General features: G+C 57.3%; 47 protein-coding genes (2 of these 47 cut by a window edge). 33 read left to right on the top strand and 14 right to left on the bottom strand.

Annotated features, from left to right (window positions below):
* Positions 1 to 297, top strand: partial view of a surface lipoprotein assembly modifier gene (locus tag AC0B60_RS04140; RefSeq protein ID WP_465084265.1) — the end only. Its footprint begins 672 nt before the window's first position; the window shows 297 of its 969 coding nt (coding positions 673–969); the start codon falls outside the window, past its left edge; the stop codon is at positions 295 to 297.
* Between the two features lie 10 nt (positions 298 to 307).
* Here the strand turns inward: AC0B60_RS04140 and AC0B60_RS04135 are convergent, their stop codons facing one another.
* Positions 308 to 1642, bottom strand: a complete 1335-nt coding sequence (locus tag AC0B60_RS04135) for a S8 family serine peptidase (RefSeq protein ID WP_465084263.1) — start codon at positions 1640 to 1642, stop codon at positions 308 to 310.
* A 127-nt stretch (positions 1643 to 1769) separates the two neighbouring features.
* Between AC0B60_RS04135 and AC0B60_RS04130 the strand changes: the two genes are divergently transcribed.
* The 3 genes from AC0B60_RS04130 to AC0B60_RS04120 all read left to right on the top strand — a co-directional run bounded on the left by AC0B60_RS04130 (position 1770) and on the right by AC0B60_RS04120 (position 4974).
* Entirely contained in the window at positions 1770 to 2261 is a 492-nt protein-coding gene (locus AC0B60_RS04130) for an RNA polymerase sigma factor (RefSeq protein WP_041332886.1), read from the top strand.
* Positions 2258 to 2983 (top strand): hypothetical protein, encoded by a 726-nt coding sequence (locus AC0B60_RS04125; protein WP_465084261.1) that lies wholly within the window; start codon positions 2258 to 2260, stop codon positions 2981 to 2983. Before AC0B60_RS04130 ends, AC0B60_RS04125 begins: the two co-directional genes overlap by 4 nt.
* Positions 2984 to 3084: 101 nt before the next feature.
* Positions 3085 to 4974, top strand: a complete 1890-nt coding sequence (locus AC0B60_RS04120) for a monovalent cation:proton antiporter-2 (CPA2) family protein (protein ID WP_465084258.1) — start codon at positions 3085 to 3087, stop codon at positions 4972 to 4974.
* A 12-nt stretch (positions 4975 to 4986) separates the two neighbouring features.
* Here AC0B60_RS04120 and AC0B60_RS04115 read toward each other — a convergent pair whose 3' ends face one another.
* The gene (locus AC0B60_RS04115) at positions 4987 to 7902 is read right to left on the bottom strand and encodes a YncE family protein (protein WP_465084256.1); all 2916 of its coding nucleotides are present in this window, start codon (positions 7900 to 7902) and stop codon (positions 4987 to 4989) included.
* A gap of 285 nt (positions 7903 to 8187) precedes the next feature.
* Between AC0B60_RS04115 and AC0B60_RS04110 the strand changes: the two genes are divergently transcribed.
* The 10 genes from AC0B60_RS04110 to AC0B60_RS04065 all read left to right on the top strand — a co-directional run bounded on the left by AC0B60_RS04110 (position 8188) and on the right by AC0B60_RS04065 (position 18918).
* Complete coding sequence (locus AC0B60_RS04110; protein WP_465084254.1) at positions 8188 to 8937, top strand: NAD(P)H-dependent oxidoreductase; 750 nt, start codon at positions 8188 to 8190, stop codon at positions 8935 to 8937.
* Positions 8938 to 9003: 66 nt separating this feature from the next.
* Complete coding sequence (locus AC0B60_RS04105; protein WP_465084252.1) at positions 9004 to 10110, top strand: histone deacetylase family protein; 1107 nt, start codon at positions 9004 to 9006, stop codon at positions 10108 to 10110.
* Between the two features lie 145 nt (positions 10111 to 10255).
* Complete coding sequence (gene ahpC / locus AC0B60_RS04100) at positions 10256 to 10819, top strand: alkyl hydroperoxide reductase subunit C (protein ID WP_465084250.1); 564 nt, start codon at positions 10256 to 10258, stop codon at positions 10817 to 10819.
* Positions 10820 to 11040: 221 nt separating this feature from the next.
* Positions 11041 to 12633: an alkyl hydroperoxide reductase subunit F gene (gene ahpF / locus AC0B60_RS04095; protein WP_465084248.1), complete on the top strand. Its 1593-nt coding sequence runs from the start codon at positions 11041 to 11043 to the stop codon at positions 12631 to 12633.
* A gap of 203 nt (positions 12634 to 12836) precedes the next feature.
* Entirely contained in the window at positions 12837 to 13445 is a 609-nt protein-coding gene (gene betI / locus AC0B60_RS04090; protein WP_465084246.1) for a transcriptional regulator BetI, read from the top strand.
* Between the two features lie 5 nt (positions 13446 to 13450).
* Positions 13451 to 14917 carry a betaine-aldehyde dehydrogenase gene (gene betB / locus AC0B60_RS04085; protein WP_465084244.1) on the top strand — a complete coding sequence of 489 codons (1467 nt, stop codon included), beginning with the start codon at positions 13451 to 13453 and terminating at the stop codon, positions 14915 to 14917.
* A gap of 21 nt (positions 14918 to 14938) precedes the next feature.
* Positions 14939 to 16624, top strand: coding sequence for a choline dehydrogenase (gene betA / locus AC0B60_RS04080; RefSeq protein WP_465084243.1), 1686 nt, complete (start codon positions 14939 to 14941; stop codon positions 16622 to 16624).
* Between the two features lie 226 nt (positions 16625 to 16850).
* Positions 16851 to 18068: a BCCT family transporter gene (locus tag AC0B60_RS04075; protein ID WP_465084241.1), complete on the top strand. Its 1218-nt coding sequence runs from the start codon at positions 16851 to 16853 to the stop codon at positions 18066 to 18068.
* 40 nt (positions 18069 to 18108) lie between these two features.
* Entirely contained in the window at positions 18109 to 18318 is a 210-nt protein-coding gene (locus tag AC0B60_RS04070) for an acetyltransferase (protein WP_465084239.1), read from the top strand.
* 45 nt (positions 18319 to 18363) lie between these two features.
* The gene (locus AC0B60_RS04065) at positions 18364 to 18918 is read left to right on the top strand and encodes a YgjV family protein (protein ID WP_465084237.1); all 555 of its coding nucleotides are present in this window, start codon (positions 18364 to 18366) and stop codon (positions 18916 to 18918) included.
* Here AC0B60_RS04065 and AC0B60_RS04060 read toward each other — a convergent pair.
* A complete protein-coding gene (locus AC0B60_RS04060) occupies positions 18913 to 19947 on the bottom strand; it encodes a histone deacetylase family protein (protein WP_465084235.1) in 1035 nt (344 codons plus the stop codon). The two genes, AC0B60_RS04065 and AC0B60_RS04060, sit on opposite strands and share 6 nt — an antisense overlap.
* 30 nt (positions 19948 to 19977) lie before the next feature.
* Positions 19978 to 21666 carry a sensor domain-containing diguanylate cyclase gene (locus tag AC0B60_RS04055; RefSeq protein ID WP_465084233.1) on the bottom strand — a complete coding sequence of 563 codons (1689 nt, stop codon included), beginning with the start codon at positions 21664 to 21666 and terminating at the stop codon, positions 19978 to 19980.
* A gap of 232 nt (positions 21667 to 21898) precedes the next feature.
* Here AC0B60_RS04055 and AC0B60_RS04050 point away from each other — a divergent pair, with 232 nt between their 5' ends.
* A complete protein-coding gene (locus tag AC0B60_RS04050) occupies positions 21899 to 22459 on the top strand; it encodes an LOG family protein (RefSeq protein WP_465084231.1) in 561 nt (186 codons plus the stop codon).
* Here the strand turns inward: AC0B60_RS04050 and AC0B60_RS04045 are convergent.
* The 3 genes from AC0B60_RS04045 to AC0B60_RS04035 form a co-directional block, all read right to left on the bottom strand.
* Complete coding sequence (locus AC0B60_RS04045; RefSeq protein WP_465084229.1) at positions 22429 to 23322, bottom strand: carbohydrate kinase family protein; 894 nt, start codon at positions 23320 to 23322, stop codon at positions 22429 to 22431. The two genes, AC0B60_RS04050 and AC0B60_RS04045, sit on opposite strands and share 31 nt — an antisense overlap.
* Positions 23323 to 23418: 96 nt before the next feature.
* Entirely contained in the window at positions 23419 to 24324 is a 906-nt protein-coding gene (locus AC0B60_RS04040) for a response regulator (RefSeq protein WP_465084227.1), read from the bottom strand.
* On the bottom strand, positions 24311 to 27691 hold the full coding sequence (locus tag AC0B60_RS04035; RefSeq protein ID WP_465084225.1) for a hybrid sensor histidine kinase/response regulator: 3381 nt from the start codon (positions 27689 to 27691) through the stop codon (positions 24311 to 24313). Before AC0B60_RS04035 ends, AC0B60_RS04040 begins: the two co-directional genes overlap by 14 nt.
* Positions 27692 to 28093: 402 nt before the next feature.
* Here AC0B60_RS04035 and urtA point away from each other — a divergent pair, with 402 nt between their 5' ends.
* From urtA to AC0B60_RS03970, 13 genes are all read left to right on the top strand, one after another.
* Complete coding sequence (urtA, locus tag AC0B60_RS04030) at positions 28094 to 29272, top strand: urea ABC transporter substrate-binding protein (RefSeq protein ID WP_420391159.1); 1179 nt, start codon at positions 28094 to 28096, stop codon at positions 29270 to 29272.
* Positions 29273 to 29354: 82 nt separating this feature from the next.
* Positions 29355 to 30281, top strand: a complete 927-nt coding sequence (urtB, locus tag AC0B60_RS04025) for an urea ABC transporter permease subunit UrtB (protein ID WP_421911691.1) — start codon at positions 29355 to 29357, stop codon at positions 30279 to 30281.
* 9 nt (positions 30282 to 30290) lie between these two features.
* On the top strand, positions 30291 to 31490 hold the full coding sequence (gene urtC, locus AC0B60_RS04020; RefSeq protein ID WP_292048910.1) for an urea ABC transporter permease subunit UrtC: 1200 nt from the start codon (positions 30291 to 30293) through the stop codon (positions 31488 to 31490).
* Positions 31490 to 32248: an urea ABC transporter ATP-binding protein UrtD gene (urtD, locus tag AC0B60_RS04015; protein WP_465084222.1), complete on the top strand. Its 759-nt coding sequence runs from the start codon at positions 31490 to 31492 to the stop codon at positions 32246 to 32248. The genes urtC and urtD overlap by 1 nt, the downstream gene beginning before the upstream one ends.
* 2 nt (positions 32249 to 32250) lie before the next feature.
* Positions 32251 to 32940 (top strand): urea ABC transporter ATP-binding subunit UrtE, encoded by a 690-nt coding sequence (urtE, locus tag AC0B60_RS04010; protein ID WP_292048908.1) that lies wholly within the window; start codon positions 32251 to 32253, stop codon positions 32938 to 32940.
* 14 nt (positions 32941 to 32954) lie between these two features.
* Entirely contained in the window at positions 32955 to 34001 is a 1047-nt protein-coding gene (locus tag AC0B60_RS04005) for an aliphatic amidase (protein WP_465084221.1), read from the top strand.
* A gap of 15 nt (positions 34002 to 34016) precedes the next feature.
* Positions 34017 to 35060 carry an AAA family ATPase gene (locus AC0B60_RS04000; RefSeq protein ID WP_465084219.1) on the top strand — a complete coding sequence of 348 codons (1044 nt, stop codon included), beginning with the start codon at positions 34017 to 34019 and terminating at the stop codon, positions 35058 to 35060.
* Positions 35061 to 35161: 101 nt separating this feature from the next.
* Complete coding sequence (gene fmdA, locus AC0B60_RS03995) at positions 35162 to 36394, top strand: formamidase (RefSeq protein WP_465084216.1); 1233 nt, start codon at positions 35162 to 35164, stop codon at positions 36392 to 36394.
* A gap of 5 nt (positions 36395 to 36399) precedes the next feature.
* On the top strand, positions 36400 to 36753 hold the full coding sequence (locus tag AC0B60_RS03990; protein ID WP_091644014.1) for a zinc ribbon domain-containing protein: 354 nt from the start codon (positions 36400 to 36402) through the stop codon (positions 36751 to 36753).
* A 367-nt stretch (positions 36754 to 37120) separates the two neighbouring features.
* On the top strand, positions 37121 to 39268 hold the full coding sequence (locus AC0B60_RS03985; RefSeq protein WP_465084215.1) for a methyl-accepting chemotaxis protein: 2148 nt from the start codon (positions 37121 to 37123) through the stop codon (positions 39266 to 39268).
* 246 nt (positions 39269 to 39514) lie between these two features.
* Entirely contained in the window at positions 39515 to 40132 is a 618-nt protein-coding gene (locus AC0B60_RS03980; RefSeq protein WP_421842307.1) for a flavin reductase family protein, read from the top strand.
* A gap of 170 nt (positions 40133 to 40302) precedes the next feature.
* A complete protein-coding gene (locus tag AC0B60_RS03975) occupies positions 40303 to 41829 on the top strand; it encodes a flavin-containing monooxygenase (protein ID WP_465084213.1) in 1527 nt (508 codons plus the stop codon).
* Positions 41830 to 41923: 94 nt separating this feature from the next.
* Complete coding sequence (locus AC0B60_RS03970) at positions 41924 to 42844, top strand: lysophospholipid acyltransferase family protein (protein WP_465084211.1); 921 nt, start codon at positions 41924 to 41926, stop codon at positions 42842 to 42844.
* Between the two features lie 22 nt (positions 42845 to 42866).
* Here AC0B60_RS03970 and AC0B60_RS03965 read toward each other — a convergent pair whose 3' ends face one another.
* Together AC0B60_RS03965 and mltF are read right to left on the bottom strand one after the other, a co-directional pair.
* Positions 42867 to 43934 (bottom strand): transporter substrate-binding domain-containing protein, encoded by a 1068-nt coding sequence (locus AC0B60_RS03965; RefSeq protein WP_465084210.1) that lies wholly within the window; start codon positions 43932 to 43934, stop codon positions 42867 to 42869.
* Between the two features lie 24 nt (positions 43935 to 43958).
* The gene (mltF, locus tag AC0B60_RS03960; RefSeq protein ID WP_465084208.1) at positions 43959 to 45335 is read right to left on the bottom strand and encodes a membrane-bound lytic murein transglycosylase MltF; all 1377 of its coding nucleotides are present in this window, start codon (positions 45333 to 45335) and stop codon (positions 43959 to 43961) included.
* A gap of 146 nt (positions 45336 to 45481) precedes the next feature.
* Here mltF and AC0B60_RS03955 point away from each other — a divergent pair, with 146 nt between their 5' ends.
* A complete protein-coding gene (locus tag AC0B60_RS03955) occupies positions 45482 to 45937 on the top strand; it encodes a DUF302 domain-containing protein (RefSeq protein ID WP_465084206.1) in 456 nt (151 codons plus the stop codon).
* 43 nt (positions 45938 to 45980) lie between these two features.
* Here the strand turns inward: AC0B60_RS03955 and AC0B60_RS03950 are convergent, their stop codons facing one another.
* The 4 genes from AC0B60_RS03950 to AC0B60_RS03935 all read right to left on the bottom strand — a co-directional run bounded on the left by AC0B60_RS03950 (position 45981) and on the right by AC0B60_RS03935 (position 49136).
* Positions 45981 to 47297: a tetratricopeptide repeat protein gene (locus tag AC0B60_RS03950; protein ID WP_465084204.1), complete on the bottom strand. Its 1317-nt coding sequence runs from the start codon at positions 47295 to 47297 to the stop codon at positions 45981 to 45983.
* A gap of 102 nt (positions 47298 to 47399) precedes the next feature.
* The gene (locus AC0B60_RS03945; protein ID WP_465084203.1) at positions 47400 to 47864 is read right to left on the bottom strand and encodes a hypothetical protein; all 465 of its coding nucleotides are present in this window, start codon (positions 47862 to 47864) and stop codon (positions 47400 to 47402) included.
* Positions 47861 to 48544, bottom strand: coding sequence for an anti-sigma factor family protein (locus AC0B60_RS03940; RefSeq protein ID WP_465084201.1), 684 nt, complete (start codon positions 48542 to 48544; stop codon positions 47861 to 47863). Before AC0B60_RS03940 ends, AC0B60_RS03945 begins: the two co-directional genes overlap by 4 nt.
* A 13-nt stretch (positions 48545 to 48557) precedes the next feature.
* The gene (locus AC0B60_RS03935) at positions 48558 to 49136 is read right to left on the bottom strand and encodes an RNA polymerase sigma factor (protein ID WP_465084200.1); all 579 of its coding nucleotides are present in this window, start codon (positions 49134 to 49136) and stop codon (positions 48558 to 48560) included.
* A gap of 283 nt (positions 49137 to 49419) precedes the next feature.
* On the opposite strand from AC0B60_RS03935, the gene AC0B60_RS03930 reads away from it, so the two are divergent.
* From AC0B60_RS03930 to AC0B60_RS03915, 4 genes are all read left to right on the top strand, one after another.
* A complete protein-coding gene (locus tag AC0B60_RS03930; RefSeq protein WP_465084198.1) occupies positions 49420 to 52401 on the top strand; it encodes a hypothetical protein in 2982 nt (993 codons plus the stop codon).
* A 130-nt stretch (positions 52402 to 52531) separates the two neighbouring features.
* The gene (locus AC0B60_RS03925; RefSeq protein ID WP_465084197.1) at positions 52532 to 54421 is read left to right on the top strand and encodes a DUF1302 domain-containing protein; all 1890 of its coding nucleotides are present in this window, start codon (positions 52532 to 52534) and stop codon (positions 54419 to 54421) included.
* A 29-nt stretch (positions 54422 to 54450) separates the two neighbouring features.
* Complete coding sequence (locus tag AC0B60_RS03920; RefSeq protein ID WP_465084195.1) at positions 54451 to 55812, top strand: DUF1329 domain-containing protein; 1362 nt, start codon at positions 54451 to 54453, stop codon at positions 55810 to 55812.
* A gap of 317 nt (positions 55813 to 56129) precedes the next feature.
* The gene (locus tag AC0B60_RS03915; protein ID WP_465084193.1) at positions 56130 to 57455 is read left to right on the top strand and encodes a DEAD/DEAH box helicase; all 1326 of its coding nucleotides are present in this window, start codon (positions 56130 to 56132) and stop codon (positions 57453 to 57455) included.
* A gap of 52 nt (positions 57456 to 57507) precedes the next feature.
* On the opposite strand, the gene AC0B60_RS03910 is transcribed toward AC0B60_RS03915, so the two are convergent.
* On the bottom strand, positions 57508 to 57671 hold the final stretch of the coding sequence (locus tag AC0B60_RS03910; protein WP_465084192.1) for a winged helix-turn-helix transcriptional regulator. 325 nt of this gene lie beyond the right edge of the window; only the last 164 of its 489 coding nucleotides appear in the window; its start codon lies off the right edge, out of view; it ends in the stop codon at positions 57508 to 57510.

Genomic DNA, 57671 nt, shown 5'->3' with positions numbered 1-57671 from the left:
GCCGGCGAGGAAAACCGCCTGCGGTTTGGCTGGCGTTATGAGGACAGGGAGTATGAAGAGGTGATGGTCACCAGTACCAGCCCGGTTCTGACGGACCCTCTGACCGGTGACCTTACCGAACGCTCAAGCAATGAGCGGGCGGACAAAGCCCGTATTCTGGAGGCCAGCTGGCGGATTGGACTCAACGAGGTGTTCAGTGTTGAGCCCAGTGTTTCCTGGGGCCAGTACACCTCGAACGTGGATTCTGCGGATTACGACAAGACGGTGGCGGGGGTGACGCTCAGGGCGGATTTCTGAAACCCGGCAGTCAGAAATCCAGAAAGCCGTGACCGAATTCGGTGTCCCGGCCAGGACGGCCAAGATCCTTCGCGGCATTGATCAGGGCACCAACGGCCCTGTCTTCCGAAAGTTCATTACGTTGGCAGGCCAGTGCAGCGGCAACCACCGGCGACGCCAGCGAGGTGCCGCTGTCTGCAACCATGCCGGCATCAGGGTGTGCTACCGGAACGGCGACGCCGTTGCTGGCAAACATCACCTGTTCACCCCGATTGGCCCAGCGGTAGAGCTTTCCGGAACTATCAGCCGCCGTCACACCGATCACTTCTGTGTAGGCGGCCGGATATAATGGCGGGGCAGAGGGCCCTTGATTGCCTACCGCCGCAACCATCAGCACGCCGCGCTCCCTGAGGCGGCTCACCGCCGCGGCGAGAAGCTGGTTGTCCGGGCCGGTCAGGCTGATGTTGATAACCGACAAATCCTGACCGGCCAGCCAGTTCAGGCCCTCCAGTAAATGGCCAAGTGTGGCGCCTGAGAGGGTGCGATCCCGGTCATAGAACACCGAGGCATTGAAGATCGTAGCCTGCGGCAGCCGGGCAGGCCATTGCCCAGGCCGGTTTCCCACCAGCAGGCTGGCGACGGCCGTGCCGTGAACTGCCGGCTCAGTCAGTGTTCCGTCCACTTCCGCCAATGCCAGAAAACGCTCCTGCACAACGTGTGCACTTTCAAATACCCGATGGTCTGTGGCAATCGACGTATCCACCATTCCAACGCGAACCGGGGCGGTGCAGAGGCTACGCCACTGTGGCATTTTGGTCTCTGACAGGGGCTCTTTCGCACCCGTTTGCGGAGCATAGATATGGTTGCGGTCCAGCCGATCCGCGAGTTCTGGTAGGGCGTCCTGTAGGGCATTATGGGAATCCAGCTCGGCAGTGACCCGGAACCGCACCACGGTCATACCCAGGCCGGTCAGCTCTCGGCGTTCGAGAATTGTGATCCCCGGCTGGTCAAGGCGGGCGAGTTCCGCAGCGGTACCGGTTACCAGCCACTGACCTTCCACGGCACGGAAACCGTCGTCCAGTTGGATATCATTGAACGCTTTCTGTCCCTGACGCGTGAGAATGGGAAGGACCGATGGTAACGCTTCGAGCGGTTCCATGAGCTCTGTGGCCTGTGTGTTGATCTGCTTCTCAAGGCGACGGTCCATGGCCTGCTCCACCATGCGCTGTGTCTTCTGTTCAACCTGGCGGGTTATCGGATCTATCTGGCCGCTGGTTACGTCACCGACACCGATGGACAAGGCCGGCGCGGAAAGCGTGCAAAGAGCGATTGCAGGGAACAAGTGTCTCAAGAGAAAAGGTTTCATCGTGCCCGTCCGATTAAAGATGTGTGTCATACGATACAACGGCCCGGTGGAAAAAAAATTCCTTCGTTCATGGAATAAATCGGTTTCCCGATCGTTTTACCGATAACACCTTTGGAAATGGAAGGCTATGAAAGAGGAAATCACCGAACTATTACCAAGGCTCCGACGATTCGCCTACTCGTTGACCGGCTCCCTGTCAGACGCCGACGACCTGCTACAGAATACGGTGGAGCGTTTGTTGACCCGGGACATGCCGGACGACGCCGATCTTACCAAGTGGGCATTCCGGGTTTGCCGTAACGTCTGGATAGACGAGTGTCGCGCCCGTAAGGTTCGGCGGGACGCCGCGGAACATCCGGAGTTGACGGATGGCCAAGTGATCAATGGCGAGCACCAGACCACCAAAGAGATCGAATGGCACCGGGTGGACGCTGCGATGGCAAGACTGCCACAGGACCAACGCCAGATTATCTCCCTGGTGGCAATCCAGGGCATGCCCTACAAAATCGTGGCTGAGATTCTGGAAGTGCCCAAGGGTACGGTGATGAGCCGGCTGGCCCGAGCCAGGGCGGCATTAAGCGAGGCCCTGGCGCCTGTAACCATGAGGACCGATTCATGAAGATGACTGATGAAACCCTGTCGGCTTTCCTCGATAACGAACTGACCGACGCGGAGATGGAAGCGGTTCGGGACCAGATTGAGAAGGATCCAACGCTGGCAGATCGACTGGCCGAGATGGCGTCCGTGGATGCCGAACTACAGGCCCATTACGGCTCGATCGATGACCGTCCCATGCAGGCATCAATTACCCAAATGCTGGAGGAAAAGGCCTCCCGGAGTGCTGCGCCCGCGCAGGACAATGTGGTCACCTTTCCGTGGTGGCGCAGGCTGCCCGGCCACACGGGTAAAGCGATCGCCGCCGCTATCATCGCGGGGGTGGCGCTGACGCAATGGCTGACGGTGGCAACGGACGGCGATCCGATGTCGCCCGCGGTGGCGAACGTTCTGGATAGCCAGCCCAGTGGCGAGGTTTACCAGGTTAATGACCAGGCAAGCCTGACGCCGAGACTGACGTTCCAGAGCCAGGCCGGCCAATGGTGCCGTCAGTTCCGCCTGGAGACGCAAACGTCCGCGTCGGAGCAAATTGCCTGTCGCACTGGCGAGGGTTCCTGGGAACAGGTGGCCACTGCCGAAGCAGAGCCCTCCCTGGCACCTGATGTATACCAGACAGCGAGCGGTGGCAGTGTGCTTGACGAGGAACTGGACCGGATGATGGCCACGCCCCCCGTTGGGCCGAACCAGGAGCGTGCGTTGCTTGAACAGCAGTGGAGGCGTCATTAACAGTCCTGCGTCCCAGCGGTTTGCGGTTCCGGTTGATGGCAACACGGGGGAATCCAGCTAGTATCAGGGTGTTTATCCTTCGCTGACCTGATGGGGCCGTAATGACCGAATACTTTATCCAGGCGTTTATCTATCTGACCGCCGCTGTTGTCGCGGTGCCATTGGCGAAGCGCCTGGGTTTGGGGTCGGTGTTGGGGTATCTGGTGGCCGGTGTCGTCATCGGGCCGGTGACGGGGCTGGTGGGCCAGGAAACCGCAACCATTCAGCATTTTGCCGAGTTTGGTGTGGTCATGATGCTGTTTCTGGTGGGCATGGAGCTGGACCCGAAATCCCTCTGGGCCATGCGGATTCGTTTGCTGGGCCTGGGCGGCCTGCAAGTGGTGCTCACCTCCGCTGCCGGAATGGCGATTGCCTGGTGGATGGGGCTGCAATGGCAGACGACCGTCGCCGTTGGCCTTATCTTCTCGCTGTCTTCCACCGCCATTGTTCTGCAGACCCTGAACGAAAAAGGGCTCAGCAAAACCGAGGGTGGCCGGGGCGCTTTCTCGGTGCTGTTGTTCCAGGATATTGCGGTCATTCCCATGCTGGCGGTGATTCCCCTGCTGGCGATATCCGAACTGGCGGGCGTTGGGGCGACGGACCCCGGGCACCAGGGCGGTTTCAGCCTGGTGGCGCATCTGCCGGGCTGGGCTCACGCCCTGGTGGTGATCGGCTCTGTGACTACGGTGATCGTCGGCGGTCATTACCTGAGCCGGCCCCTGTTTCGCTACGTGGTTCAGTCCGGTATGCGGGAGGTTTTTACAGCCACCGCGTTAATGCTGGTGATCGGTATTGCCGCGCTGATGAGCGTTGTCAATCTGTCGCCGGCGCTCGGGGCCTTCCTCGCCGGTGTGGTGCTGGCCAACAGCGAGTTCCGTCACGAACTCGTGGCCAACATCGAGCCCTTCAAAGGGCTACTGCTCGGGTTGTTTTTCATCACGGTGGGTGCCGGTATCAACTTTGAGGTGCTGGCGGCGCAATGGGGCACAGTGATCACATTGGCGCTGGCGGTTATCCTGGTCAAGGCAGCAATTCTGCTGCTCCTGGCATTGTTATTCGGGCTGCGGGGCCGCGATGGCTGGCTGTTCACCCTCGGGCTGGCCCAGGCCGGCGAATTCGGCTTCGTGCTGCTGACCTACAGCATGCAGAACAGTGTGATCCCCGCGGACATCGCCCAGCTTCTGGGATTGGTGGTGGCGCTGTCCATGTTCCTGACGCCGCTGTTGTTTATTGCCTACGACCGGCTGATCTTGCCGCGATATCGTGAAGCCCGCAATGAGCAGCGGGAAGCCGATGTGATCGAGGAGCAGGCGCCAGTGATCGTGGCCGGAGTTGGACGATTTGGCCAGATTGTGTGCCGGTTGTTGCGCGCCAACAAGATTCCCATTGTCGCGCTGGACCTGGCCCTGGATCAGATCGAAAACCTGCGACGTATCAACATCAAAAGCTATTTCGGTGACGCCAGCCATACGGGGTTACTGGAAACGGCGGGCATCGCCCACGCGCGCTTGCTCGTGGTTGCGATTGACGACCGGGATCGAGCCGTGGCCCTGGTGCACCATGTCAAACAACACTACCCCGGCGTCTGGGTACTGGCACGGGCGTTCGACCGGGGCCATGGCTACCAGTTGCGCCAGGCGGGCGCTGACGACGTTGTCAGCGAAACCTACCACTCGGCAGTGGAGCTTGGGGGGCATGCGCTGACCGCGTTTGGCGTTCACCCATTGCGGTCTCGACAGATGACCTGGGCGTTTATCAATAATGAGAAGTCACACGAGGACGAACTGTTCGACGCCTGGAAGGAAATCGAGGAGGGTATCCGCTTCAGCCCACGTTACGGTGAGCTGTTCATGAAGCTGGAGCACACCCTCGGTGATGTTATGCAGCAGGACTGGGAACCGCCCAGCCGTGAGGAGGTGCCCTTGTGGTCACCTCCTAAAAAGGATGAGTGATGTTTACGGTGGCTAGTTGGTGCTGAGCCGGCGCCGACCCCATCCCATCATTAACAGCAGGGCCAATAACGGCCAGGACATGCTACCTCCGCCTCCACCGCCGGACGATGAGTCGTCAGAGGCCGAGCCGGAGGCAACGGAGTTGTCCACTTGCTGGACGTTGTAGGCCGACAGCTCAGCGTCTGGATCAAGGGAGCTGTAGATCCGCCCCACACCCTCCGCAAAGGCCTCAAATTCAATAGTATTGTCCAGAAGCTGTCCATCCATGGTGATACGGGTTTTTCTGAGTGTGACCAACACGGCACGCGGCTCCCCGTCTACGCTGGTTGTGGACTCCTCAATCAATTCAATGGTTGTGGTGAAATTGACCTGATTGCCCTGCCGGCCATTGATGTAGCTGGAGAGGGTGGCACGTGAAGTGACACTCGTGCCCAGCTCAAGCGAGCTGGGGATCATTAGCAGACCATCCCCGTAGGTGATTCGAATTCGATCTCCTTCCGAATCAACAAACCGGCTTTCAAGCAGATAGACGCCAGTAGTACGACGTACCAGGCGGTCATCGCCATTGGGGAAAATGAACTTGAACATACCTGCGCCGCTTATGGATTCGCTTCGGAACTGGTAGCCATCCGATGGGTCGGAGAAAACCCAGGTGATGTCCCCCAAGGGGAAAAAGTCCATCGTATTGTGGGTGGGAAAGTCGTCGGAAACGTCCGGGTTGTACCCGGAGGCGACTTCTGAGGCGTTCGTGGCGCCGTCACCGTCATAGTCCTGGGACGCATCATCGGGATTGTATGGGTCGAGCGCCAGATACTGGTCTTCCAGCGAGTCTGGCAGGCCGTCTCCATCGGAATCGCGGTTGGGATCCCCTGCAGGATAATCCTCCTCATCGGTCATGGATGTACCGTTGAGGTACTCGCTCAGATTGCTGTAACCGTCTGCGTCCAGGTCTTCCTGGGCATCGGCACTGTCAAAGGGATCCAGTCCCACTGCGAGTTCGTCTGTGTCGGGGATGCCGTCGTTGTCGGAATCATTGTCACAGGCGTCGCCAAACTCATCGCCATCATGATTGTCTTGATTGGCATTGGCGGTGTTGGGGCAGTTATCTTCGAGGTCAAACAGCCCGTCGTCGTCAGTGTCCGCTGTGAAATCGAGTACTGAGATGTCAGGCCCCCCGCTTGCGGCCATTTCAATCGCCACCAGGTGGGCGCCATAGGCCAGAATACGGGTGTCCAGGGCATCGAATATAGAGTTCTCTTCAAGGAGCTCGTAGTTGTCGGACCAGGTTTGCAGCACGGCATTGCCATCAACTGCTGCAATGGTGTGGAGGGTATCTCCCGTCCAGGCGGCGTCTGTTATTTCATTGGACAGATAGTTGAGTTCGGCGAGGGAATAGGCGTCGTGGAGCTTGCCTCCGCCGGTCAGCAGCAATTGGCCTGCAGGGTCGAAGTGCAATGGTGCGGCTGCGTAGCCGCTGCTGTGATAGGGGGAGTCGCCCTTGCTGCCCAAAAGCCCGGTGGTTGAGCTCAGCTCGGACCATTCAATGTCATTGGGCGATGTTCCGGACCGGAAGTGATAGATACGCTCGGTGACAGGATTCCATAGGTATTCTGAGCTGGCGTGCCGCCATTCAACGGAGTCCACCATTGTTCCGGATGCGTCAAAGCTGTAGAACCGCTCCCAGGCACCGGAGGCATCCACCGCAAAGAGATAATCGCCTGCGGATTCCAGACCCAGAACACTTTGTGGCAGGTTGGTGAACGGAGTTTCCTGAAGTGTCCCGGTGGACACGACTATCTGGCTGATCTTTCCACCGGTGTAGCCCAGGTAAAGTCGCCCATGGGCTGGGGAATACGTCATCCACGTGGGTGGGTTCAGCAGGCCGATGCTGTCAACATAGGTTTGCGTTTCCGCCGACCAGATGTGAATGGCCAGTGTCTTCCGGTCGGCCAGATACAACAGGCCTTCCTGGCTGTCGAACTCGATGAAATCCGGGATGAAATCCGAAGTTTCCGGATTGGGGGGCTCGCCTGGCGATGGCGTGGCAAGACTGTCGAGGTCCAATACTTCAACACCGATCTGACTGCTGTTCTCGTAGAAAGCAAAGACAGCGTCACCGTAGCTGGCAATTTTCATAGGTTGCTGGTTGAGGCCCATCTGAGCCACTTCCAGCATGGCGTTGTTGTATTGATGAACGGTATTGCCACGGAGCACCAGCAGGTCGCCCTGCCAGAAAGTCATATCGTCAAACGCGCCAGCAAGGCTGCCGGCGTAGGTCAGGTCGTTGGCGAAATAAAGGATGCCCTGATTGTCGAGTACGCGACTTTCATCCGGGAACAGGTAAAGTTGACTGGCACTGGGATAATCCCCGTGGGCGGGGCTGTCCTGCTCATTACCTATTATGCCACCAGCGTTGAGAGGAATCTTGTGGATATCCGACGGTGAAACGCCGAGCGAACGGTAATACAGCGCTGACGATGATGCGACGGAACCGGTGCCCCGTTCATAAAACGTTTTTTCTTCTATCAACGAGTAATCTGACAGGTCCCGTGCCATGATCCTGTCGAAACCCTGTACCAGGTAAAGGGCATTGCCTACCGCATGGAGTGCCGTCATGTCTTCGCCGGTATTAGCAATGAAAGCCGGTGTCTGCGAATCGAGATCGATCGCGTAGGCGCTACGCCGATAGGCCACATACAGATTGTTGCCCTGAATGTCTGCTGCAGCAGGTACGTTATTGAGGGAAATCTCCGACAGCATGGATTGCGACACCATGTCGTAGCGGACGACTTTATTCGGGGCAGAAAAAGTGAAATAAATCACACCGTCATCCTGGTCGATATCAACCAGCGCAGCGTGAGAAACGGTAGAAAAAAAGCAAAAACACACCAGAAAGAACGCCTTCAGCGCCTTTGGAGAATGTCGCATACAACGTTCCCTGTTTAAGTGACTGGACAACGATACGGAACGCGAATCAGGCGTTCTTCACACACATCACATGCATCGTGCACGGTTTAATGTTAGTTGATTAAGGATAGTTAATCATCCGCAACATTAATTTGATTGGCGTCTCATTGGTAAAACTCCGCTTTGCCGAGGCTCCATCGAAGGTATTGTTCATAAGTGCAAGCACAACTCTCATTTTTTTGGAATACATGTTCGTTTTTGGTGGAGTTAGTCTGAATTCACCGAAACACGAAGGAGAGTTCAGGCATGAAGGTACTGATGATTCTGGCCCACCCGGAACGGCGGTCATTCAGTGGTGGTTTGGTGGATGTGGCTACAAAAACCCTGAATCTGGCGGGGCATGATGTAGAAATAGACGACCTTTATGGGGAAGGTTTTGATCCGGTGGAGCGTTCGTCGTGGTATGACAAGGGGCAAGATGAGCGCTATTTTGCTCCGCTGACGGAGCAGAGGGCTCATTATGACGCCAATGCGTTGCCTGGGGACGTGCAGCGAGAGATCGCTCGGCTGGAGTGGGCTGACCTGGTGATTTTCCAGTTTCCGTTGTGGTGGCATTCGCAACCCGCGATGCTGAAGGGTTGGTTTGACCGGGTACTGGTCTATGGTGGGCTTTATTCAGGAAGCATGCGTTACGATCGCGGCTATTTCCGCGGGAAACAGGCGATGTGCTCTGTGACCTCAGGTTCGCCGGAACAGGCGTTCATGCCGTTTGGCCGTGCCGGCAATATGGTGGAGTGGCTGTGGCCGATTCATTCTTCGCTGTATTACGTGGGTTATGACGTGCTTGCGCCGCACGTAAGCTATGGGGTGCAGGGTGGCGGCATCAGCTATCAGGAGGAGGACGCGTTCCGGGACCATCTGGAGGCACTGAAAGACCGGTGGGCGCGCCGGTTGTCGAGGATTGAACAGGACTCGCCAATTCCCTTTACCGGCTGGAATGACTGGGATGATGCTGGAGTGCTCGAACACTCGCATCCAATGCGTTGGCGGTTGTGAGTAACGTTGTGATTTGCCCTGATAAGACTATGCTTGAGCAAAGGGCCGGCAGAGGAGCGCATCGCCTTGGTACAACAACGGGACGTCACGGTCTTTTATGATGAACGGGTGCTGGCCCATCACCCTGATACCAACATGGATTTCCTGCCTGGTCGCCTGGACAAACGGGTACGCTCCATTCTGTCGGGCCTTAATGTGCAGTGGAAGTACCCGGAGCATCCAGGCCGTATGACTGCGATCATGGACTTGCTCGCCCGTGAGCCCATCCCCGGGGTTCGGATCGAGCCTGGTAAGGCGGCAACGCCGGATCAGTTGAGCCGGGTTCATACGACTTCCTTTCTGGACGACATATTTTCATTGCGGGACGAAAGTGCGTGGCTGGATGTGGATACCACAGCCGTTTCACCGGGCAGTGTTGAAGCGGCCGAAGTGGCTGCAGGTACCGCAATCGCTGCGGTAGAAGCGGTGGTTGAGGGCCGCACGAACAGCGCCTTCGCAATGGTCAGGCCGCCAGGCCACCATGCCGAACCAGTACGTGCAAGGGGATTCTGTCTTTTCAATAATGTGGCCGTCGCGGCCGCACACGCGCAGGCTGAGCTGGGCTGTGAACGGGTATTGATCGTTGATTGGGACGCCCACCATGGCAATGGTACCCAGGACATCTTCTGGGCTGATCCGGACACCATGTTTTTTGATATTCACCGGGCCGCACCATTTTACCCGGGCAGTGGCGCGTTAACCGACGTAGGCGCCGGCTTGGGCGAGGGCACCACCATTAACGTGCCCATGCCCGGTGGCGCGGGGGATGTAGCTTACCTGAAAGCCTTGCGGGAGATACTGGTACCCGCCGCAGACTATTTCAAACCGGACCTGGTACTGGTCTCCGCCGGCTTTGATGCCCATTGGTACGACCTGGCGCTCAATGTGTCCTACGAAGGCTTCGCGGCCATGACGGGCATTGTGCAGGAGATCGCGGACAAGCACTGTAAAGGCCGGCTGGTCATGGTACTTGAGGGCGGTTACAATACCGAATCGTTGTCTCATGGCGTGCACGCAGTGCTTCAGGCACTGGTCGGAGGCACGTTGACGGAACCAAGGGTCTGCGGCATGGAAGAAGTGGACACGGCCATCGACTTTCATAAGGGCGCTTTCGAGCCCGATAACACGGATTAGTCTTTTCCTGCAGCCTTCCCAAAACTAAATAGCGGTTTCCTATCGAACGACTAAAAACAATCAATTTGAATGTTTTTGATCAAATCAATACCTTAGCAACTCACGTTAGCCAATGCCTAAACTCAACCAACTGGAGATATCTACTATGGGTATGATTAACAGCGAAATTAAGCCGTTCAACGCCACCGCCTTCAAGAGCGGCGAGTTTGTTGAAATTTCCGAAGCCGACGTAAAAGGCAAGTGGTCAGTATTTTTCTTCTACCCGGCCGATTTCACCTTCGTTTGCCCGACTGAACTGGGCGACGTTGCCGACAAATACGAAGAGCTGCAGAAGCTGGGTGTGGAAGTATTTTCCGTATCCACCGATACGCACTTCACCCACAAGGCGTGGCACAGCAGCTCCGAGACTATCGGCAAGATCAACTACTTCATGGTAGGCGACCAGACCGGCACCATCACCAACAACTTCGGTGTGATGCGTGAAGGCCAGGGCCTGGCAGACCGCGCTACCTTCCTGATCGACCCGGACGGCGTTATTCAGGCCATGGAAATCACTGCCGAAGGTATCGGCCGTGACGCTGATGACCTGCTGCGCAAGGTAAAAGCGGCCCAGTACGTTCGTAACCATCCTGGCGAAGTGTGCCCAGCCAAGTGGAAAGAAGGCGAAGCGACTCTGACTCCGTCACTGGACCTGGTTGGCAAGATCTAAGGTTTCGGTAACAGTGAAACCTGCAAAAGGCCCGCTCTGCGGGCCTTTTTTGTGCCTATCCAATTGATTTATTGAGTCGAATAGCAAGGGCCTATCAAATACTTTGGATCAATTAATTTGAGCTGTGACAGGCCAGTCCGTATCGTTTACGTATATTCGATTCACGACTCAAACCGAGTTCGCACATTCAGTTTTACGCTATCCAAAGGGGAAAAAAGAGCATGTTGGATGCCAGTATCAAGGAGCAGTTAAACGCCTATATGGACAAGCTGCAACAGCCGATCGAGTTGGTTGCGGCTTATGACGACAGCGAGAAGTCCCAGGAATTGAAACAGTTGCTGGACGAGCTCGAGCCCATGTCTGACAAGATCAGCCTGCGCACGGAAGAGTCAGAGCAAGTACGTCGCCCGTCATTTGCCATCAATCGTGTTGGCAGCGACATTGGCGTGCGATTCGCCGGCATCCCCATGGGGCATGAGTTTACCTCCTTTGTGCTGGCGCTGTTGCAGGTAGGTGGCCATCCGCCCAAGGCCAGTCAGGACGTGATTGATCAGGTGAAAGATCTCGACGGCGAGTTTGAGTTTGAAACCTATTTCTCGCTGTCGTGCCAGAACTGTCCGGACGTGGTTCAGGCGCTGAACCTGATGAGTGTGCTGAATCCTAAGATCAAGCACACCGCCATTGACGGTGCCCTGTTCCAGGACGAAGTGGAGCAGCGTGAGGTCATGGCCGTGCCCAGCGTGTATCTCAATGGCAAGCCGTTTGGCCAGGGTCGCATGACTCTTGAACAGATTATCGCAAAGGTAGATACCGGTGCTGAGGCCCGCGACGCTGAGAAGCTCAAGCAGAAAGACCCGTTCGAAGTATTGATCATCGGAGGCGGCCCGTCGGGTTCCTCTGCGGCTATCTATGCCGCGCGGAAGGGCATCTCTACCGGTATTGCGGCTGAACGCTTCGGCGGCCAGGTGGCGGACACCATGGGCATTGAGAACCTGATCTCCGTGCCCTACACAGAAGGCCCCAAGCTGGTGGCTGCCATGGAGCAGCACGTCAAGGAATACGACGTGGATATTATGAATCTGCAGCGCGCTGAAAAACTGATTCCGGCGGCTCGAAAGGGTGGTTACCACGAAGTACGGTTGGCCAATGGTGCCTCGTTGAAAGGTCGCACGTTGGTTCTGTCCACCGGTGCCCGCTGGCGCCAGATGGGTGTGCCAGGCGAAGAGGAATACCGCAACAAAGGTGTGGCCTATTGCCCGCACTGCGACGGCCCGTTGTTCAAGGGTAAACGCGTCGCGGTGATTGGCGGCGGAAACTCTGGCGTGGAAGCGGCCATTGATCTGGCCGGTATTGTTGGCCATGTGACTCTGATTGAGTTCGGTGCGGAAATGCGAGCGGACGATGTGCTGCAGAAAAAACTGCGCAGCTTGAAGAATGTGGAAATTGTCACATCGGGCCAGACGACTGAAATTACGGGCGAAGACGGTAAGGTAAACGGCCTGCAGTATACCGACCGCACAACCGGAGAAAGTCACCATGTGTCGCTGGAAGGCGTGTTCGTTCAGATCGGCCTGGTGCCCAACACCGAGTGGCTGAAGGGTGATATCGAGTTGAGCCAACACGGCGAGATCATTGTCGACGAGCGGGGTGAAACCTCCATTCCGGGTGTGTTTGCCGCAGGTGATGTCACCACGGTGCCCTACAAGCAGATCGTGATTTCTATGGGCGAAGGCTCTAAAGCCGCCCTGAGCGCGTTCGACTTCTTGATTCGAAACTCCGTTGATGAGAGCGAGAGTGACGAAGACGCGGCCTGAACCTCCCGCCTGAAACCAGGTTCACACACGGCTGACCCCTAACCAGTTCGTGTTTTCCAGCCCCGCCGCCCGGTTTCCGGAGAGCGGGGCTTTTTTATGGGCGTCGCAAAAGTAGACGGGGAGGCCAGGTTGAAGAGGTCGATTACTTTCTGTACACTTTATTTTAATTGAACGTTCAATTAATAAAACGGACTGGAAGCGCAATGCCGATTGTTGGCGTGAAAGACACCCGAAAGCAGCAGTTGATTGATGCCACCATGGCGTCCATTGCCGAGCTGGGGCTGCAGAACACCACCATCATCTCCATCAGCCGTCGTGCGGGTATGTCGTCGGGCATCATCAGCCACTATTTCGGCGGTAAGCAGGGGCTGATCGAAGCTGCGCTGCGATATTTGCTGGACCAGTTGGGGAAGGAACTGCGGGAACGGATGGCTCGCACCGATGGGTCGCCGGAACAACGCCTCCAGTGCATCGTAGAGGCCAATTTTTCCAAGTTCCAGCGCACCGATCTGGCGGCAAAGACCTGGCTGAGTTTCTGGGCCCGCTCCATGCATGAGCCTGGGTTACAGCGCCTGCAGCAGATCAATAACGCCCGGCTGTACAGCAATTTGCGATACTCCTTCGCCCGGCGCTTGCCCAAACAGGCGGCCACTGAAGCCGCCCGCCAGATGGCGGCGATGATCGATGGCTTCTGGTTGCGCAGTGCCCTGAGCACTGACCCTCAGGAAGGCTTCGCGGCCGCGGAAACACTGTGTAAGCGATTTGCATTGAACGCACTCAATCCGTCAACGAATTCACCCGATCAGGTTTGAACCCCATGACTGCATTACCTCGTTACCAGAACTTTATTCACGGTCAGCCAATGGCCAACGCCACCGGTGAAACCTTCCCGGTTGTGAATCCGGCCACGGGCGACGTGATCTATGAAATGGAAATCGCCGATGAGGCTGTCCAAAAGGCCGCGATAGACAGCGCCCAGGCCGGCTTCAAGGTCTGGTCTGCCATGACCGGAGTCCAGCGAGGCCGTATCCTCCAGCGCGCTGTGGCGTTGCTGCGGGAGCGTAATGACGAACTGGCCGCTCTGGAAGTGAAGGACACCGGCAAACCCTGGCAGGAAGCCCAGGTAGTGGATGTGGTAACCGGTGCTGACACTCTGGAGTATTTCGCAGGTTTGGCGCCTTCCGTTGAAGGCAATCAGCAGGATCTGGGCGGAGATTTTTATTACACCCGTCGTGAGCCTCTGGGAGTGTGTGCCGGTATTGGTGCCTGGAACTACCCACTACAGATCGCGTGCTGGAAGTCTGCTCCGGCCCTGGCGACCGGCAACAGCATGATTTTCAAACCGTCCGAGGAAACGCCCATGGGGGCGCTCAAGTTGGCGGAGATCTTCGTCGAAGCCGGTGTGCCAGCAGGCGTATTCAACGTCGTACAAGGCGCGGGCGATGTGGGTGCCTGGCTGACCCATAGCCCGGACATCGCCAAAGTGTCGTTCACCGGGGAAGTGGGCACGGGCCGGAAGGTAATGACCGCTGCCGCCTCCACGCTGAAAGACGTCACCATGGAATTGGGCGGCAAATCACCACTGATCATCTTCGACGATGCGGACATCGATAACGCCGTTTCCGCTGCCATGTTGGGTAACTTCTATACCCAGGGCGAGGTTTGCACGAACGGGACTCGCGTGTTTGTCCACGAAGACGTCTATTCCGAATTCATGGACCGCTTGCTGGAGCGGACCCTGAACAACATCCGTATGGGTGATCCCACTGATCCGGACACCAACTTTGGCGCATTGATCTCGCAGAAGCATCAGCAGCTGGTGCTGGACTATATCGAGAAGGGCATCGCAGAAGGCGCCACCCTCAGCCACGGCGGCAAAGCTGCAAAGCCGGCGTCCGCGCCCGGTGGATATTTCGTGGAGCCTACCATCTTCACCGATTGCAAAGATGACATGACTATTTGCCGCGAAGAGATTTTCGGGCCAGTGATGTCGGTACTGACCTTCTCCGATGAGGAGGAAGTCATCGGACGTGCCAACAACACCGAAACTGGTCTTGCTGCCGGAGTATTCACCAGCGACATCCGCCGAGCGCACCGCGTTATTCACCGCATTGAAGCGGGTATCTGCTGGATTAACAGTTACGGAGCGTCGCCCGCCGAGATGCCTGTGGGTGGCTACAAACTCTCCGGTGTCGGCCGTGAAAACGGCCGCGTCACGCTCGACCACTACACCCAGCTGAAGGCGGTGTACGTGGGAATGGAGGACATAGACAGCCCATTTTAAGCGGGTTGTCAGGAGTTGCGTATGAAAGAAGTGAACTACGATTACATCATTGTAGGCGCGGGGTCTGCAGGCTGTGTGTTGGCCAACCGGCTTACCGAAGATGGCCGCCACAGGGTGCTGCTGCTGGAAACCGGCGGCAGCGACAAGAGCATCTTTATCCAGATGCCCACAGCGCTGTCCATCCCCATGAACACCAAAAAATACGCTTGGCAGTTCGAAACCGAGCCGGAGCCCTATCTGGATAATCGCCGCATGCATTGTCCCAGGGGCAAGGTGCTGGGTGGTTCGTCTTCCATCAACGGCATGGTTTATGTGCGTGGCCATGCCCGTGATTTTGATGAATGGCAGGAACACGGCGCCGACGGCTGGGACTATCGCCACTGCCTGCCCTATTTCAAGAAGGCGGAAACCTGGGCCTTTGGCGCTGATGACTATCGTGGTGATCAGGGTCCGCTCGGTGTGAATAATGGCAATAACATGCAGAACCCGCTCTACAAGGCCTTTGTGGATGCCGGAGTGAATGCCGGCTACTTCGCCACCGACGATTACAACGGCGAGCGCCAGGAAGGTTTCGGCGCCATGCACATGACGGTCAAAAATGGCCGCCGCTGGTCTACCGCCAACGCTTACCTGCGCCCCGCCATGGCGCGGGACAATCTGACCGTGGTCACCCACGCGCTGGTGCACAAGGTGTTGCTGAAGGGCAAACAGGCCACCGGTGTGCGCTACGAAAAAGACGGCAAGCTGGTGGACGTTACGGCGTCAGAGGAAGTGATCCTGTCCGCGGGCTCTATTGGTTCGCCCCACCTTTTGCAGCTTTCCGGCATTGGCAACCGTCAGGTGCTGGAGCATGCTGAAATCGCCGTCAATCACGAACTGCCCGGTGTGGGCGGCAACCTGCAGGATCACCTGGAGTTTTATTTCCAGTTCCGCTGCAAGCAGCCGGTCTCTCTCAATGGCAAGCTCGACTGGTGGAACAAGCTCAAGATCGGTGTTCGCTGGTTGCTTAAGAAAGACGGCCTGGGTGCCACCAATCACTTTGAGTCCTGCGGCTTTATCCGCTCCAAGGCGGGCGTCGAGTGGCCGGATCTGCAATATCACTTTTTGCCAGCGGCCATGCGCTACGACGGCAAGGAAGCCTTCGATGGCGACGGCTTCCAGCTGCATATCGGCCACAACAAGCCCAAGAGCCGTGGTTCGGTAACTGTGCAGTCAGACGACCCGCGCCAGCCGCCGCGCATCCAGTTCAACTACCTGCAGCACGAGGATGACCGCGAAGGCTTCCGTGATTGCGTGCGCCTGACCCGTGAGATTGTCAGCCAGCCGGCGATGGACGCCTATCGAGGCTCCGAAATCCAGCCCGGCGTTGATGTGCAGAGTGACGAGGAAATAGACGCCTTTGTCCGCCAGGCGGTGGAAAGCGCCTATCACCCTTCCTGCACCTGCAAGATGGGTGTGGATGACCAGGCGGTGGTAGGGCCCGATACACGGGTTCATGGCCTCACCGGCCTGCGGGTAGTGGACTCGTCCATTTTCCCCACCATTCCCAACGGTAACCTGAATGCTCCCACCATCATGGTGGCAGAGCGTGCTGCTGACCTTATTCGTGGCTTGGCGCCACTGAATCCGTCCGACGCCCCGGTGGCGATGGACGAGCAATGGCAGGATCGCCAGCGCCCCGGAGGGGCCAGCCGCGAGATCGCCTAGTACCTGTCCCGGCGGCGAATTCGCCGCCGGTTGTTATGCAAACCATCAGGACTTACCTATCGTCGCTGCGGCGCGATAATCGTGCCGTTCTGAGCGCGCGATAGTTAAGTGTTGACCCGTCAACGCGGGGGTTTGTGTCCGATTCGAATGAGCATGTGCTTCAAAGTAGAGGAGGAACACCCATGTTGTCCTATATAATAAGTAACGCCAGAAACTGGAGGTGTGTATGACACTCTGGTTATCCACAGGCCTGATCTTCACCTTCGCAGCCGTCGCGCTGATCCTGTTCAAATGGTGGGACCTGAAAGTCATCGGCGTGACGCCGGTGCGCACCTTCACGTTTATCGCCATTCTGTTTACTTCGGGCCTGGACGTCGGCCTGATCATGTTTCCGCTGACGGAATTTGCCGGCTACGGCAACCTGACGGAAAGCCCCGAATACGGCTTCGCCAACCCACTGGCTATTGAGTTCGGGTTCTGGGCCTTTCTGATCTGGGGGTTCTACTTCCTTACCTGCTTTTACTTCTGTGTGATCGAGCCTCGGGTGAAGTTCTTCGACATACCGCTGGTACGAGTGGTCAACAATGTGGTGATCATAGGCACCTGCGCGTTCACTGCGTTCCTGTTGCTGGTCAACCTGCCCTGGTATCTGCCGGAAATTGGTGATGGCGAAACAGTCGTACCCACTTTCTATCTGATCGTCTTCGCGGCGATTGCGGCGGCAGTCTATTCCAGTAGTAAAATCAAATACGTTCGCATACTCAGCCTGGGCTCCAGTTGGCTGTTCATCGCGCTGATCGCGGTAATGTGGGGCCGGGCTTTCCTTACCGGCAATGGCAGTGTGGGTGACTTCTTTGGCACCGCAGGCTTGATCGGGGAGTACTTCGCTAACCTGCATCACTTTATGCTGCCGCTGAACGACTACCACGAGTTTTACCTGTTCTGGTGGTTCTCCTGGAGCATCATGATCGGCCAGTTCACGGCACGTTTTGTCAGTGGTCTGCGCACCTGGCAGTTGATGATCTCCATGCTGGTGTTTCCGTCCATCGCGATCGGTACCTGGTTTTCGGTGCTTTACCACTACCACGCGGAAGGCCTGAACATTGCCAGCTATATCAACATCGCCATGATCACGGTGGGTATCCTGATGGTGATCAACTCACTGGATTCGCTGATCCGGCTGTACACCGACAACCTCAACCTGACGGCAAGCCGACTGGGCCAGTGGAAATATTATTTCGGCAACCTGATTGTGATGTGCGGCCTGACGCTGCTGTTCCAGCTCGACTTCCTGCGCATTCAATGGGTGGGCGCCCTGGTGATTGCGCTCTACTTCGGCTGCTTCGTATACATTGTCACGAAACGTCGCGCTGAGGTGATGGGCATTGAAGGTTCGCCCAAAGAGAATACACTCGACTTCAGGAAGATTGAATTAGCGAGCTAGATAGCATCACACACCAACAGGGGAAACCCGGGAGGGCTTTATGTTTCTCGCCGAAAAATCGACCGGACACATGATCGAGGTGTTGGATACCAAAACGCTGTTTGATCCTAACGAATCGACCGTTGAGGGTAGCCTGCATTTTGGTGAAGAAGCCCAGGACCCGGAGTTTTTCGAAAAAGCGGGCCTGAATTTCCCGTCCGGGGAATCCCTGCCCCAGTGCTGGACCGACCCGGATTATCGCAGGCGGTGATCCGGGTTCGCCGCGGAAACCGAATGCCAGGCAGACCTGCTCTTGATGTTTGAGGGGATGAGTCTGACTGAGATGGCGGGCCAGATGGTCAGCCTGGTCGCGCTGGGCTTCTGCATTGTCGGCTTTGCCAGCAAGCGGGACGACCGCTTGATGGTGTTGCTGATCTCCGCGAATGTGGCCTTCGCACTTCAGTTTGCCCTGTTCGGCAGTTGGACGGCGGCGGTGCTGAGTTTGTTGGTGATCGGCCGCATCATGCTGGCCCGGCGATACCTGGGTAACTGGAAAGTCATGCTGGCGGTGCTTGCGGTAAACATAGTGGCAGCGGCATTGACCTGGCGCACGCCCGTCGACTTCTTCGCCATTGGCGCGGCGATGTTTGGCACCGTCGGCATGTTCATGCTGCGCGGCATTCCCATGCGGTTAACGCTGGCGGCGGCTGCGATCTGCTGGATGCTGAACAACCTGCTCATTGGTTCCGTTGGTGGTACGCTGGCGGAAGGGATGGTGGTGGTGACTAATTTCATCACCATCTTCCGGCTGGCACGGATGAAGCAACGTTATCCCGAAGCCTTCGCCAAATTGAACGAGCCCGACTCATAGCCGGCCGCGTTCAAAGCCTTTCAGTACGTTCACCACGTTCACGCCAATGGCGTCCACATCGTAGCCGCCTTCCATGGTAAACAGGGTCGGCAGGTTCAGTTTCGCCAGCCGCTCCCCCATCAACAGGTAGTCCGCAGACGTCAGCTTGAAGAAGGAAATCGGGTCCTCCTCGAACGTGTCCACCCCCAGGGCGATCACCAGTGCATCGGGTTGGTATTCTGCAATTCGCCGGCATGCGGTTTCCAGGCCTTCGCGCCAGACCTTGAAGGGCGTGCCAGGAGGATAAACCAGATTCTGGTTATAGCCTTCCCCGTCACCTTCTCCGGTTTCATCCTCAAACCCCAGGAAATGAGGAAACACCAGGTCCGGGTCGCCGTGGAGGCTGATGGTCAGTACATCATTGCGCTGGTAGAAAATGGCCTGGGTGCCGTTGCCGTGATGGAAGTCGACGTCCAGTATTGCCACGCGTTTGGCGCCCTGGTCGCGAAATGCCTGGGCAGAAATAGCTGCGTTATTGAAAAAGCAGTAGCCTCCGAACAGGTCGGCATGGGCATGATGTCCAGGTGGACGGCACAGTGCAAACGCGGCAGGCTCCCCGTTGGCCACCAGCGCCTGAGCGGTCAGTGCGACGTTTGCCGAGGCGCAGGCGGCGTCCCAGGTGCCCTCGGTGATAGAGGTTTCGGCGGCAAAGCTGTAGTAACCCAGGCGGCCGTCGATGTCTTTCGGTACCCTCGCTCGCATACCCCGGCCCGGCCAGACGGCGGGAATGGCCTCTCCGGGTTTACACTCGGCTTCCCAATCCTCCCAGCAGGTCTGGAGGAAACTCACGTAATCCGGCGTATGCACGCGCAGAATCGGCTCAAGGCCGAAGTCGTCTGGCGGAAGCACGTCACCCAGTTGTTCCTGTTTGACCCGGCCCAGTATGGTTTCCGCCCGGGACGGTTTCTCGTGGGGCGCAATAAGAATGCCACCGTCCAGTTCAGTCATGGCGGTACGACGATTGTGCAGTGGGGAAAAAACGGTCTTCATGGAAAACGGTTCCGTGTTGGTTGCGAAACGTCAGTCGCGGGCGGTGTGCTGAATCGTAGAATAGAGGCAAACCCGGTTTCGACCGCCAGCCTTGGCCTGGTACAGCGCCCGGTCGGCGTAGAGTAGCAGGGTATCCAGATTATCGGACTTGTCCGGCCAGAAGGTGGCAACGCCCGCACTGATCGTCAAGGGCAAGTGACCTCTCTCAAGCGGCAGCGGGTTGTTCTCAATGAGGTATCTCAGGCGTTCGGCGACTTCTTCTGCGCCCGCCTCGTCCGTGTTCTCCAGAAGCACTGCAAACTCCTCTCCACCTACACGGGCAACAACGTCGATATCCCGGAGCGCTTCAAGTGCCAGCTTGCTGAGGTGGACCAGTGCCTTGTCGCCCACGCCGTGGCCGTGAGTGTCGTTCACCTTCTTGAAATGGTCTGCGTCGAACATGATCGCAGACAATGGCGACCCTGAACGGACGGCTTTTTTGACGGCCGTCTGTCCCAGCTCAAAATAATGCCTCCGGTTCTTCAGGCCCGTGAGGGCGTCGGTACGAACGGTTTCCTCGAGCTTTTGAATCAGCGCTTCTCGCTCCCTGCGCATGGCGTCCCTCTGTACAATCTCATCCTCCAGCAGGGTGTTGGTGTTCTCCAGTTCCCGCGTTCGCTCCTCGACACGATATTCCAGGGTGGTATTGAGTTCGTTCATCTCCCGGGTTTTTTCGGTCAGGCTCAGGATCAGGTATCTGAGAGTGGAGGATAGTGTTTTCACCTCCTTGTAGTCGTCTCTTTGCTTTATCAGAGTGGAAGGTTGATCCGGGTCCAGGTTTCTGGCTTCCTCGGTCATCTTGAGCAAGGGCCGGGTAATCCAGCGGGCGGCGAGAGATGCAAACAGGATCAGGATAAGCGAGATAACAAAACCCGTGGCTATCAACGTCTGGCGAAGATTATTGGCCGGAGCAAAAGCCTCTTTAGCGGGCTTTCGTACCAACACCCGCCAGTCGAAACTGGCGTATTCCTCACGATCACGCAGGCGGCTGAAACCGATCAGGTACTCTGTCTGTTCATTGGGGCCCCCGTCAGCGACCATCGAATCCGTCACGTAGCCGGATGGGTTGCGGCTTGCCACATCCGCCAGTGAATCCGATATGGCTTTACCTACGCTGCCTGTTGGCCCAATCAGGATGGTGCCTTGGTGATCGGCCACGACGAGTTCTGCCTGCAGGCGTTCCTGCAGCGGGGCCAGCAAGGACTGGCCAATGGACGCCACCCAGTCCAGGTAAAGGTGCGCACCAAGAACGCCCATCAGGTCGCCATCTTGCCGAAACAGCGGCACAGCAATATCCACAAACCGCAGTGGAGTTGAGGATGGATTATCGAGCTTCGATTCCAGTAACACCGCGAGGTGAGCGTCTCCGAGGAACGGTCCTTTGGAGGCTTCACGAAACCAGGGGCGTGCTGAAACGTTCACACCCTGTAGCAGGTTGTCTGTGCTGGTAATGACGGTGCCCTCCGGGGATACCAGCCCGATCCAGGCGTAGCTCGGGAAGGTGTCCTGAAGTGCGTTGAGGAGAGACGGTACACTGACGGCTTGATCGCCAGCAATGGATTGACTGGCGATGGCGGCGGCAATGCTCAGGTCGCTGTAGCGCTCGTGGAGATCAATCTCGATTTTGTCCCTCAGCTGCACGGCCACTTCCTGAAGGTTTCGGCTGGTGGACTTGCGCAATTCCTCTACCGCCAGATTGGAAGCGAGCCAGGTACCAACGGCGGTGGTGGCGAGTATCAGCCCACCGAACAGAAGGATCAGTCGGCTTTTGAGGGTGTTGAACAGCTTAATGGTGATGGCCCTATTTTGTGCTTGTCGATTGTTCCAATTTAAGACGCTGGCGGTCCTTGGCCACTATCTGAGAGTATATTACTCATCCGATCAAACCACGAACGCGTTATAGGACTCCGTCATGAAAATTGCTGTCTTCTGTGGCTCCAGCCGGGGAAATGACGAACGTTTTGCCCAAGCCGCCGGAGCGTTTGGGCAGTATATGGCCAGCCAGGGTATGGATCTTGTGTTCGGGGGTGGCAAGGTGGGCCTGATGGGCGTGGTTGCCGATGCCGTACTGGCCGGCGGCCGGGACGTTTACGGTGTTATACCCGAATCTCTTCGCGACCGCGAGCTGGCCCATCAGGGCCTGACCCGCCTGGATGTGGTGAGCAGCATGCACGAGCGCAAGGCGCTGATGGCAGATATGGCCGACGCTTTTGTGGCGCTACCCGGCGGGCCGGGCACTATGGATGAAATCTTCGAGGCCTGGACCTGGGGTCAACTTGGTTACCACAGTAAGCCTTGTGCATTTTACAACGTGGATGGTTACTACAATGAGCTGCTGGCCTTCATCCGCACGATGTCTGGCGCCGGCTTCCTGAAACCGGAGTATGCCGACATGGTGATCGTGGAAGACCAGCCCGACGCTCTGGTATCCGCTCTGAAAAACTACCAGCCGCCTTCACGTAAATGGTCATGAAGTTGTTGAAGGCTCAGGTTTTCCGAAGCCAGTGACCGCGAGGTCACGCAGAGCGCGCCACAGACCGCCCCAAGCTGAAGACACGTTTGCAGATTTTCGCCGCCAAGGTGGCCGCACAGAAAGCCACTGAAAAAGGCGTCACCAGCCCCATTGGTATCCTGCACCCCGCTGACCGGAAGCGCGGGCTGTTCCAGCCATCCCTCGTCCCGGCTAAACAGGCTCGCGCCTTCTGCACCATGGGTGCATACCACCAACTCCTTGCCATCATCGATCATCTTTTTCATGAAACTGCGATAATCCGGCAGGTTGTCGCTGGACAGGAAAATCACATTCGCGGCATCGATAAAGGGCTGATGGTGGGGGTTTCGACCGTCGTAGTCGTGCAGGTCGGTCCATATCGGCTTATCTGCCTGTATCGCCACTGCCAGCGCAGGCTTGGTGTAACTCAGGATGTTGACCACCACCAGCTCACTGTCTGCGATCACGGACGCCACCGGTACCCAATCCACTGCATTTGGGTCAGCCGGTGGCTGCACAAACAGGGAAACCCGCCCGCCGTGAGGGTCCATCAGGTTTACGTGCTGCTCTGTCGGTGTGTCGGTGATTTCAGCAAGCAGTTCGATGCCAGGCTTTTTCAGGGCGTGGCGCACCTGATCGGCTTCCGTGTCCCGCCCCAGTAGCGAATGCAGGAACACCCTGCGCCCCAGCGCTGCAAGGTTCAGCGCCTTGCCGGCACCGGTACTGCCCACGGATCTGTAGCTGCTCCGGGGCCACAGGGTTTGCGGTTTTGGGGTTGGCAGGGCATCGAGCTGAATGATGGTGTCCAGCGATGCGCCGCCGATGATGACGATGGGTTTGTTCATAGGGTTGGCCTCGGCAGGAAGATGAGCTCATCTTATCCGGTGTGGAACGGGTAAGGCTCCTCCCTGCGGCTACGCCCCTTTTGTTGCCTGTAGTGGTCAGGTTCGCGCCAGACATTTGATGGCGGCAGCAGCGGCCGACGTGCGGTTTTCCACACCCAGTTTGCGAAATACCTGCTCCAGGTGCTTGTTTACCGTGCGTGGGCTCATTTCCAGTATCTGTCCGATCTCGCGGTTGGTTTTGCCATTGGCGATCCACAACAGCACATCGGACTCCCGTCCGGTCAGGCTGAAGCGCGCCCGCAGCGCACCAGTAGCCTCGCTGGGCTTCTGCACCTCTTGCAGGCGCAACAGGTATTCTCTTTGGTCGACCAGGGTGAGGAATTCCACCGCGTGGAGCTCGGGCAGGAAATCCAGCGTAAGGCTGTGGCCGTTCTCCGGATTGTGACTCAACCAGGTGGCCAGGTTTTTGGTCAGCAGTTCGAGGTTATTCGAGCCGCCGCCAATGAGCCGCTGATGAACCTGGGGGGTTGTCCACAGAATGACTCCGTTACGGTCCACGGCAAACAGGTTCTGTCCGGCGGTATCCAGTGCGGCCCGAGCGCTGTGTGCCATGCGGGCGTTGGTCAGGTGTACCTGCATGCGGGCCATCAGCTCGGTAGTGTTGATGGGTTTGGTGACGTAGTCCACGCCGCCGCATTTAAGGCCCATCACCACGTGTTCGGTATCGCTGAGGCCGGTCATGAAAATGATGGGGGTATTTGCGAAGTCCGGATTCTGCTTCAGCCGACGGCAGGTTTCGAAGCCGTCCATGTTGGGCATGATGGCGTCCATCAGCACGATGTCCGGGGTGATGTTCTGGCTGATGGTCAGGGCCTGGCTGCCTTCCAGTGCGATCAATACCGTCATGCCGGCACCTTCCAGGGCGTCGTTGATCATGCGAATGCAGTCGACTGCATCATCCACCACCATAACGACCGTCTTTCGGGCTTCAGGTGTGTTCATGTTCCTTCACCTTGATCAAATCAATGATTTTTTCGAACTGGAAGTCGTTGGTGAGCTTCACGAGTTCTTCTATAAACACCGGATCTGCCTCGCTCCGGTAATGGAGTCCGTGCAGTGCCTCAAGAAGTCCTTTTTTGTGGCCGATGGTGGCCAGCCCCACCAGCGCGGCACGATGTTCATCCGCAGGCAGGATCAGCGTTTCCGATTCGCGCGTAGTGGTGGCTGCCAGTGGTTCCGGGCTTTTTTCGAAGCGCCAGTCGAGGTTAAGCAGCCGGGCGATGTGGTCCAGCAGCAGGTTCAGGCGCACGGGCTTGATGATATAGCCGTTATGCAGGGTGGGTGATTCCAGCCGGTTGCGTCCTTCGCTGGCGTCAGCCGATACCATGACCACGGGCACCTGATGGTTGTTGCTTCGCAATTGCGTAAGGATATCCCAGCCGCTGCAACCGGGCATGGAGACATCAAGTAACAGCAGGTCAGGATGGCTGTTGTCGATGGCATCCGCCACCGCCAGGGAGTTGCCAATGTCGACAATCTCAAACCCCAGGGGAGCCAGCATGGCGCGGATTACCTGGCGGTGGGAGGACTCGTCATCCACCACCATGATCTTGCGTCGCGGGCCTTTATAGCCATAAATGCGCCGCGCTGGAGACGTCATGGATTCCGGGCGGGAGGTATGCAGGCTGGACAGCATCAGGCTGACGCGGAAGGTACTGCCTTCTCCTGGTGTGCTCTCTACCGAGAGATCGCCGCCCATAATTTCGGTCAATAGTCGGGTGATGGTAAGCCCGAGCCCGGTCCCGGTGCGATTTTGTCCGGGGGTACGTATACGCTCGAAAGGCCGGAATATGCGCTCGATGTTCTCTTTGGCGATGCCTTCGCCGGTATCCTTTATCGTGAACTCGGCCACCTGGCTGCGATATTTCAGAGTTAACGAAATGCTGCCGTTGTCGGTGTATTTGAGCGCATTGGACAGCAGGTTGATGAGTATCTGCCGCAGGCGCTTTTCATCTGTGGTCACCAGTTCCGGTAAGCGGTTAGGGCCGTGGTAACTGAAGGCCAGCCCTTTCTCTTCCGCTTGCAGCCGGAACATGTGCACCAGTTGCTCCAGCAGCAGGTCAATACGCACCTCGTCGCGGTGCAGGTCCAGCCGCCCTGCTTCGATCTTGGAGATGTCCAGCAGGCCTTCGATCAGGTCTGCCAGATACTCACCGCTGCGACGTATGACACCCAGTGCGTCCTTGCGGTTGTCCGGGATAGCGGTGTCGTTTTCCATCAGTTGGGCGTAACCCAGGATTGCGTTCAGCGGTGAGCGCAGCTCGTGGCTGATGCCAGTCAGGTATCGGCTCTTTGCGCCATTGGCCGCTTCCGCGTGCTCCTTGGCCTGTTGCAGGGCCTGATCCGTACGCTCGTGGGCCACAATCTCCTCGGTCAGAAGGCGGGTCTGTCGCTGGGACTCCTCCTCGGCCACCACGCGGCTTTCATGGGCCAGCACAAACAGCCAGCACACCACGCCGGTGATAATGATCAGCACGAAGAACACCTTCCACAGGGTGATCGACAGCAGCATGGCTTCGGTGGCCGAATTCACCGGTGTCTTGGCGTATATCAGTGCCAGAAGCAGCCCGGACAGACCGTTGATCAGGAACAACAACGTCAGGAAGTGGCCAATGCGCGAATGTAGTTTTGAGAGGACTGACGCGGGAATAAACAGGCCAAAAAACTGCTGCAGCTGATGTCGATAACCTGCACCGGGTTTACAGAAATCGCCACAGCGTGCATCCAGCGAACAGCACAGCGAGCAGATATTGCCGGCGTAGGCCGGGCAGCCGGTCACGTCTTCCGGCTCGAACTCATATTCGCAGATGCAGCAGCCAACGAGTTGTCTGTCAGTGGCGATGGGGACGAACGGTCGAGCGGTGTAGAAGCGCCCTCCGGTCTGCCACGCAATGAGAGGGGCGATTACCAATGCCGCGCCCAGAGTAATAAAATGCGACAGAGCCTGGGCAATCTCGCCCAAGGCACCACCGTGGCACACCATGCCAATGACCGAGGCCAGTATCATGGCGCCGACACCAACGGGGTTGATGTCGTACAGGTGTGCCCGCTTGAACTCGATGTGCTTCGGGCTGAAGCCCAGTGGTTTATTGATTACCAGATCGGCCACCAGAGTGCCCACCCATGCCACCGCCACGATGCCGTAGAAGCCCAGAGTCTCTTCCAGGGCGCGATAGACACCCAACTCCATCACCAGCAAAGCGATGGTCACGTTGAAGACCAGCCACACCACCCGGCCCGGATGGCTGTGGGTCAGGCGTGAGAAAAAATTCGACCAGGCAATGGATCCTGCATAGGCATTAGTGACGTTGATTTTGACCTGGCAAAGAACGACGAAAATGCCCGCGATGGCCAGCGCCACTTCCGGTGACGATGAGAGATAGCCGAATGCCACCATGTACATGCGGGTGGGGTCGGAGGCGTCCGACGCCGACACACCATGGTTCAGGGCCAGCACAGCCAGGAACGAGCCCGCCAGGATTTTTAATGCACCAAGGACGATCCATCCGGGTCCACCGGACATGACCGCCGTCCACCACCGCAAACGTTGACCTTGCTCAGGTTCAGGCACAAAACGCAGGAAATCGACTTGTTCGCCGATCTGTGCAATCAGCGAGAACACCACGGCCGACGCTGCCCCAAAAAGCAGCAGATTGAACTCCCCGCCCTGATTGGGGGCAGCGCCCTCAAACTGCGTCCAGTCCGACACCGAACCGGCATCCATGTAGATGATGAAAACGAACGGCAGCAACTGCAGCACAATCCACGCCGGTTGGGTCCAGAGCTGGAACTTGCTGATGGCGGTTATGCCGTGGGTGACCAGGGGAATAATCACCACCGAACAAACGAGATACCCGATCACCAACGGTATATCCAGCAGCAGCTCCAGCGCCATGGCCATGATTGCCGCTTCAATCGCGAAGAAGATAAACGTAAACGAGGCGTAGATCAGCGAGGTGATGGTGGAGCCGATGTAGCCGAAGCCAGCGCCGCGGGTAAGCAGGTCTATATCAACACCATAGCGAGCGGCGTAGTAGCTGATGGGTATCGCCGTCAGAAAGATGATCAGCGCCACGGCGCAGATGGCTGCGACCGCGTTGTTGAATCCATAGTGGATAGTGATGGCCCCACCGATGGCTTCCAACGCCAGAAAGGAAATCGCTCCCAGAGCCGTATTAGTAACGCGGGCGGCGGACCATCGCCGTGCACTCTTCGCGGTAAACCGCAAGGCGTAGTCTTCGAGCGTCTGGTTGGCCACCCACTGATTGTAATTGCGCCTTACACGGAAAATGCTTTGTCGTGCGGCCATCGTTGTGTTGCCTGTGTCGCTGAATAAGGAGTGCCCGAAATAAGTGCGGTTGCGTGGCGCGGTCCACCGGACCTGAAAACACCAACAATTTTCGTGCCATGGACAGGAACGCAAGGAAAAGCGGACACATATAAATCGTGTACCCGCGTTTTAGCCTGTATTGCCGGAATCAGGAATGCGTCAAATGACGTAGTGCGCTGGGGTGATTGCCGAATGGGTTCCCTTAAGGGGCGCAAGCAGAATGTTTGATGTGGACGCTGTGCTTTCGATGAAAAGCGCGGTACCGGATTTCAAACACTGCGAGGAATCACCATGGGTACGACAGATACAAACGCCAGCGTACGATCGCCTGGCAAGAGGCTGGGGTTTAGAAAGAGTCTGATGACACTGGCGGCGTCCGTTATGCTGGCTACCTCCGCGCAAGCGGCGACACCCAGTACGGCAGACGTCAATACAACCGATCTGGCGGTGACGGATGACACCGTGACGGTTGGTATACTGCACTCCATCACCGGCACCATGGCAATCAGTGAGATTGGCTCGGTGCAGGCGGAAAAGCTGGCGATTGAACAGATTAACGAGTCCGGCGGCGTTCTGGGGCGCCAGATAGAATTTGTTCAGGAAGACGGCGCCAGCGACTGGCCGACGTTTGCCGAAAAGTCCCGCAAGCTTCTGCGTCAGGATAACGTGGCCGCGATCTTTGGAGCGTGGACTTCTGCGTCACGCAAGGCCATCCTGCCGGTCATTGAGCAGTACAACGGCATGCTGTATTACCCCACCTTCTATGAAGGTCTTGAGCAGTCCCCTAACGTGGTTTACACCGGCCAGGAAGCCACCCAGCAGATTCTTGCGGGTATCGACTGGGCGGTAAAGGAAAAGGGCGCCAAAAGTTTCTATCTGCTCGGATCCGACTACATCTGGCCACGAACTTCTAACAAAATCGCCCGAAAGCACATCGATAAGCTGGGTCTAAAAGTTGTGGGTGAAGAGTACTACCCATTGGGGCACACCCAGTTCAATTCAGTCATCAACAAGATCAAGCTCAAGAAGCCCGATGTGATCTTCGCGTCCGTGGTGGGCGGTTCCAACGTGGCCTTCTACAAGCAGATGAAAGCCGCCGGTGTTGATTTCACCGACGAGAAGCCGCTGCTGCTGACCATCTCCGTAACCGAGGACGAAATCCGCGGTATCGGCGGTGACAACGTGGAAGGTATCTACGCCTCCATGAAGTACTTCCAGAGCCTGGACAACCCCAACAACAATGAGTTTGTTGCGGCCTTCAAGGAAACCTACGGCGATGACATGGTCATCGGCGACGTCACCCAGGCCGCCTACCTCGGCCCATGGTTGTGGAAAGCGGCGGTTGAAAAGGCCGGCTCTTTCGACATCGACAAGATTCGCGAAGAGTTCGCTGGCATCGAGTTCACCAAGGCACCGGAAGGCTACGTACGCATCCACGAAAACCACCACCTTTGGTCCAAAACCCGGATTGGCCAGGCCCAGGTTGATGGTCAGTACAAGGTGGTTCACGAAACTGAAGAGCTGATGGAGCCAGACCCGTTCCCGGAAGGTTACCAGTAAAACAGATTGGCCGGCGCCACCGCGCGCCGGCCTTCATCGCCTCCGCAACGCAAAGCATGTTGGTTTGAAGGGGAGAAGGGTCATGTTCGATGGCTACACCAGCAGTGAATTGATGTCGATATTTGCCATGCAGGGGTTTGCCGGGCTCTCCCTGTTTTCAGTGTTCGTACTGATGGCAATGGGCCTGGCCATCATCTTTGGTCAGATGGGGGTGATCAATATGGCCCACGGGGAATTCATGATCCTCGGTGCCTACACAACCTACCTGACGTCGGGTTTTTTCCAGTCCTACCTGCCCGGACTGTTTGGCGGTTACTTCTTTTTCGCCATCATTCTGGCCTTTCTGATCTGCGCCGTCTTGGGGGCACTCGTTGAGTGGCTGATGATACGGCATCTCTACCACCGTCCACTCGATACTTTGTTGGCCACCTGGGGTCTGAGCCTGATCATGCAGCAGGCCTACCGCTCCATCTTTGGTGCCCGGGAAGTGGGCGTTGACCTTCCCGAATGGATGATGGGCGCCTTCCAGGTGACCGATTTGGTGGAACTGCCGATCAACGGCTTGTTCGTGATGATTATCGCGCTCTCCATTGCAGTCGCCGTTTACCTGCTCATGTACCGCTCCGGCTGGGGCAAGAACGTGCGGGCTGTGGTTCAGAACCGCCCTATGGCTGAGGCTGTCGGCATCAACAGTGCTGGTATTGACCGCGCCACCTTTGCCCTCGGCTGCGGTATCGCCGGAATTGCTGGCGCTGCGTTCACCATGATCGGCTCCACCGGGCCGTCGTCCGGCCAGGCCTACATTGTCGATACCTTCCTGGTGGTGGTCTTCGGCGGCGCCCAAAGCCTGATTGGCACCATTATTTCCGCCTTCGGCATTTCCCAGGCCCAGTCCACCATGGAATTTTTCCTGAGTGGTTCCATGGCCAAGGTACTCACCCTGCTGGTTGTCGTCGGCATTCTGATGCTGCGTCCAGAAGGACTCATGGCCCTCAAGGTCCGTCGCTAGGAGATTGTCATGAAGAGTTCATCCCCCCTGAAATGGTTCGGCTCCCGCGAGGGCCTGTATTACCTGGCGCTGGCGTTTCTGCTGGTTGTCATCCTGCCGCTGGCGCTGGACCCGTTCCGGCTGAACATGGTGGGTAAGTACCTGACATACGCCTTTGTGGCGATCGGACTGGTGATGTGCTGGGGTAAAGCCGGCATCCTCAGCCTGGGCCAGGGCGTGTTCTTCGGCCTGGGTGGCTATTGCATGGCGATGTTCCTGAAGCTGGAAGCCTCCACGCCAGAGGCCACGGCAATCCAGTCCACCCCGGGCATTCCGGATTTCATGGACTGGAACCAACTCACCGAGCTGCCGTGGTTCTGGGAACCGTTCCACAGTTTCTCGTTCACGTTGATCGCGGTTATTGGCGTGCCCGTTCTGCTGGCGTTCGTGATTGGTTTTGCCATGTTCACCCGCCGTGTGGGCGGCGTGTACTTTGCCATCATCACCCAGGCCATAGCCGCAATCCTGACCATCCTGATTATCGGACAACAGGGGTACACCGGGGGCGTAAACGGCATTACCGACCTGCAGACCCTGAAGGGCTGGGATATCCGCACCGATGAGGCACGGACCACCCTGTACTTCGTCTGCGTCGGAATGCTGTTCCTTTGTCTGTTCGCGGCACGGCTTGTCCAGAACCGGAAACTGGGACGCATTCTGGTGGCCATGAATGCCCAGGAAATGCGGGTACGCTTCTCGGGCTACGACGTCGCCGCCTTCAAGATTTTCGTGTTCTGCCTGGCGGCAGCCTTCGCGGGAATCGGGGGCGCGATGTTCACCCTGATCGTGGGCTTCATGTCGCCATCGTTCATCGGCATTGTAGCTTCCATCGAGATGGTGATCTTCTGCGCCCTTGGCGGTCGGCTGTCAATTCTTGGCGCGGTTTACGGCGCTTTGCTGGTGAACGCCGCCAAGAGTGGTTTCTCCGAGTCCTTCCCGGAACTCTGGCCCTTCGCTATGGGCGCGCTGTTTATTGGTGTGGTGCTGGCTTTCCCGAACGGCCTCGCCGGGCTCTACCGCAGCTACGTCATGCCCCTGGAAGACCGCCTTTTCAAGCGCAGTAAGCCTGAGCCCAAAACCGCCTCCGCGCCTGCGGCCACCAAGCCGAGTGCGGAAAAAGCCGACGATTACGATCCGATGATCACTACCTACAGCCCGGAGAAATCGTGATGAGTGCAGCCAAAAGCAAAGGCACGGATTTCCTGCTGGCGGTTGAGGGCCTGACCGTATCATTCGACGGTTTCAAGGCCGTGGATGACCTGTCTTTCTACCTCGATCCCAAGGAAATCCGGGTCATTATCGGTCCCAATGGCGCCGGCAAAACCACCGTTCTCGATCTGATCTGCGGCAAAACCAAGGCCACCGCCGGGTCTATCAAATTTGCCGGCAAGGAGCTGACCAGACTCAAGGAACACCAGATCGTTCATTCGGGCGTGGGCCGGAAGTTCCAGACACCGTCGGTGTTCGAGGATCTGACCGTGTTTGAAAACCTCGAGGTGTCCTATCCACAGGGCCATAGCGTGATGGGGGCGATGGCCTTCAAGCGGGACACGGCGGTGATCGGAGCCGTGGAAGAGGTGGCAGAAACCATCTTTCTGACGGACGCCCTGAACGAACCGGCGGCCTCGCTCAGCCATGGCCAGAAGCAGTGGCTGGAGATCGGCATGCTGCTGATCCAGAAGCCGGACCTGCTGATGCTGGATGAGCCGGTGGCCGGAATGTCGGTGGCAGAGCGCAAGAAAACCGCCGAACTGCTCCGGGTGATCACCAAGGACCACACGGTACTGGTGATCGAGCACGACATGCAGTTCGTCGGCGACATCGCCGACCGGGTGACCGTGATGCATCAGGGCAAGGTTCTTTCGGAAGGGTCCATTGAGCACGTGAAGTCGGACCCGAAAGTCATCGAAGTCTATCTGGGGCACTGAACATGCTAAGCGTCAAACATCATTCGGTAGCCTATGGCCAAAGCACCATCATCGGGGACCTGAACCTTGAGGTGGGAAAAAACGAGATTGTGGCCGTGGTGGGCCGCAATGGCATGGGTAAGACCACGCTGATGAAGTCCCTGGTGGGCATGACACCCACCAAAGGCGGTGAGGTCAGCCTGGATGGCACCAACCTTTCCAACCTGAAAAGCTTCCAACGGGTAAGGGCCGGCATCGGCTTTGTGCCTCAGGGCCGGATGATTTTCCCAACCCTTACGGTAAGGGAAAACATTGAAACGGCTCTGTCCGCCGTGGGTGAAAAGAAGGTGCCGGAGGATCTGTACGAGATGTTTCCGGTACTGAAGGAAATGCAGAACAGGCGCGGCGGTAACCTGTCTGGCGGCCAGCAGCAACAGCTCGCCATTGCCCGCGCACTGGCTACGCAGCCCAAGGTGCTGTTGCTCGACGAACCCACCGAAGGCATTCAGCCCAATATCATCAAAGAAATTGCGCAAACCCTACGGCGTATTCGCGATGAGCGCGGTTTGTCGATTGTTGTTTCTGAACAGGTGCTGAGCTTTGTGATGGACGCGGCGGACCGGATTCTGGTGATCGAGAAGGGAGCCATCGTGCACGAAGAGAGCAGGGCTGAAGCAGACCAGGAAAAGATTGCCAGTTACCTGGCGGTTTAACGAGGAGCGGATTAATGAGACACGGTGATATTTCCAGCAGTAACGACACCGTCGGTGTGGCGGTGGTGAACTACAAGATGCCCCGGTTGCATACCAAAGCCGAGGTGTTGGACAACGCCCGCAAGATTGCCGACATGATCAAGGGTATGAAAGTGGGCCTGCCCGGCATGGACCTGGTGGTGTTTCCGGAATACAGCACCATGGGCATCATGTACGACAATGACGAGATGATGGAGACGGCTGCCACCATTCCCGGCGACGAAACCGCCATCTTCTCTGCCGCCTGCCGTGAAGCCAATACCTGGGGCATCTTCTCCCTGACCGGGGAACGCCATGAGGATCATCCGAACAAGGCGCCCTACAACACACTGATTCTCATCAATAATGACGGTGAGATTGTTCAGAAGTACCGTAAGTGTGTGCCCTGGTGCCCGATTGAAGGCTGGTATCCGGGGGACACCACTTACGTCAGCGAAGGCCCCAAGGGTATGAAGATCAGCCTGATCATTTGCGATGACGGCAACTACCCGGAAATCTGGCGGGACTGTGCCATGAAGGGGGCGGAACTGATCGTTCGCTGCCAGGGCTATATGTACCCGGCCAAGGAACAACAGGTGATGATGTCCAAGAGCATGGCCTGGGCCAACAACTGCTATGTGGCTGTGGCCAACGCCTCCGGCTTTGATGGCGTGTACTCCTACTTCGGCCACTCCGCCATTATTGGCTTTGATGGCCGCACGCTGGGTGAGTGTGGTGAGGAAGACATGGGTATCCAGTATGCCCAGCTTTCTATCAGCCAGATTCGCGACGCCCGCCAAAACGACCAGTCACAGAACCACCTGTTCAAGCTGCTGCACCGGGGCTACACCGGTGTTCACAACTCCGGCGACGGCGACAAGGGCGTGGCCGACTGCCCATTCGAGTTCTACCGCACCTGGGTGATGGACGCTCAAAAGGCACAGGAGAACGTTGAGGCAATGACTCGCAAAACCGTAGGCACTGCTGAATGTCCTGTGGGTGGCCTGCCATTCGACGGTAAAGAAAAATCTGCAGGCGCTTAAAGTCGGGAGTCGCTGATGCCGTTTATCAACGAACGGCTGGAAGCCAACCGGGAATCCATAGAACAGAACCGGGCCGCTTCAGGCCCGGTTCGTGCTTCCCGGTTTCGCTTTGAGCCAGATGACGTCATGTGCCGCCTGCGGGAAAACATCGTTGGCCAGGACGATGCCCTGGTCGCCATGGAATCCATGCTGGTGCGGGTGAAAGCCGACATCGGTGAGGAAAACCGGCCGCTGGCGGTGCACCTGTTTCTTGGTCCCACCGGGGTGGGTAAGACTGAAACCGTGCGGTTGATCGCCGAAGCCATCCATGGCAACCGGGATGGCCTGTGCCGCATCGACATGAATACCCTGGCCCAGGAGCATTATGCTGCCGCACTTACCGGCGCACCTCCGGGCTATGTAGGCAGCAAGGAAGGCCACAGCCTGTTTGATCTGGATAAGGTGCAAGGCTCGTTCAGCAAGCCCGGCATTGTGCTGTTCGACGAAATCGAGAAGGCCAGCAAGGAGGTGGTCCGGACCCTGCTGAACGTGCTGGATACCGGCCGGCTAGTGTTCCCTTCCGGTAATCGGGAGATTGATTTCCGCAACACCTTGATTTTCATGACCAGCAACGCCGGTGCCCTGGAGGCAGAAGCACACGAACAGCGATACCAGCGGGGTTGGCGCCGCTGGCTTGGGTTATCATCCAGCAAGACTGATTCCCTGCGTGACACCGCCCTGCGCCGGTATTTTGATCCCGAATTCCTGAACCGTATCGACCAGATTCATACCTTCAACCGCCTTACTGACAACTGGCTCGAGGCACTGCTGGATATTGAACTCGCAGGCCTTAATCATCGGTTGACCAAAAAGCACGCAGCGTTATCCCTATCGACCGAGCTACGGGCCGAACTGTGCCGTGGTTACGATGCCCGCTATGGCGCCCGGGAAATGCTGAGAGCCTTTCGCCAACGACTGGAACCAGCGGTAGCCCGTGCGTTGTTGGCGTATCCGGAGTGCCGTCGTTTTGAAGCTGGCCTGGAAGGCACAACCGTCACTGTGCACCAATACGTTGAATGACGTAGGTATGGGGGGCATTTCGCGAATACCTCCCGGGCGTGGGATCTCGGATAGTAAAACCGTTACCTGATTGTACAAGCCAACACCAAGGAGCGCCCGTTATGGCTGAAACCATTATCAAGATTGATCTGAACAAGTCGGCCTATGAGAACGACAAAATCCACAACCGCTGGCACCCGGATATTCCGCTCGTTGCCACCGTCAAACCTGGTGACGACTTTATTGTGGAGTGCTACGACTGGACCGGCGGCCAGATCAAGAATGACGACAGCGCCGACGATGTGCGGGATGTGGACCTCAGCCAGGTGCACTTCCTGTCTGGCCCGATTGGGGTGGAAGGCGCCGAACCGGGCGACTTGCTGGAAGTGGATATTCTCGACATTGGCACTTTTGAAGAGAGCCAGTGGGGCTTCAACGGCTTTTTCTCCAAGCAGAACGGTGGCGGCTTCCTGACCGAACACTTTCCGGACGCCCAGAAAAGCATCTGGGACTTCAACGGCATGTTCACCAAATCGCGCCACATTCCGAACGTAGAGTTTGCCGGCCTGATTCACCCGGGACTGATAGGCTGCCTGCCCTCCAAGGATCTGCTGGACACCTGGAACAAACGTGAAGCAGGACTGGTAGCGACAGACCCGGAGCGGGTGCCGGAACTGGCCACCCTCCCCAACGGAGATACCGCCCACATGGGCCAGCTGAAAGGCGACGCCGCCAAAGCGGCCGGGGCTGAGGGCGCTCGCACAGTACCGCCCCGGGAACATGGTGGTAACTGCGATATTAAAGACCTTTCCCGCGGTTCCAAGGTTTACTTTCCGGTCTACGTGGATGGTGCAGGCCTGTCGGTTGGCGACTTGCACTTCAGCCAGGGCGATGGCGAAATCACCTTCTGTGGTGCCATCGAAATGGCTGGATGGATTCACCTGCGGGTGAACCTGATCAAGGATGGCGTTAAGAAATACGGCATCAAGAACCCGGTGTTCAAACCCAGCCCGATCAAACCCCGCTACGACGATTACGTGATCTTTGAAGGGATCTCGGTTGATGAAGACGGTGGCCAGCATTACCTGGACGTGCATGTGGCCTATCGCCAGGCCTGCCTGAATGCCATCGAATACATGACCAAGTTTGGCTACTCCAGGGCCCAGGCCTACGCGATTCTGGGTTGCGCGCCGGTAGAGGGCCATATCAGCGGCGTGGTCGATATTCCGAACGCCTGCGCCACACTCTGGCTGCCCACAGGCATCTTTGATTTTGACATCAATCCATCCGCAGAGGGTCCAAAGAAAATGACCAGTGGCGGAATGGACGTACCTCTGTCGAAAGACAAGGAGTAGTCACCATGCCCGTATACGACTACAAATGCCGGGAACACGGTTTGTTCCACACTCTGGCAACGATAGAAGACAGCGCAAAACCGATGGCATGCCCCACTTGCCAGGTGCTTTCGCCACGAGTGATTGTGCTACCCCCGGAAATCGCAAACATGGACCCTGCCAGGCGCACTGCCCAGGACCGAAACGAAAAGTCCCGCCACGAACCGGTGTTCTCCACCGCCGATCGCCGGGAGCAGGACCCTGAGCACAGCCGCAGCTGTGGCTGTGGCTCACCAAAACCCGGAAAGTCGATGCTGTTCTATACCGCTGACGGGAAGAAAATGTTCCCCTCCATGCGACCCTGGATGATCAGCCACTAAGGCTGTGCCAAACCGACAGTCACTGTCACGTGTTTGCCCCCGTTTCGGGGGCTTTTTTACACCCGTTCAACCCAGCGGACTACGAACGCCGGCGACCCCTTGGCCTAGAATGTGTGGCCGCCGTTCCGCGCCCCAAAACGGTGCATGTCTTGTCCTGTGATTGATCGTCGTGCGTTCGCAGGGCGCAATTCTGTGATTTTCCCATTTCCAACTCTATCTTCCGAGTCCAGGCATTCAGCGGAATAATTGGTTTCCTGGCGCCATCAGGTTGATTCGGCCTGAACCTTGCAACAAGCCCGTGTGTTCCGGTTTGACTGCACCGGCATTGTGCCTTGCGGTCCTGGTGTACGGATTGGAGGAGGCGTAAATGACCCTGAAAAGCGAAACTATGAAACTGACCGGTGCGGAGCGAAGCTGGTTACCGGTTTGGGGCGCAACGGGCAAGCTGGCCATGGGCTGGTCCTGTTTTCTGAACAGGAATATGTATGACACCAATGAACAGATTTTCGAGAGTATCGCCCGAACACGGCGTGATGCTCTGATTGCCTGGGCGGATAACAAGTGGTCCTTTCTAGAAACACTGGCAACCCGGCTTGACGGGCAGGCTGATGAGGGCGTCAGGGAGATGCTCCAGGCCTCGTCCGGCAGACTCCGGGAGATCTCTGAACTCTTCGTGGTGAACGCGGACGGTGCCGTGCTGGAGTCCTCCGCAACGGGGCGCCGCGGAAAACGGGACCTTCCCCAGAAAGCGGTTGAGGCCGGGGTCCGGTCGCGTTTTCTCCATGGCCCCCACAAGGACCCTGTTACCCTGGCTCTCGGGGCTACGACCTCTCGCTTCCATGATGCCGTGACTCTGATGTTCTACCAGCCCGTGACGTTGAACGAGGGGCGTCAGGCGGCCATCTGTGCACGTATTCCCAATGACGTGATGAGCGACCTTATTCAGCGCGAAGCAGGGCACGTGTTTGAGGAATCGGGTGACAACTACCTGTTCATGATTGACAGCAAGTTCGACAGCACCATCCTGACTGGGACTGCGCTTTCACGGTCCCGCTTCGAAGACGCCACGTTCAGCCACGGTGACAACCTGAAAGATGGCATTCGCACGGGGTTCGGCACGGTGGGTGTACGTGAACACACCGAATTCGAAATTCGCTTCACCGACCCCGCCACAGGGCAACTGCATCCCGGTGTTCGGGAAACCATCGCCAGGGGCGAGAATCTCTACGTGAAGTACCCAGGCTACTCGGATTATCGTCATATTCCGGTAATCGGCAAGGGCGTGACGTTTCAGATGCCTGGCTCACCGGATCGGTGGGGCATGATGTGCGAGGGAGATCTCGAAGAGGTCTACCGCCGGCGTTCTATCTCCTGGAGCCTGTCAGCGCGCCTGGCCATCTTCATGGGGCTGCTCTGGTCTATCAATTTTGGGCTCGCCTGGAGTGGCGTTCCCCTGTGGTTGGAAGGCACCGTGAATGCATTGGCCGCCTTGATCACGGTGATGCTGTTTCGGGCATCTTCGGCTAAACCTCTCTCGGAAAAGTTGGGCACCATGGCGGATGTGATCAGAAATATTGCAGAAGGGGGAGGCAACCTGCGCCAGCGTATGGACCTGTCCCGAATGCGTCGGGACGAGACCGGGGATCTGGCCCGCTGGATTAACAGTTTCATCGACAGCCTTGATGGCATGGTTGGCCAGGTGCTTTCCCTGGCTGCGGACTCCCGCCAGGCCAGCGATCAATTGATGAGCCAGAACCAACTGGCCGACGAGCGGATTCGTGAAGTACTGACGCACATTGAAGATATGGTGCGTGGTGCCACTGAACAGGAGAACGAGATCAGAAATGCTTCTACCACGGCGCAGGAAATGCGCTCGGGAATGGAGGATGTGGTGGAGCGGGCGCGGGAGCAGTTTGCCCTGGTTAGCAAGGAAACCCAGAGTATTCGGGACGTTATCAATCGTTCGGCGGAATGTATTCGGGCGGCCAACGATCGCACAGAGGAAATCAGCAAGACAGCGCTGGTGATCAATGACATCGCGGCTCAGACCAATCTTCTGGCGCTGAACGCAGCCATTGAGGCCGCCCGTGCGGGAGAATCTGGCAGGGGCTTTGCTGTGGTTGCCGATGAGGTCCGGCAGCTGGCGAGTCGAACCGCCCAGGCCACCAAAGACATTGGCGAGCGGTTGGACAATGTGCAGGAAGAAACTCGTCGGGCTGTTGTGACGATGGAGGATGGCATGTCCGAGATGGAGGAGCGACTTCGCAAAGTCGAGGCCGCAGCGGACGATAACTCGGCGCTGCACGACATGGTGGAAAAGTTGTTCCGAGCCATTTCGGGTATTGAGAACACCAATCGTCAACAAAGCACCCAAACTGCGGGTGTGGCTGAAAGTGCCGCCATCATGAATGGGGTTGTCGAGCAGTTGACGCTCAGCTCCGAGCGTACCCAGGCCTCAGCCACCAAGCTGCAAAGACTGACTGGGCAGTTTCAGGTGTCGACCGAAGTGGCCTGACCGGTCAGTTGAGAGCCTCTCCAACACGGCGTGTCACTTTGAGAGATTCATGCCTATTAATTACCTGTTTTAAGGGGATTTTTAGGTCGTCTCTGAATTTGTCTACACTGACGATGCTCATAATTTCACCATACGCACGGTAACTCCGTACAACTAGGTCGCAATAGCCCTGACAAGGCCAGCTACGGTACATTGCTTATTCGGTAGGCTCCTTTCCCTGCTTTTCACTGCATGAAGGAAACACAAATGCTTATAGACCTTGAGTCGATCGAGGCACAGCACATCCACCCAATCCTCACCCAGACCGTTATCCCGCGGCCGGTGGCGTGGGTGTTGTCGCAGAATCCGGGGGATGACTACAACCTGGCGCCGTATTCGTTCTTTACCGTGGTCACCGGTAAGCCGCCGATCCTGATGGTGTCTGTGGGCAAGAAGCCCAGCGATGGCAGCTTCAAGGACACGCGAGTGAATATTGAGGCCCGTAAGCAGTTTGTGGTGCACATCGGCAGCCGTAATCAGGCTCAGGCCATGACGGAGTCGTCCCGCCATCTGGACCACGGCCAGTCTGAACTGGACCGGCTGGATATGAAGCTGGTGCAGGAAGAAGGCTGGCCAATGCCCAGGGTTGAAGGGTGCCTGGTGGCGCTTTACTGCGAGCTGCGAGAGGTTATCGAAATGGGCGACACCCCGCAGTCGCTGGTGTTTGGCAATATCAAGAAGGTATTTGTGGACGATCAAGTTGCCAGCATTAACGACCAGGGGCGTTACATTATTGATGCCAAAGGCATCGACCCGATTTCACGGCTGGGTGGCAGCGAGTACGGCACCCTGGGCGACATTCTCAATGTGCCGCGCCCGGACTGAGGCATTCTGCAACAGGCTCAAACGAGCGGACAAAACTGACCGAAACGGCGCCGAATTCATCGTGTGAGGCCAATTTCGGCGTTTTCCTACCTGGGCTATTCTCACCTTGTTGGCGTGTTGACTCGCGCTGAAATGTTGATAAAACAACGGCAGAGGCCGCCAGGGTGGTTATGAGCGAACAACATGTAGACGTACTGATTGTCGGCGCCGGGGTATCCGGTATTGGCATGGCCTGTCACCTCAAGCGAGAGTGCCCGGGCAAGTCTTTCACCATCATTGAGCGCCGTGAGTCCCTTGGCGGCACCTGGGATCTGTTCCGCTACCCGGGTATTCGTTCCGATTCCGACATGTACACCTTTGGTTACAACTTCCGCCCGTGGACGGGGGGGAAGGTGTTGGCGGATGGTCCGTCGATCAAGCAGTACGTTCACGATACGGCCAGGGAAAACAACGTTGAACAACATATTCAGTATGGTCTGGCGGTTGTCTCTGCTGAGTGGTCAGGTACAGACAAGTGCTGGACACTGACGGCCCGTAAGGAAGCCACGGGCGAAACGGTTACCTTTACCGCCGACTTTTTGGTGGGCTGCACAGGGTATTACAACTACGATGCCGGCTATAAGCCTGACTTCCCTGGCGAGGCTGATTTTGGTGGGCAGATTGTGCACCCGCAGCACTGGCCAGAGAACCTGGACTACGCAGGCAAGCGTGTGGTGGTGATTGGCAGTGGCGCCACGGCCATCACCCTGGTGCCGACGATGGCGGAGGACACCGCGCACATTACCATGTTGCAGCGCTCGCCCACCTATCTGATGCCGCTTCCCTCACGGGATGCAGTGGCGCAGGGCCTTCAGAAGGTTTTGCCCTCCAAAGTCGCCTATCGGCTGACCCGTGCCCGTAACGTCAGCATCGCACGGTTGCTGTTCAATCGTTCCCGCAAGAATCCCAAAGCCATGCGGCGGCTGTTCCTGGCCATGGTGCGCCGGCAACTGGATGGCAAAGTCGATATGCGCCACTTTTCACCCAGCTATAACCCCTGGGATCAGCGCCTGTGCGTAGTAAAGGATGGCGATCTGTTTGAGTCGATCAAAGCTGGCAAGGCGTCGGTAGAGACGGACCATATCGAACGCTTCACCGAGAACGGTATCCTGCTGAAATCCGGAAAGGAACTGGAGGCCGACATCATCATTCCGGCGACTGGGTTGGATATTCAGATGTTGGGCGGAATGGACCTGGTGGTGGATGGTCAGCCGGTCACGCTACGGGACAAAGTGATCTACAAGAACGTGATGGTGGAGGGTATACCCAACGCCGGCATGATTTTCGGGTATACCAACATCTCCTGGACCCTCAAAGCCGATATCGCGGCTGAGTACCTGTGCCGCCTGTTCAACCATATGGACAGGCAGGGGCAGAAGGTCTGTGTGCCCCGGGACAACGGCGACAGTCGCGCTGATGACACCATGATGGGTGGGTTGGATTCCGGCTATATCCGCCGGGCGGACGACAAGTTGCCGAGACAGGGAACCCACGGCCCCTGGCGGGTCAGCCAGAATTATCTGGAGGATGTAAAAACCATGAGGTTTGATCCCATCGAGGATGGTTACCTGGAGTTCGATGGCCGCCGCCCGGTTCAGGGAGCCAAGCCAAAGCGTGGCTTCATGGGACCATTGCGTTCAGCCCTGTTCGGCTCCTGAGGGTGTGATATAGCCTGGACATTCACAATGGCAACTACAAATCTGACGCGAAATGTGGCAGTCTCGTGGTCCGCTTTTGAACAGGCAATGATGTATGTCCGGCCCCAAGAAAAAGAAGAATATGCCGCTGTGGCATCCGGCTCTATGGCCCTCGTGGTCCTTGGTTTTTAGCCTCTATCTGCTTGCTCTGTTGCCTATGTCGGCCAAACAGCGTGTTGGCCGGCGACTGGGCTGCTTCCTTGAACGCAAGCTGACATCCCGGGCCAAGGTTGCCAATACCAATATTGCCACGTGCTTTCCTGAGCTTGATGACGCTGCCCGTGAGCAGTTGGTGCGGGATAACTTCGTGGCCTGTACCCGTGGTTTCCTCGAAAGCATCCATGCCTGGTGGCGAGATATGTCGGGTTTTTGCGAAGCGGCGGAAGTACAGGGGCTGGAGCACCTGAAAGAAGCTCAGGCCAAGGGGAACGGTGTACTGCTGATTGGCGGACATTACAGCATCTTCGATTTCGCTTTGCCGCTGATTGCCTGTCACCTGAAAAAACCGGGTTATATGTATCGCCCCAATAATAACCCGGTTATTGATAGGATGATTGAAAATGGCCGCCGCCGTCATTTCGGAATCCGGCCGTTTACCAAGCGTGAACTGAGGCCAATGGTGTCGTTCCTCAAAAAAGGAGGTGAGGTCTGGTTTGCCTGCGATCAGGATTTTGGCAAGAAGACTGAGCTTTTCGTGCCGTTCTTCGGCACTGAGGCCGGGTGTATTACCTCTCCCAGCTACATTGCGCGGGTGTCCGGCGCCTCGGTGATCTGTGTGAGCCACCTGCGCATGCCTGACGGACGCTATCGGGTGATCTTCTCGCCAATCCAGGAGGGGTTTGGCGAGTGCAAGCAGACAGACACGGAAGCCTGGAGCCGCTATATCGAAGACACCGTCCGTGATCAGCCTGATCAGTACCTATGGCTGCATAAACGCTTCAAAACCCGGCCCGAAGGGTGTGCCAAGGTGTATTGATTCCTCCGGGCCAAGGCCGGTGCTACTCGCGGCCCAGGTAGCGCTGCAGAACGTCGTTCCAGCCCGAGGATTCGGTGGCCCCCAGTATCTGCTCTGACACAGGCCCACGCAGTGAGCTTCCGGAAGGGAGGGCCAGACCATAAAGTTGTTGCTGGAAAATGCCTGGCAGCACCGTCAGCCTTTGATCACCCAGTTGCAGGTTTCGGTATTGCAGCAGGGCCCTGTCATACACCACCGCATCGGTTTCACCACTGGCAACCGAGAGCATGGCGCTGGTCAGGTCAGGGTAGAGTTCATGACGGATGCGCTGGTCACGCAGATACTGCTCGCTGGCAGTGTCGGCGATGGTCGCCACGTTGGCGCGATTCAGGTCCTCGGGGCCCTTGATCTGGTATTGCAGGTTGCTAACCGTAAGTGATGAGGTAATTGCAGCGGTAAAACTCGCCACCATGATCAATCCGGCAAACATCCATACCAATGCGATAATCCTTCCCGCCACAGACACCGGAGCCTTGTCTCCATAGCCGACGGTGGTCATCGTTACCGCCGCCCACCAGAAGCTTGAGCCGATGCCCTGTGCTGCGGTGCCGCCGAATTGTTCCGGGTTGCGTCGGCGTTCAAACAGCCACAGCACAAACCCTACGGCCAATAGCAAGCCGCCCAGGGCGATGATTACGCTCATAAACTGCCAGCTGATCAGCGCGCGGAGGCTGGCGAGCAGCCCCTGCTCCGGCGCTGGAGGTACCGCGATGGACAAGCCTGTCTGGTAGAAGGGATGGGTGAAGTCGAACGCTGCTTCCCGTTCGGCGGTCATGGTGAGAGCGCCCACCGCCACATCAATCTGCCCGTTTTCGACTTGTGCCAGAAGCTCACTGAAGGGCAGGGGAACGAAGGTGTATTCCTGATCAAGGCCATCGGCGACCTGGCGCCACAGGTCTATGCTGATGCCTTCCCACTCGCCGCTGTCAGTTTCCATAACAAAGGGTGGCACAGTGGTGATGCCGACTTTGATCGGCTCCGATTGCCCCGCCGCCTGGCCGGCGATCAGCAGCATTAGAGGAAGGGCAAGTAGTAATGTCCATCGTTTCATTGGTCATTCCGTTTCGTCGCAAAGTTAGTCGAACGCTGAGCTGATCACATCACGGTAGTTCCGGATGCGCTGTACATAGTGTACTGGTTCGTAGCCACGGGCGTATCCGTAGCGGGTACTCGGGTAGTAGCGCTTGTCGGCTTTTAACGGCAGGACTTCTTTCATATCGTCCCAGGAATCGGGGTTTTTGCCCAGTTCCCGCGCGAGCTGGCGGGCGTCCAACAAGTGGCCGCGGCCGATGTTGTAGCTGGCAAGCGCGAGGAAGGTGCGGTCGGGCTCGGGAATGGTATCCGGTAGCCGGCGATGGCGATCCGCCAGGTAGCGTGCCCCGCCATCAATGGCGGCCGCTGGGTTCAGGCGGTCCATGACGCCAAGAGACTCGGCTGTGTTTCGGGTCAGCATCATGATCCCGCGTACGCCGGTAGGTGACACTGCGGCCGGGTCCCAGTGCGACTCCTGATAAGACAGCGCCGCCAGCAAGTCTGCCGGCATTCCGGTTGTGATTTCGGCTTCGGCGAAGCGGTCGATAAAGTCAGGAAGTCGGTCATCTATTCGGCGGTTCAAGGCGCGCAGGTCGACGAAATCGAATTCGCCGATGTACGCGTAATAGCGGCTCTCGATATAGCCGATGGCTTCGTCACCGTCGGTGCTGTTCATCCATTCCCGTGTCGCCCCTGCCAGTTCGTCGGAACCGGCTGGCAGGTACCAGCCCAGGTTATTGCCCTGGGTGAGGTTCATGGCCACTTCCAGATGCGGGAAGTGGCGTCGCATGACCTGAACAATGTTGGAGTCTGCCACGGTGCAGTCAATGTCCTGTTCAGCCACTTCGGACAGCAGGACTTCGGTCGTCCTGCTGTCATCTTCGGTGAACGTGATCCCTTTGTGCTCGCTGGCGAGCTTGTTCAGTGTTTCCACGTAGCTCGAGTCTGCAGTGACTGCAATGCCGACTTCAGGCATGCTTTCCGGTTTTCTGGGCATAGGCCGCATGTCGCGATGACACACCAACTGCTCAGTGATTTCTGTGTGCGCGGGCCCGCGTGTGAACCGTTCCGTTCGTGATGGCAGATGCGTCAGCCCGGCGGCTGCCAGGTGTGTGTTGCCGGATTCCAGTGCCTGCAGAACCTCGGCCGTTGAATCGTGCATGGTCCAGTTGACGGTCCAGCCTTTGCTCACCGCAAAAAGCGACACCAGGCTGAATTCTGGGCCAATGGGATTCTGGTGGCGGTCGAGATAGTAGGTAGTGGCGCCGTTGCGGGTGGCGACTTCCAACACGCCGGTTTCTTCTGGTGGCGCGAGTTGTTCAGTTGGTTTGCTGGCAGATGCAGAGTCAGAGTCGCCCTGGCTACAGCCGGCCAGAACGAAGATAAGAGGAAGCATGGCTCCCTTCAGCGCATGAGTCATTAAGACCTCGTTATTTTTGATTGATGGCGTCATAGGGGATTCTACGTACTCCTGTTTGAATCATATCACTTTGATTTGAATGGTGTGTGCAAGCCTAGTCCAACTCACCTATGCTTGGGAGACCTGAATACCCAAGGAGATGCGCAATGAAAGCCTGGACTCGAATCCCTGTTCTTGCCGCCCTGCTGGCTTTACCGTTTACCGTGATTGGCGCTGAGGGCATGATAGCGACACAGAGCAACCACAGCGTTGCAATGACGGCGGATAAATTGGTGTCTACCCTCAAGGCCAAAGGCATGACGGTGATGAACCGCATTAGCCACACCGAAGGTGCCAGCAAGGTGGGGCTGGAATTGCGACCAACCGAGGTGGTGATTTTCGGCAATCCAAAGGTGGGGACGCCTTTGATGCAATGCGCCCAGAGCGTGGCCATTGATTTGCCACAGAAAGCGCTGGTCTGGGAAGACAGTGAGGGAACGGTCTGGTTAGGCTATAACGACCCGGAGTATCTGAAACAGCGTCACGATATTGAAGGCTGTGATCAGGTTATCGAAAAGATAGAGGGGGCGCTGGCCGGTTTCGCAAAAGCCGCAACGGAATAACCCGTACTGATTCCCGTCTTGCACGCCTATTTGTTGGCTGGTATCAGAATCCGACGGCCAGGCTGGCGGTAACGGTATGGCGGTCGTAACTGTAGCGATCAATATTGCTGTTGTTGTCGGTGCGGTCCAGATCCAGGCTGAGAGACGTACGACGGGAGAAACGATACGTGGTGCCAACGGACATCGTATGACGCTTGTCTTCACGACGTATCGTTTGTCTGCCCTCGGCAACAATCAACTGGTGTGGCGTACGATAGTAACTGAAGCGAAAGCCGGCCCCGGCTTCGATACTCAAGTGGTCGGTCAGATCGTACTCAATGCCTGCATCAAGGCCATGTCGCTCGGGTGACACACTGAAGAACTCGTTTCCGGTATCCAGATTGTCCCGGTCATTGTAGTCAGCCCGGTATTTGAGTTCCGCTGTCCAGTTCCCGGGCCGGAGACGGTAGTGGGCATCAAGCCGGTACATCTGGCCTCGATAGGCGTCGAATCCGGGCAACGGAAAGACCTGGATGCCCTCTGCTCTGACGAGGCATCTCGCACCGGGGCCCGGGCAGTCGAGGGTGGTTATGCCGGCCGTCAGGCGAGCGCGGCGTTCTCTTGATCGCTGATCCTGCCAGATATAGTCGCCGCCAAGGCCGACACTGATCGTTCCCGGGGCGATTTTCTGAACCCATTTTGCACCAGCCTGAATCACCTGCAGGTCAAATGTGTGTTCGGAAGGGTACTGGCGTGAAAAAAACTTGATGTCCGAACGCAGTCCTGCCGAAGAATTGCCATAGAGGTAATAGGAGGCAGCCGCCAGGGTTTCCACAAAGCCACTGTCGAGTTTTTTGGGCGCGGTATCCGGAAACAGCGCAACGTTGTCCTCATACCCACCAGCTACGGAAATCAGGCCCGCCCAGCGTTTTCGAGGTGAAGCCGTGTACACCGTTGGCTCAAGGCGCTCAAGTTGACGGGTGGCGAGCGATACCAGGTTGTCATCGGCGTCGGATGCAAGCACGTTCTGGAACGCTTTGGTTGCAGAGTCCTGGTTTTCACGGGCCAGGGCGGTCAGCCCGATGTTGTAGTAGGCAAGCGCTTTTTGCCGGGTGGGGATAAGGGTCCGGAAGGTTTGCTCGGCTTCCTCGTACAGCCCGAGTTTGTAATAGACAACACCAAGATTGTAATTGAGTGAGCGAGAGCTCAACCCTTTCGAGGCGGCAGATTCAAGAAAGCGGCGAGCTTCGTCCATGTCACCGGCGTTAAAAGCCTGGATGCCCGCACGGAAGAGCGCCTTGGCCTCGGATGTCTTCTCCTGAGCATGGGCAGTTGACAGCGCAAGACACAACACCAGTGCGATGGTCAGAAGGCGGCGCAAATACTCTCTCCGGAATAGTCTGAATTCGGACTCAGAGTATAACAGCCATTGGACGGGCGAGCGCCAGTCCCGAAGGGATTAGATGTAACGCCTGTATCGAATCTACTGCTGTCCGGCCTCCTCCAGATTCAGGCCATTGTCGTTCAAAAGGTCCAGATCCGTATCGCCGGTGCCTGGCAGGTCCAGTCCAGGGTCCTCGATGCCTGGCAGATCCAGTTCTGGTTCGTCTTGGATGATCTCGCCAGGCAGTTCGACGCCGAGCGCGTCACGAGATTCCCGTGACTGTTCGGAGAGAGTGCTTTCAATATCCAGCATGTCTTCCCGGGTATCGGTAGCGAAGTCATCCGAATCCGTTTGCATATCACCGAACCCGTTTGTTCCGACGGGCTCGTCTACGGACTCCGGAAGCTCAAGCTGTTGCACAAAGGAGTCATCCAGTGCCTGATCGTCTGCAACCATTCTCATGGTGACATCGAGATCGTCCTGAGCCCAGGACAGAGCCGGTGTTGCAAGCAGAAGTCCGAGTATGGCCGGAGCAAGCCAGCGTATATGAATAGGTCTTTTCATGATGAAGGCTCCGTGTTTCCTGGAATGGCTGTGCTGAACGTTTTGCGCCGGGTTCCATCGTCCAGGTGAGCCACTAATTCGCCTGACCCCGGGAACAGAACGTTGATGGGTAGCGCCAGTACGTTATCGCCTTGCTTGAGATCTACCGTCCAGCTAATGGTCTGGCGCCCCGGGAATGGTGCCAGTTCTGCATTGGGCGGCAGTTCCAGGGTCAGGGTTACATTGTCCATCGCCCTGCGGGAATTGAACGCTAGCCTGACGGTTTTCAGTTCCGTTCCACTTCCGGGTTCAGAAAACGGTTCTGTTGCTGTCTGCCCGGTCGCGTCAGCGATGTCGTTGCTGGGCATTCCGGTATCTGCCGGGCCAATCTGCATACCGATAAAGATGCCGAGGGCCAGAACGGCGGCAATTGATGATGCCCAGAGTGATGTCTTGCGTAACGTGGAACTCCGAGGTGTCTCGCCAGCGAGTGCGATTGCACGGATCCGGGATTCAAAATCGTCGTTGGGTTCCGGAGCAGCCTGGGCCATGATGCCTTTTTGCAGGCGTTGTTCATCCTCCCAGAGTTCTGAGCAACTGGCACACGTCGATGCGTGAGCTTGGAGGGCTTCCTGTTCATGCAGCGGAAGATCGCCGCGAACCAGGCTGTCGACCTCCTGATGGAACTGACGACACGTCATGGCATTCACCTCTTCACCCTTCACGTTGTTGCTTTTCGAAAGGTTCCATTTGTTTTTTCAACCGTTCGCGCATAAACGCTCTGCTGCGATGCAGGCGTGATTTTATCGTACCGACAGGCACATCCAGAACCGTCGCAATGTCCTCCTGACGCCAACCATCCGCGTCGTGAAGCAGTAACAGGGTTCGTTGGTCTGGTGGCAGGGTGTTCAGTAACCGCTTGACGGTATCGCCAATGCGCGTTTGGTCAATACCTGCGGACGCATCCGGGCTTGCCTCGCCGAGGGATTCTATAAAGGCGGTCTGGCTTTCCGCTGCGACCAGTGTACTGACGTTAATTTCCCGTTGGCTGGATTGTTTTCGGGTGAGGTCAACAAAGTGTCGGTACAACACACGGTTGAGCCATGGCTGGGGTTGTTGCACGTTCTCCAGTTCGTCCAGGCGGGGGTACAACTTGACCACGACATCCTGCACCAGATCCTCTGCGTCCTGTTTCTGGCCAGTCAGGCGGTAGGCGAAAATATACATGCCTTTCATGTAAGGCAGAATCAGCCGGTCAAATCGCTTTGACGACGACGAACGAAATGGGAGCAAAGCCAATCTGATTCCCTCGGTCTGTGGTTGGCACGGTATGGCGGGTGCCCCTTCCTCAGGCCATTCTTGTAGGTGTTCGGATGCCAGGTTCTGAACATACCATCATTATTGCCTTTTGTTCGAGACAAATTTCTCGCTACAAGAACCAGTTAGCCCTTCCTTTTGCGATTCGTCGGCTATTGGGGAAAAATTTTTTGGAACCACCGCAATTAGACTTCCGTGTTAGGCCGAAAGACACAGGACGAGTCTCGAACTACAAAAAAACGTACAGAGGTAAACAAGTATGTTCATGCGCCAAACGCGACTGATGTCGATGGTCATATTGTCGGTCAGCCTGACGGGTTGTTTTGAAAGCAGCAGCCAGACAACAAAAAACGCGGACCCGGATTACACGATTACCAATCCACGAGTGGAACGGGGAACCCATCCGTTATTCGATCCGCTGAATACTCAATTCCCGATTCCAAGCGATTCCCTTTTCTATCTCAGTGACGTTGACGACGGCACCATGCTGAACGGCAGTGATCCTGCCAACCCGGTGACCACGGGCATTGGTTTTCTCGATGGAAATTCAGTACTGGCACCCATTGATGTCAAGATCAGCGGCGGCCTGGACAGCCAGCAGACACTTGATGCACGTGACTTTGTTTCCGTGGAGGGCGAGGTTGTTCCCAACCCGGATCAGAATGTGTTCCTGATTCCCCTGGAATATGCCGGTGGCGACAGCCTTCGTCAGGCCTCCGGAGAGGTCGCTGGAATTTCGTCGGCGGTTCAGTACCGGCGGGCACTGGCGCTTGAGGAAAGCGGCAATGCCGCCGAAGCGGATGCGATTTTCGATGCCCTGGTTGAGGACAGGCTCAGGGTTGAGCTGCTGGATATCGATGGCGGCCAGAACAATATGATCCGGATTGTGCCGATCAAGCCACTGGCTGAGAAAACCCGGTACGCCCTGGCCATTACCGATGACATTGTGGACACCAACGGTGACCCGCTTGTGGGTGCGCCGACCTACCAGACGGTGGCAGACCCGGAAGCGGTGCTTTCCAATGCTGCGTTTGAGCCGTTCCGTGAGGCGTTGCTACCGGCCCGCCGACTCGCCTCCGATTATTTTGAGTTCAAGCGTGTGTTTTCCGTCGCTGGATTCTCAAAGACGTTTGACGATGTTGTGTTTTCCACAACGATAACAACAACGGCGGTAGACGACGTGCTGTTGGCGAACACTGCCCCGGTGACGTTCTTCCGCAACAGCCTGGGTATTGCTGCCCGACAGGAAGGGCTCCAGCAGTTGGTCTCCGGATTCTACAACCTGACTCAACAGCCGCTGGAGGGGGACGCGACGGCGGAACAGCAGAACATCAACGATGAAATCTATACAACGCTGACGGACACAAGTTTCCGCCTTTATGACGCCGAGCTTGCCGGCCTGCTCAGTGACGCCCGGGACGCTGGTATGGTCGTTCAATATCAGGACCTTGTCAGCAATGATCAGGCGGACCGCAGAGTCGCCTATGCTCTGCAGGCCGCAACGGCACTGGCCGTCGATACTGTCACCGACAACGAGGGTGAAGCGCAGGCGCTTGCAACCGCCGCTGACAGCCTTATCGATGCTCCGAAGCCACGAACAGTAAGAATGTTCAACCAGCGCGACGGCGGTGAGATAAATCCGGCATTGGCTCAGGAAGTTCAGGGCACCCCTCTTAATATCCATGTCTATGAGGGCGAGATTACCCTGCCGTATTTTCAGGGCGTGCCTGAGGCGACGGATGGTTCACCCCTACGCTCGGCCAGTTGGCTCCCGGCGGACTTCAGTGCCGAAGAGTCACTCGATCAGGCGCCCTCGGATCGCGTGACCTATCGCTTCCCGTTTGCTGAAAAGTCCGGTGAAACAACGGTTCCCATTGTGGTTGCCGCGCCCGACACCAACCAGGCCTTGATTGCTCCGCAGACCCCGGCAAATGGTTTTCCGGTGATTATCTACCAGCATGCCGTGACCACCGACCGTTCGGCGATCCTCCCTCTGGCGACCGCTGCCGGATTGTCCTGCGCGGACCCTGGCAATACCTTTGACTGCTTCGTCACCATCGGTATCGACCAGCCGCTGCACGGTATTTTCGGAGAAGGCGTTGTTGGTCTTAATCCCATCACCACTCAGGATGGTTCTTCGGCGGACGCCGTCGAGCGTCACTTTGGCTTCGCCGCTGACGCGGACCTTAACCCGGTACCGGCGGGCGAACTGCAGGAGCCCGAATCGGGAAGCCTATATCTGAATTTCACTAACTATGCCAATACCCGTGACAACATGCGCCAGGGCACCCTCGACCTGCTTAACGTGAACGCCTCGTTGCAGGCGATCGAGGACGCCATCAGCGCGTGTCAGGCCGCCGGCGATTGTGCCCAGGACCTGAGCATTGATCCGAGCCGGGTCTATTTCCTGAGCCACTCGCTCAGTGGCATGGGTGGCGCGGCCTTCCCACCGGTTAACAATGCAGCGAGTGCTGCGGGCAACTCCAATCTCAGCCCGGTTCTGGCCTCGAATCTGCTGAACACCGGCGGTCAGTTCACACGTCTGTTCGAAAACTCGCGGTCACTGGCACCACAGCTTCTGCCGGTGCTGGACGCCGCCTCTGATGGCGTGCTGGCGCAGGGACGTACGGAACTCAACATCTACTTTAATGTGTTCCAGTCGCAGCTGGATTCGGCAGACCCTGTCGCCTATGCCGGCTTTTATCAGAACACCAACACGTTGCTGACTGAAATCGCTGGTGTTGATGATGACCCTGAACGCCCAACTGACGACACGATTCCCAATGCCGCGGATGATCTGCTTTACGCCACGGGGCCCCTTGAAACCACGGTTCCGGAAACCGGATTTGTGATCAGTAGTGAGCGCGCACCTCTGGCGGGTACGGATCCCCTGGCTGCGGGTATGGGGGCTGAATCGACTCCGCTGGCAAGTGGCCTACCCGCCATAACCCGCTATCTGGAAGGGTCACATGGCAACCCCGTGTCTGCCGGTCAGAAAGCGGCGGATGCCTTTTCGTCACGTGCGGTTTTCGACGAGATGATCGCGCAGATGCTGGAGCTGTTCAGCGATGGCACCGTTTCTGTCAGTAACCCCTGTGTCGTAAAGGATGCCGATACCTCCGGTACGGACTGTTCTGCCGAGGGCAACACCGATCCTGGCAGCGAGCCGGACAGCGGCGGAGATGGTGGGGGTGATGGAGGTGATGGCGATGACGGCTTGATTGGTGGCGGCCTGATCTAGAAACCCAACGGCCAGACAACCAGCGCTTCGGATATCCCGGAGCGCCCGTTCCCGATAAACACGTGTATGTCGATGGCGAATCTCTCCATCAATGGGGAAGCTTTGCCTGAAAAACTGGAGCTACAGACCAATGACAACAACAAACCGAGACCGTAAACGCCTGGCGCTGGCTATCGGCGCCATCGTATCCACAGCCCCGGCGATGGCATTCGATTTTGACATCTACGAGATCGACGCCTCGCTCTCAACAACGCTTACCGCGGGGATTGCCTATCGGTTGGAAGATCAGGACAAAGATCTGATCTCCCAGGGCAACCTGGGCCCGGAATTCGCATTCAGTAACACCGGCGCCTCGTCCAACAACTTCGATGACGGCAACCTGAATTTTGAAAAGAACGAGCCGTATTCCCAGATCCTGCGTGGTCGTAGTGAACTGTTCCTGGACTACACCCCCGACAGTGACACGCTGACGCGGGTCGGGGCGCTGGTGCGAGGCACCTATTATTACGACCACGAACTGAAGGATAACCGTCGCGCCAAGGACCCGGTCGGCCAGCGACGTGAATTGAATGATGAGGCCAAAGATAACGCTTCCGGTGTGGATCTTCTCGACGCCTACGTGTTTACGGACTGGTACTTCGGCGATACGCCGGTGTCGATCCGTTACGGCCGTCAGGTGGTGAACTGGGGCGAAAGCACGTTCATCCTGGGCGGTATCAACGCGGTCAACCCGATCGACGTTCCCGCGTTTCGTGCACCGGGGGCGGAATTGAAAGACGTACTCCTGCCCGTCGAGATGTTGTACACGTCCGTTGGCCTGACGCCTGAAATCACCATGGAGGCGTTTGTTCAGACCGACTGGGAAAGCTTCAGGATTGACGACTGTGGCACCTATTTTTCCTCCGCCGACGTGGCGGCCGATGGCTGTGGCCCGGTATTGCTGGCGGGCCAGGTGCCTGATTCCCAGGCGCTGGAAGAGGGATTCGTGTCGCCGCGCCTGGGCGACCGTGAGCCCGGGGACAAGGACCAGTTCGGTGCTGCGTTGCGTTGGTATCTGACCGACCTGGGGGCCGAGCTGGGGTTCTACTACACCCGTTACCACAGCCGTCTTCCGTACATCAGCGGTGTGGTCAACAACCCATCGGACCCGTCTGCAAACCAGAAAAGCGACCCCAACCTGCCCAACTCCAGGTTTCCCAGCTATTTCATCGAGTATCCGGAAGACATTGATCTCTATGGCATCAGTATCAACACCACACTGCCAACGGGCACTTCGCTGGGGGCGGAATACAGCTTCCGGCCAAACCTTCCCATCCAGTGGAACACGTTTGAGCTGATCTACGGAGGCTTGCAACAGCGTGGTCCGGATGGGCAGGTGGTGAGCAAGCTGGAGCAACGCCAGCGCGAGAAGGATCCCAATTTCAACTATGCCGGCAAGGCTGTTGATGGCTACGACCGCTACAACGTTTCCCAGGCCCAGGCGACCTTTATTCACTTTATCGATCGGGTGATGGGCGCGGCCCGCTTTATTATTGTAGGTGAGGTCGGTGCCACCTATATCCACGATCTGCCCAGCACCTCCGAAGCTCGTTACGGGCGGTCGGGCATCTACGGTGTGGGGCCGGTGCCGCTGGAAGGTGACAACTTTACCGGTGATTACTGCAGCCAGGGCACAGACAGTGACCCGCGTTTGAACATCAATCCCAGCAACTGTGGAGGTGATGGGTTTACCACGTCCTTTTCCTGGGGCTATCGGACGCTGTTTGTCTGGGACTATCCGGATGCCGTCGCCGGCGTCAACTTGCGCCCCCGGCTCTTTTTCTCTCACGACGTAAAGGGGTACGCACCCGATCCCGGGGGCAACTTCCAGGAAGGTAACAAGTCACTGGGCCTGGCCGTCGAAGCCACCTATCAAAACGCCTACAAAGCCAACCTGAGTTACACCAATTATTTCGGTGGTGATTACAACGTCATCAATGACCGGGATTTCGTGTCGGCCTCAGTGTCCTATTCATTTTGAACCATTGTCTGAAAACCGAGGAGTAACACATGATTAATCGAAAAAATCTGCTTTATAGTGCATTAACATTCTCGATTCTGTATTCCGCATCAGCCGGCGCAGCGGTGTCTGCCCAGGAGGCCGCCAAACTGGGAGACACGCTCACGCCGATGGGCGCCGAGAAGTCCGGTAATGGCGACGAAATTCCTGCCTGGGACGGGGGGCTGCTTCAGGCGCCGGGTGCTTACCAGGGCGACGGCCGATACGTGGACCCCTTCCCCAATGACAAGGAGCTGTTCCGTATCGATCAGAGCAACGTAGACCAGTACGCGGATAACCTGACGCCTGGCCAGATAGCGATGATCAAGACGTACGACGATTATTTTATGCCGGTCTACCAGACCAGGAGAACGGCGACCTATCCCGCCAAGGTGCTGGAGAAGACCAAGGCCAACGCAACCGAAGTGGAGCTGGTGGAAAGCGGGAACGGCCTCAAGAACTATAAGACAGCGACCCCGTTTCCAATGCCCCAAAATGGTCTTGAGGTGATCTTCAACCATATTACCCGCTACCGCGGTGGTTCCTTTACCCGCAATGTGGCGCAGGTAACACCGCAGCCAAGCGGCGATTTCAGTCCGGTCCGGTTTACCGAGTCGTTTACCGAGCGGGTGGCTCTGGAAGATTTCGATCCGAGCGAAGATCCCAACGTGATGTTCTATTTCAAGCAGGCCATCACCGCTCCGTCTCGCCTCGCCGGCAACGTACTGCTGGTGCATGAGACCATCAACCAGGTTAAGGAGCCCCGCCGCGCATGGCTGTACAACTCCGGGCAGCGTCGTGTTCGCCGTGCTCCCAATGTGGCCTACGATGGGCCGGGTACCGCAGCGGATGGTCAGCGCACGTCTGACAACCTGGACCTCTACAATGGCGCGCCAGACCGTTACAACTGGGAACTCAAAGGCAAGAAGGAACTGTACATTCCGTACAATTCCTATCGCCTGACCGACGAGAGCCTGAGCTATGACGACATCATAAAGCCCGGCCATGTCGACCAGGGCCTCACGCGTTATGAGTTGCACCGGGTCTGGCATGTAACAGCGACACTCAAGGATGGTGAGCGACATGTCTACGGCAAGCGGGATTTCTACATTGATGAGGATACCTGGCAGATTGCAGCGGTGGATCACTACGACGGTCGTGGCAATCTGTGGCGTGTTGCCGAAGCGCATGCGATGCAGATCTACGATGCCAACATTCCGGCCTATGCCTTTGAAACCCTGTATGACCTGTTGTCAGGGCGCTATCTGGTGATGGGGCTGACCAACGAGGAAGACGAGCCTTACCAGTATGGTACCGAGCGTCGCTCCCGCGAATACACGCCGGCTGCGTTACGCCGGGACGGTGTGCGTTAATCACGGTCTGATAACCCTGTCAATTCAGGCAGGGTTATCCCTGACCGGGCACCGGTCATCCATTCATGCCCGGGAAAGTTCCTTATAGCTATTCCCGGATCACTCTGTTAGTGTGCCCAGCATCCTGCCTCTAGGGATTTCCGCAGTTTAAGGCTTCAAGCCCCGTGCGAACCATCCATACGACCTGTCAGAGGACGTCACCCCGTTAATGGAGCGTGACTGTAGTCGTCTTTATATTCCATGAATCATCATGGCATCTGCCCGCATTCGCCCAGAACGGTGTTCGTGGAGGCAGAATAATCAAGAGTTGATCCACTATGAGTTTTTCTTCACTCGGTTTGTCCGAGCAACTGGTCCGTGCCACTACCGACCAGGGTTACGAAACCCCATCACCTATCCAGGCCAAGGCCATTCCCGCCGTGCTTTCCGGCAGGGACGTTATGGCGGCTGCCCAGACGGGTACCGGTAAAACGGCAGGGTTTACCCTGCCATTGCTGCAGCGCTTGGCGGAGAACCCCCGCACCGGTAAGGGCCCACGCGTTCTTATTCTTGCGCCTACCCGCGAGCTGGCTGCTCAGGTTCACGACAGTGTCGCCCTTTACAGCCGATACATGCCCACCAAGTCCGCTGTGGTTTTCGGTGGTGTAAAAATCAATCCGCAGATGATGAAGCTGCGCAAGGGACTGGATGTGCTGGTGGCGACACCCGGCCGTCTGATGGACCTGTACCAGCAGAATGCGGTTCGTTTTAATGAAGTGGAAATTCTGGTGCTGGACGAAGCCGACCGCATGCTGGACATGGGCTTTATCCGCGACATCCGCAAGATTCTTGCGCTGTTGCCCGCCAAGCGCCAGAACCTGTTGTTCTCCGCCACCTTCTCCAATGAAATCCGCACCCTGGCCGAAGGCCTGCTGGATAACCCGGTACAGGTGGAAGTGGCAGCCCGAAACACCGCTGCGGAAAGCATCAAGCAGTCGGTCTATCCGGTTGATCAGAGCCAGAAAACCGCCTTGCTGAGCAAGCTCGTGCGGGACAATGGCTGGGAGCAGGTGCTGGTGTTCACCCGTACCAAACACGGTGCCAACCGCCTGACCCAGAAGCTGGAGCGTGACGGTATTACCGCTGCGGCGATCCATGGCAACAAGTCACAGGGTGCTCGTACCCGCGCCCTGGCTGATTTCAAACAGGGTGAAGTGCGTGTACTGGTCGCAACCGACATCGCAGCCCGTGGCCTGGACATCAAACAGCTGCCCCAGGTGGTGAACTTCGAACTGCCGAACGTGCCGGAAGACTATGTTCACCGCATTGGCCGTACCGGTCGTGCCGGTGAAAGCGGCCATGCACTGTCGCTGGTCAGCGCCGACGAGGGCAAGATGCTTGCTGGAATCGAACGGCTGATCAAGAAGCAGTTGCCGCGCAAGTCTGTTGAGGGTTTCGAGCCCAAGAACAACCTGCCATTGAAGCCAAAAGCCAAGGCAGATCCCAGCCGGGCCCGCGGTCGCGGCGGTAACGGTGGTGGCAATGGTAAGCCCGGCGGAAATGGCCGCAGCTTTGGCGGCAAGCCGGGTGGTCGCAGTGGCGGCCGTAGCCAGAATGGCAACGGTGGTCAGGCAAGGCGCTCACCCCAGCGCGAAAACGCCTAATTCTGCCTTCTCCATAGAAAACGGGGCTCCAGGGCCCCGTTTGGAGATTGGGTCAGGCTGACTTTTCGCTGTTGTGTGTCTTGTGTTCGGCGCTGGTGTCATCACCTTCCGGCACGAACACGTCACGCACAGTGAGAGGCCTGCCATCCGCATTCTGAACCTCAACCGGTAAAATGGCGCGCCCGGTTTCGCGGTCCCTCAGGTCCAGTGGTGTTT

This window comes from Marinobacter sp. V34 (assembly GCF_055524115.1).
The sequence above is the reverse complement of the archived record's forward strand: the minus strand, read 5'-3'. Positions and strand labels throughout refer to the sequence as shown.

Bases quoted from the DNA above. Each gene is read 5' to 3' on its own strand.
- AC0B60_RS03985 (WP_465084215.1), top strand. From the start codon at position 37,121: ATGACCCTGAAAAGCGAAACTATGAAACTGACCGGTGCGGAGCGAAGC.
- AC0B60_RS03980 (WP_421842307.1), top strand. From the start codon at position 39,515: ATGCTTATAGACCTTGAGTCGATCGAGGCACAGCACATCCACCCAATC.
- AC0B60_RS04065 (WP_465084237.1), top strand. From the start codon at position 18,364: ATGTTTGAGGGGATGAGTCTGACTGAGATGGCGGGCCAGATGGTCAGC.
- AC0B60_RS04005 (WP_465084221.1), top strand. From the start codon at position 32,955: ATGAGACACGGTGATATTTCCAGCAGTAACGACACCGTCGGTGTGGCG.
- AC0B60_RS03925 (WP_465084197.1), top strand. From the start codon at position 52,532: ATGACAACAACAAACCGAGACCGTAAACGCCTGGCGCTGGCTATCGGC.
- AC0B60_RS04045 (WP_465084229.1), bottom strand. From the start codon at position 23,322: ATGAACAAACCCATCGTCATCATCGGCGGCGCATCGCTGGACACCATC.
- urtD (WP_465084222.1), top strand. From the start codon at position 31,490: ATGAGTGCAGCCAAAAGCAAAGGCACGGATTTCCTGCTGGCGGTTGAG.
- AC0B60_RS04115 (WP_465084256.1), bottom strand. From the start codon at position 7,902: ATGCGACATTCTCCAAAGGCGCTGAAGGCGTTCTTTCTGGTGTGTTTT.
- AC0B60_RS04130 (WP_041332886.1), top strand. From the start codon at position 1,770: ATGAAAGAGGAAATCACCGAACTATTACCAAGGCTCCGACGATTCGCC.
- AC0B60_RS03990 (WP_091644014.1), top strand. From the start codon at position 36,400: ATGCCCGTATACGACTACAAATGCCGGGAACACGGTTTGTTCCACACT.
- urtE (WP_292048908.1), top strand. From the start codon at position 32,251: ATGCTAAGCGTCAAACATCATTCGGTAGCCTATGGCCAAAGCACCATC.
- AC0B60_RS04120 (WP_465084258.1), top strand. From the start codon at position 3,085: ATGACCGAATACTTTATCCAGGCGTTTATCTATCTGACCGCCGCTGTT.
- AC0B60_RS03930 (WP_465084198.1), top strand. From the start codon at position 49,420: ATGTTCATGCGCCAAACGCGACTGATGTCGATGGTCATATTGTCGGTC.
- betB (WP_465084244.1), top strand. From the start codon at position 13,451: ATGACTGCATTACCTCGTTACCAGAACTTTATTCACGGTCAGCCAATG.
- AC0B60_RS04050 (WP_465084231.1), top strand. From the start codon at position 21,899: ATGAAAATTGCTGTCTTCTGTGGCTCCAGCCGGGGAAATGACGAACGT.
- fmdA (WP_465084216.1), top strand. From the start codon at position 35,162: ATGGCTGAAACCATTATCAAGATTGATCTGAACAAGTCGGCCTATGAG.
- AC0B60_RS03945 (WP_465084203.1), bottom strand. From the start codon at position 47,864: ATGAAAAGACCTATTCATATACGCTGGCTTGCTCCGGCCATACTCGGA.
- AC0B60_RS04125 (WP_465084261.1), top strand. From the start codon at position 2,258: ATGAAGATGACTGATGAAACCCTGTCGGCTTTCCTCGATAACGAACTG.
- AC0B60_RS03965 (WP_465084210.1), bottom strand. From the start codon at position 43,934: ATGAAACGATGGACATTACTACTTGCCCTTCCTCTAATGCTGCTGATC.
- AC0B60_RS04040 (WP_465084227.1), bottom strand. From the start codon at position 24,324: ATGAACACACCTGAAGCCCGAAAGACGGTCGTTATGGTGGTGGATGAT.
- AC0B60_RS04075 (WP_465084241.1), top strand. From the start codon at position 16,851: ATGACACTCTGGTTATCCACAGGCCTGATCTTCACCTTCGCAGCCGTC.
- AC0B60_RS04060 (WP_465084235.1), bottom strand. From the start codon at position 19,947: ATGAAGACCGTTTTTTCCCCACTGCACAATCGTCGTACCGCCATGACT.
- urtA (WP_420391159.1), top strand. From the start codon at position 28,094: ATGCTGGCTACCTCCGCGCAAGCGGCGACACCCAGTACGGCAGACGTC.
- AC0B60_RS04000 (WP_465084219.1), top strand. From the start codon at position 34,017: ATGCCGTTTATCAACGAACGGCTGGAAGCCAACCGGGAATCCATAGAA.
- AC0B60_RS03975 (WP_465084213.1), top strand. From the start codon at position 40,303: ATGAGCGAACAACATGTAGACGTACTGATTGTCGGCGCCGGGGTATCC.
- AC0B60_RS03920 (WP_465084195.1), top strand. From the start codon at position 54,451: ATGATTAATCGAAAAAATCTGCTTTATAGTGCATTAACATTCTCGATT.
- AC0B60_RS04070 (WP_465084239.1), top strand. From the start codon at position 18,109: ATGTTTCTCGCCGAAAAATCGACCGGACACATGATCGAGGTGTTGGAT.
- AC0B60_RS04110 (WP_465084254.1), top strand. From the start codon at position 8,188: ATGAAGGTACTGATGATTCTGGCCCACCCGGAACGGCGGTCATTCAGT.
- AC0B60_RS04035 (WP_465084225.1), bottom strand. From the start codon at position 27,691: ATGGCCGCACGACAAAGCATTTTCCGTGTAAGGCGCAATTACAATCAG.
- betA (WP_465084243.1), top strand. From the start codon at position 14,939: ATGAAAGAAGTGAACTACGATTACATCATTGTAGGCGCGGGGTCTGCA.
- AC0B60_RS04135 (WP_465084263.1), bottom strand. From the start codon at position 1,642: ATGAAACCTTTTCTCTTGAGACACTTGTTCCCTGCAATCGCTCTTTGC.
- betI (WP_465084246.1), top strand. From the start codon at position 12,837: ATGCCGATTGTTGGCGTGAAAGACACCCGAAAGCAGCAGTTGATTGAT.
- AC0B60_RS03940 (WP_465084201.1), bottom strand. From the start codon at position 48,544: ATGACGTGTCGTCAGTTCCATCAGGAGGTCGACAGCCTGGTTCGCGGC.
- AC0B60_RS03955 (WP_465084206.1), top strand. From the start codon at position 45,482: ATGAAAGCCTGGACTCGAATCCCTGTTCTTGCCGCCCTGCTGGCTTTA.
- ahpC (WP_465084250.1), top strand. From the start codon at position 10,256: ATGGGTATGATTAACAGCGAAATTAAGCCGTTCAACGCCACCGCCTTC.
- AC0B60_RS03970 (WP_465084211.1), top strand. From the start codon at position 41,924: ATGTCCGGCCCCAAGAAAAAGAAGAATATGCCGCTGTGGCATCCGGCT.
- mltF (WP_465084208.1), bottom strand. From the start codon at position 45,335: ATGACTCATGCGCTGAAGGGAGCCATGCTTCCTCTTATCTTCGTTCTG.
- AC0B60_RS03915 (WP_465084193.1), top strand. From the start codon at position 56,130: ATGAGTTTTTCTTCACTCGGTTTGTCCGAGCAACTGGTCCGTGCCACT.
- urtB (WP_421911691.1), top strand. From the start codon at position 29,355: ATGTTCGATGGCTACACCAGCAGTGAATTGATGTCGATATTTGCCATG.
- urtC (WP_292048910.1), top strand. From the start codon at position 30,291: ATGAAGAGTTCATCCCCCCTGAAATGGTTCGGCTCCCGCGAGGGCCTG.
- ahpF (WP_465084248.1), top strand. From the start codon at position 11,041: ATGTTGGATGCCAGTATCAAGGAGCAGTTAAACGCCTATATGGACAAG.